Raw genomic sequence first — 56,058 nt, forward strand, 5'->3', positions numbered from 1 at the left:
CTTGCCGAAGATCACCGGCACCGCCCCTTCGCGCGCCAGCGTGAGCGAGATGGCCGCGCCGATGCCGCTGCCGCCGCCGGTCACGATCACCACCTTGTCTTTCAGATGCAGGTCCATGGTTGTGCAGTGCCTTTGCTTTTCTTCTGTTCCGTTCATCCGCGAAAGCGGTAGCGTTCGAGCGATTCGGGTTTCATGGTGATGGAGAAGCCCGCGCCCTTCGGCGGCATGTACGCCGCGCCGCGAATCTCGCAGGGCTCGACGAAGTGTTCATGCAGGTGGTCGACGTACTCGATCACCCGGCCCTCGCGCTTGCCCGATATACAGAGGTAATCGATCATCGACAGGTGCTGCACGTACTCGCACAGGCCCACGCCGCCGGCATGCGGGCACACGGGCAGCTTGTACTTCGCGGCCATGAGCATCACCGCCAGGATCTCGTTCACGCCACCGAGCCGGCACGCGTCGATCTGCACCACATCGATGGCGCCGCGCATGATGAACTGCTTGAACATGATGCGGTTCTGGCACATCTCGCCGGTGGCCACCTTCACCACGGGCGCAATGCCTTCGCGGATCTTGCGGTGGCCTTCCACGTCGTCGGGGCTGGTCGGCTCTTCGATGAACCAGGGCTTGGCAAAGGCCAGTTGGCGCACCCAGTCGATGGCCTGGTCGACCTCCCAGACCTGGTTGGCGTCGATCATCAGATGGCGATCGGGCCCGAGCACTTCGCGCGCCGCGGTCAGGCGGCGAATGTCGTCCTGCAGGTCGCGGCCCACCTTGAGCTTGATGTGGTTGAAGCCCGCGTCGACGGCCTCTTGCGCCAGCCGCCGCAGCTTCTCGTCGGAGTAGCCGAGCCAGCCAGCCGAGGTGGTGTAACAGGGGTAGCCCTCGGCCTGCAGCGTGGCAACGCGTTCGGCCTTGCCAACAGCCGCATCGCGCAGCAACGCGAGCGCTTCTTCGGGCGTGATGCAGTCGGTGATGTAGCGAAAGTCGATGCAGCGCACCAGCGCCTCGGGGCTCATGTCGGCCACCAGTTGCCACACGGGCTTGCCTTCGGACTTGGCCCACAGGTCCCACATCGCATTGACGACCGCACCGGTCGCCAGGTGGATCGCGCCCTTGTCGGGGCCGATCCATCGCAACTGGCTGTCGGAGGTGATGTGTCGCCAGAAGCGCCCCATGTCCTGCGCCACCCATTGCAGATCGAGCCCCACGACCAGATGGCGCATGGCCTCGATGGCCGCGCAGCAGATCTCGTTGCCGCGGCCGATGGTGAAGGTCAGGCCGTGGCCTTCGAGGCCGGGCTGGTCGGTTTCGAGCACGACATACGCCGCGGAGTAATCCGGGTCGGGGTTCATCGCGTCGGAGCCGTCGAGCTGCTGCGAGGTGGGAAAGCGCACGTCGAGGACGCGCATCGATCGAACGATGGTCATGAGGTCTTCCGGGCCTTCGTGAAAAGAATCAGTCGTACAGCACCGCGGCGATCTTCGGGTCTGCGATGTTGGTCTTGTCGTACCAGAAGAACCCGGTGTCGACGACCTTGGGCAGCTTCTCGCCCTTGATCGCCTTCACGGCCATCTCGACGGTCTTGTAGCCCATGCCCACGGGGTTCTGCGTGATGGCGCCAGCCATGCTGCCGTCGATGATGGCGTTCTTCTGCTGCTTGCCGGAGTCGTAGCCGATGATGACGACCTTGCCGTTGCGCTTCATCTCCTTCACGCCGTTGACCACGCCGATGGCAGAGCCTTCGTTGGCACCGAAGATGCCCTTGAGGTTGGGCGAGGCCTGCAGGATCGACTTGGTGATCTCGGTCGACTTGAGCTGGTCACCGCCGCCGTACTGCACGCTCACGATCTTGATGTTCGGGTAGGTCGACTTGATGCGGTTCACGAAACCGTCGCGCCGGTCCACGCCGGTGCGGCTGGTCTGGTCGTGCACCACCAGTGCGACTTCACCGCTCTTGCCGATCAGCTCGGCCATCTTGTCGGCGGCCAGTGCGGCGGCTGCCTTGTTGTCTGTCGTCGTGGTGGTGACGGGGATGTCGCTGTCCACGCCCGAGTCGAAGGCCACCACCGGAATCTTCGCGGCCTGCGCCTTCTTCAGCAACGGAATGGCGGCCTGGCTGTCGAGCGCGGCGAAGCCGATGGCCTGCGGCTTCTTGGCCAACGCGGCGGAGAGCATGTCGATCTGCTTGTCGACCATCGCCTCGGTCTCGGGGCCTTCGAAGGTGACCTTGACCTTGAGGTCTTTCGCGGCCTGCTCGGCACCCGATTTCACGGCCTGCCAGAACTGGTGCTGGAAGCCCTTGGACACGAGCGGTATGTAGATCTCTTGCGCCTGCTGCGCGTGCGCCGCGAAGCCCGACAGGCCGATGAGGGCTGCACCCAAGGTGGTCGCGACTGCTCTTCTCTGGATCATGCAAAGTCTCCTGTGGTTGTAGAAATCAGCTCACTGCTTGCTGCCGCTTCGGCGGCGCAAGATGTCGGCGTACACGGCCAGAATGATGATCACGCCGGTGACCACCGTCTGCCACTCCTGCGCGACCGAAAGAATGCGCAGTCCGTTGGTCAACACGCTCATGATGAAGGCGCCGATGATCGTGCCGACGATGGTGCCGGTGCCGCCGCTGAGCGATGTACCGCCGATGACCACCGCCGCGATCGCATCGAGTTCGTAGCCCTGCCCCAACGCGGGCTGCGCCGAGTTCAGGCGCGAGGCAATCAGCAGGCCCGCAATGCCGCAGATGCCACCGCTCACCGTGTAGACAATGACCTTCCAGAAGTCGGTGTTGACGCCCGACAGGCGCACTGCTTCTTCGTTGCTGCCCAGTGCGAAGGTGTAGCGCCCGAGGATGGTCTTGTTGAGCACGATGCTCGCGGCAATCGCCACCAAAAACAGGATGAGCACCGCGTTCGGAATCGGCAGCGACGGAATGAAGTAGCCGATCAGCGAGTCCTGCGAGATGGCCGAAAAATTCGGCGTGTCGTTGAAGTAGATCGGCTTGGTGCCCGAGATCACCAGCGACAGGCCCTTGAGCAGCATCATCATGCCGAGCGTGGCAATGAAGGGCGGGATCTTCAGCTTGGCGATCAGTACGCCCGACACGAAGCCGGCCAGCGCGCCGAAGAAGATGGCGGCCGCGATGCCGAGCGCTAGCGGCATGCCCATGTAGGTGAGCACCACGCCGGCCATGACGGCGCAGAAGGTCATCAGCGTGCCCACCGACAGGTCGATGCCCGCCGTGATGATGACGAAGGTGCAGGCAATGGCCAGCACGCCGTTCACGGCCGTCGACTGAAGAATGCTCACAAGGTTGTCGGCCTGCAGGAACTGCGGCGACGCAATGCTGAAGAACACCATCAGCACGATCAGGCTGGCAAAGGCCAGCATCTTCTGCCGCGTGGCCGGGCGAAAGAGCCGCGCCTTCAACGAAAAGCCCGGCGTGGCGGCGGTGGTGGCGGTGGGGGTCGTCAAGAAGTGTCTCCTGTCGTATTCAATCAATGGGCGATGGCGGGAGCGGCTTCGCGGCGGGTGGCGAGCTGCATGATCTTTTCTTGCGAGGCCTCGCGCCCCGACAGCTCGCCGGTGATGCGGCCTTCGCACATCACCAGCACGCGGTGGCTCACGCGCAAGATCTCGGGCAGCTCCGATGAGATGATCACGATGGCCTTGCCCTGCTCGGCCAGCGCATGGAGCAGGCGGTAGATCTCCGCCTTGGCACCCACGTCGATGCCGCGTGTGGGTTCATCGAAAAAGAGCACGCTGCAGTCGCGCAGCAGCCACTTGGCAATCACGATCTTCTGCTGGTTGCCGCCCGAGAGCAGCCGCACCTGCTGATGCACCGAAGGCGTCTTGATGCTGAGCTGCTTCACATAGCGCTGGCCGGCGGCCTCGATGGCGGCTTGGTCGAGAAAGACGCCCATCGACACGAACTTCTTCATGCTCGGCAGCACGATGTTGGTTTCGACGTCCATGCCGGTGGCCAGGCCGAAATGCTTGCGGTCTTCCGAGAGGTAGCCGATGCCGTGCGACACCGCGTCTTGCGGCGACTTGATCGACACCTTCCTGCCACGCACATGGACTTCGCCCGCGTCGATGGCATCGGCGCCGAACACGGCCCGCGCCAGCTCGGTGCGGCCCGCGCCCATGAGCCCGGCGAAGCCCAGGATCTCGCCCTTGCGCAGCACGAAGCTCGCGTTGCGCACCATCGTGCCGCGCGTGATGCCGCGAGCCTCCAGCACGATTTCGTTGCCCGAGGTGTCGGGAAAATCGTTCTCCACCTCGGTGAGCTGGCGCCCGACCATCATGGCAATGAGCGAGTCCATCGGCGTCTCGGCCATCGGCACGGTGGCGATGTACTGGCCGTCGCGCATCACGGTCACGCGGTCGGCAATGCGCTTGAGCTCATCCATCTTGTGCGAGATGTAGACCACGGCCACGCCCTGCGACCTGAGCTGTCCGATGATGCGGAACAGGTCGGCCACCTCCTCGTTGTTCAGCGCGGCAGTGGGCTCGTCCATGATGAGCACGCGCGAATCGAACGAGAGCGCCTTGGCGATCTCCACCATCTGCTGCTTGGCCACCGTGAGTTCGCCCACGGGCGTCTGCGGATCGAGCCGCAGGTTCATGCGCTCGAAGATACGCTGCGTCTCGGCGCGCATGGCGTCTTCGTCGATGAAGAGGCCCAGGCGTCCGCGCGGCTCGCGTCCGATGAAGATGTTCTGCGCCGCGCTCAGGTGGTTCATCAGGTTCAGCTCCTGATGGATGATCCCGATGCCCAGCGCCTGCGCAGCGCGCGGGCTCGCGATGTCCACGGGCTGGCCGTCGAACAGCACCTCGCCGGAGTCCTTGCGGTAGACGCCCGCGAGCACCTTCATCAGCGTGGACTTACCGGCGCCGTTCTCGCCCATGAGGGCATGCACCTCGCCGGGCAGCAGATCGAACTGCGCCTTGTCGAGTGCGCGCACACCGGCAAAAGACTTGCACAGGTCGCGGATGGTGACGATGGGTTGCTGCATGCGGTGCTCAGGCGGGCTGAAGGTCGTAGAAGCGCTGCGCCGTGCCGCGCCAGACTTGCGTCTGCTCGCCGGCCGACAGCTGCGTGATGAAGGCCTGGCTCACCGCGATCCAGCCTGCGTAGTCGCCGGCCAGCGTGAGCACGGGCCAGTCGCTGCCCCACATGAGGCGGGCCGGGCCGAAGCATTCGACGAGGTGCTCCCACACCGGGCGCACCGCGCTCACGGCCGCATCGATACGACCGTGCGTAGATGGCGGCGCCTCGCCCCAAAGCCCCGAGAACTTGCAGCACACCTGCGGCAGCGCGGCGATTGCGGCGATGTCGTTGCGCCACTGCGCAAAGGCCTCGCCGTCGTGCGCGCCCACGGGGGGTTTGGCGGCATGGTCGATCACCACGGGCAACTGCGGCCAGTCTTTCAGGAAGCGCAGCAGCGGCGCCAGGTGTCTCGGCTTCACCAGCGCATCGAAGCGCAGGCCGAGCTGAACGAGTGCCTGCACCGCATCGCGATGCGGCATGCGCGCGATCCAGTCGTCGTCGGGCAGGTCTTGCAGCATCGGCCGCACGCCCTTGAACTTCGGGTGCCGTGCCATGCGCTCCAACGAAGCGGCGGCATCGGGCTTGGCCAGGTCGACCCAGCCGACCACGCCGCCGATGGCTTCGTGCCCGGTCGCGAGTTCGAGCATGAAGCCGGTTTCGGCTTCCGAGTCGGCCGCCTGCACCAGCACCGTCTGCACGACGTCGTGCGCCTTCAGCAGCGGCACCAGGTCTTGCGGCATGAAGTCGCGCACCAGCGGCGCCAGCGCCGGCACGTCGGCGCGCAGCCACGCGTAGTCGCCGCGCGCGGGCCGCCAGAAATGCTGGTGCGAGTCGATGCGTGTGGCCATGCGGTTCAGGTCATCGGCAGCGGAGCGTGGGTCCATGGCAAGGCATTCATTCAGATCGCGAGGGCGTCGTCAATCGATGCGAACAGCGTTGCGATGCGGTCGTGTTGAAGCTAGATGTCATGGGCCCGCCTATTGCGTCAGGTCGACGCGATCAATCTGAAAGTACGCACCCGACACCTTCTTGAGCACCAAGGTATGCGAACCCGCCGGCAGGCCCGACACGCTGTAGATCGTTCTCTGGCCCTTGTAGACGGCGACGGCCGGGATCGTCATGGCCTGCGCCGTTGCACCATCGAGCGCGCTCGAGAATTGCACCGCCGCCGTATCGACGGGTGCGAGCACGCGGATGCCGGTCCCGTTGAAGGTGACGCTCATCGCGTCGCCGTTTGCCTGGGTGTAGTGAACGTCGAAGTTGAAGTCGCCCGACGCGGGGTTGCGCCCGGTCGAGCGGCCCCAGCTGCTCGTGTAGGCGATGCCCGTCCAATCGTCGTTGTGCACGGCCAGCGACGGGAAGAGCAGGTCGAACTCGGTCATCACGTTGTTCCGCCGGACCTTCACATGCAGCTTGCCGTTCGCGGCCTCTGCGCCAAGGGCGGCGTTCAGGTCGTTGCTGTCCACGATGTCCTTCACCTGGCCGGCCACCGTGGCCTGCAGAAAGACGTCGTTGGCGAGCACGCCGCTGTTTGCCGCGTCCGAGCCTGCCAGCACGGATTGCACCAGCACGCCCGCCACGCTCGGCAGGCCGGCCGCGGAGCGCTCGCCCTCGGTCTCCACCGACTTGACCTTGGCGCCCAGGAAATCCGACGGCGTTTCCAGCACCACCACCTGGATGTTCGCTGGGTCGAAGATCGGCTTCAGCGCCCTGGGCTTGAGCCGTGGGTCCTGCACGCCGAACTTGTCCATCGCGAAGTTCTGGAAGCCGACCGCCAGGGCCGGCGAACTGGCCGCGACGGTGAAGTCGCCGTTCAGGGCGTCGGCAAACATCGGATCGCCCGAGACCTTGGAGTTGGCATCCCAGCCCAATGCCTGTGCGGCCTTCAGCGCGGCGGTGGTCGGCAGCAGGTTGTTGTCGACCAGCTCGCCGTTGTTGCCGGTACCGATACCGATCGGCTGGTAGGCCCCCATCACGATGTTCTTCTCGAAGTGGTCCAGGCTTTTGGCAAACCACACGTGCGCATGGAAGGTGTTGTTCACCAGGATGTTGTTGCGGTTGATGCGCTTGAAGCCTTCGCGGTTCTTCAGTCCGCCCTGGAGCAGCACGTTGTTCTCGATCACGTAGTTGCTCGAGCCGTCGTCCAGGTCGATGTCCCAGCTGCCGGCGAAGCCGCGAAAGCGGTTGTTGCGGATCGTGGTGGGGTCCATCGCGTCCAGGTAGGGCATCTCGGGGTGCGCGGCGAGGTCTGCGTTGGCGTTGCCCGAATTGCCCGGCGGCAGTTGGCCCCAGTACCGGTCGCGGCCCCACGAGTTGAAAGCGCCGTGGTCGCCGGTCTCCAGCACCGTGTCGAACACGTCGTTGAACTCGAGCACATGGCCGCCCCAGGTGCCGTCGCCGATGTTGATGCCTGCGCGCGGCGTGCCGTAGATGCTGTTGCTGCGCACCGTGATGTGCGAAGACATCGAGATTTCCACGCCGGTCGCCTGCTTCTCCCGGGTGCCGATGTCGTGGATCAGGTTGTTTTCTGCAATGGACTGGGACGGATACGCATTGGTCTTCGGGCCGGGTGTCTTGTCCATGTCCGCATAGGACGTCCTGTCGGCATATTGAAAACCGGGCGAGCGAACCGCATCGGGCGAACCGACGAAGAGAATCGCGCTCGCGCCGATGTCCGAGATCTCGTTGCCCCGCACGGCCACGCCGCGGTTGTAGCCGCTGACGAACACGGCGTTGCCGCCCATGGAATACATGTCGTTGCCTGCAATTTCCAGATCCTTGCCGCCTTCGATGTAGATGGCACCGCCGCGAAAGACCTTCCAGTCGCTGCGCAGCAAGGGCTCGGTGGTCTTCATGAAGGTGTTGCCGGTCTGCGTCAGCGTCAGGCCCTTGATGGCCACGTCATGGATCGGCGTCGCCTCGGACCCCTTCAACACGATCAGTTGCTCGACCAGCCCCTGGTCGGCGCCACCGCTCACCTCGACCTTCGCGCCCGTCGGATCGAAGCCCGCCTTGGGAATGAAGTAGAGCTTTTTCGCCGCGACGTCATGGAACCACTCCTGCGGCGCATCGAGCTCCTCGAAGATGTTCTCGACGAAGCTGACGCTCCAGTTCGGCCCCTGCTCCATGCGGTTGTTGCCGGTCCCCTCGCTCAGGTTGAGCGTGTTGTCGGCATTCTTGCCGTTGATCCGGTAGTGAATGTCGCCCCATTCGGCGTTCAGCATGACGTGCGCATACCCGCCCTTGGGGTTGTGCCATCTCGCGACCCGCGCCTGCGCCGTCGCGGCTGCGCTGCCGTTGAAGAAGTGCTTCGTCGTGCTGGACAGGTCGCGCGGCTGGAAGTTGGGAAAGCGCGCCCGAATCTGGCGTTCGCCGTTGACATAGAGATCGTCGAAATCGGTGCCGTCGGTGGCGGCGGTCCAGCGGCCGCTGCCATCCGGCCCCGTCCATGCCAGCACGCCCAGATTTCTCGCCCCACTGACGACCGCCTTCTTGCCGGGCACCGCGGTGATGGTGAAGGGCTTGCCCGGCGCACCCGAAAGCTCGGGGCCCAGCACGATGGTCGACGCCAGGTAGTGCGTGCCTTCGTCCAGGAAGATCGTGCGCCCCGCGGGCGCCAGGCCGCCGGCACCGGCCTGTGCATCGCTGGTGGCCTTCGACACCGCCTGCTTCAGCGTGGCGAAGGGCTTGGCTTGCGTGCCGGGGTTTTGATCGTTGCCGGTGGGAGAGACATAAAGGTTCGTCATGTCCACCGGCGTGGCCGGATCGACCGGGGCCACGGGGTTGCCACCGCCACTGCCATCGCCACCACTGCCGCCACCTCCTCCGGCAACAGGCGGCGGAAAGAAGCCGCCACCGCCGCTTCCGCCGCCGCAACCCTGCAGCCCGAACATCAGAACCATCGCAGCCACTGCAACGCCGATGAAGGAAGGCCAGCGCCATTCCTTCTTGCGCGTTGCAGGCGCGAACACAGCACATCCAGTCATCATTTTTTTAGACTCCCCTGGTGATTGCGGTGATGCCTGCCGGCCGGCGTCAGAACGAGTGGCTCATCCCGAAGTACGTTCCTGTTTGCCTGCCGCCTGCGGGCGGGTTGTTGTTGGTGGCTTCCACCGAGAAATTGGCGGTCGCGCTGTTGTAGACCTTGCCCACCGACGCATAGAGCAAGGTGCGCTTGGACAGCGCGTAGTTGGCCCCCAGCATGAACAGGTTGGCGCTGCCCGCGTTGCGGTTCTGCGTGACGCGGAACATGGAGCCGATCAGGGTCAGCCAGGGCGTGACCTTGTAGTTGGCACCGACCCAGTAGTGCGTGGCCTTGCTCGGCGCGTTGAGCGGCGCGTCGGGCGCCGACAGGCGCTGGTAGCCGGCGAACATCTTCAGGTCGTCGAAGGTGGCGGTGCCGCCGAGTGTGAACTCCTTGGACGTGTTGAACAGGTCGGAGTACTTGCCGTTCTTGTCGCGCGCCACGTCGTAGATGGCGCGCACCTCGTACGAAGACGCGGCATAGACCAGCGAGATGCCGTCCTTGCGCAGCTTGGTGAAGCCGTCGGTCTGCTCGCCAAGGCCCGTCTGCACGGTGGCGCTGAAGCCGCCCCAGGTCGGCGTCGTGTATTCGATGCCGTTGTCGTTGCCCTGCCAGTTGCGCCCGCGCACCAGCGTGGCGGTGCCGATGAACTGCTGGCCCGTGGGGTCGATGTACCAGACGTCGTTGGCGATCGCCAGGTTCTTGCCCAGCACCAGCTTGCCCCAGTAGTCCTGCAGGCCGACATACGCGCGCCGGTTGAGCAGCAGGTTGTCCCCGTTGGGCTTGGCCGCGGGCAAATCGAAGCCGCCTTCCAGCACGAACAGCGCGGCCATGCCGCCGCCCAGGTCTTCGGTGCCCTTGATGCCCAGCATGCTGGTGCCCCACTGGTTGCCGGCGTGGCGCCACAAGGTGCCGCCGCCCTTGCCCGCGTCGTTGGCGATGTTGTTCTGGTAATCGAGGCCTGCCACCACGCGACCGTAGAGCGTCACGCTGCTTTGGGCCTGGGCGCTCGTCGCGCCGATGCCAAGGCAGGTGCACGCGACACCAACAGCCATGGCGATGGATCGGACATTCATCTTCTCGTCTCCTTCATGGGTCCTGAAACAGGAATCGGCGACCAGAGGTGGGCCCTGGTGTGTGACAGCTTTTGGCCTTACCAATTTTGGTATGACCACTTTGCCACGATGAAGAATTGGCCTTACCAGAATAAACCCTCTCCGGGTTTCCTCGCAAGAAAGAAGGCGTATAGCGCGCAAGTTCGCCGCGCCGGTGGTGTCAAACTGGCATGACCAGATCGCCAGCTTCGCTCTTTAGCCGACCCCCATGCATCCCCCCGCCAAACCCGCCGACACCCGAAGGCTCTACCAACAGATCGCGGACCAGATCCGGGCCTTCATCCGCAACGGCAACCTGCCCTCGGGCGCGCGGCTGCCTCCGGAACGCGAACTGGCCTTGCAGCTGGGCGTGTCCCGGCCTTCGCTGCGCGAAGCGCTGATCGCCCTGGAGATCGACGGGCGCATCGAGATACGGATGGGTTCGGGCGTCTACGTGTGCGCGACGCAGGACGCGTCCGAGCACGCAACGCCGGCGGTCGGCGAGAGCCCGTCGGAAATGATGCAGGCCCGCGCGATGCTCGAAGGCGCGGTGGTCACGCTGGCCTCGGCCCGCGTCACCTCACACCACTTGGACCGCGTGAAGAGTTGCCTGGAAGACATGCGCCAGGACGGCCTGCACGGCCGCACGCAGATCGAGAACGACCGGCGCTTTCACCTCACCATCGCGGAGATGACGGGCAACTCCGTGCTGGTCAGGCTGGTCGGCGAACTCTTCGATGGGCGGCACAGCCCGATCTCGTCGCGCATGAGTGCACGCGCGGAAGACTCGCAAGCCTGGAAGGCCGCGTTCGTCGAGCACGAGGCGATCTATCGCGCGCTGGAGGCACGCGACCCGCAGGCCGCCGTGGCGGCGATGCTGCATCACCTGAGCGCATCGCATGCGCGATGGACGGGGGAAGCGCCCGCGCCGTCCCCCTGACGGGGCGCCCTTCCCCGTCATTGCGTCATTGCGTCATTGCGTCATTGCAGAGCGGCTAGTCCGCGTAGACGCCGGCCGCCTTGATGATGGGCGTCCACTTGGCGATCTCGTCGATCACGAACTTCTTGTGGCCCGCAGGTTCGATGCGGCCATCGGTCGCGACCACGGCGCCCAGCAGTTCTTCGCGATGGATGAAGTCCGGGTCTTTCAGCGCCACCTTCAACGCATCGTTCAGCTTCTTCAACACCGGCGCAGGCGTGCCCTTGGGCGCGTACAGGCCGTGCCAGATCGTGACCTGGAAATTCTTCAGGCCCGCCTCGTCGAGCGTGGGCAGGTCTTTCAGCATCGGCAACGCGAGCCGCTTGGGCGTGGTCACCGCGAAGGCCTTCACCTTGCCGGCCTGGATCTGCGGCGTGGTGTTGGTGGTCTGGTCGCACAGCAGGTCGATCTGGCCGCCGATCAGGTCGGTGATGGCCGGCGCCGTGCCCTTGTACGGAACGGCCGTCATCTCGGTCTTGGTCGCGCTCTGGTACAGCAGCCCGCACAGGTGCGAGGCCGAACCCACGCCGGCATTGCCGATGTTGATCTTGCCCTTGTTGGCCGCGATCCAGCTCGTCAGTTCCTTGTAGTTGGCCGCGGGAATGCTCGGCTTGGAAATCAGCGTCATGGGCACGTCGTTGACGATGCCCAGGTATTCGAAATCGCTCTCGACCTTGAACGGCAGGTTGCGCACCAGGCTCGGCACGGTCGCCATCGCGATGTGGTTGAGCAGCAGCGTGTAGCCGTCGGGCGTGGCGCGCGCCACCTTGGCCGCGCCGATGGAGCTGCCCGCGCCGGGCACGTTGTCGATGATGACGGTGCCGCCGCCCAGCGGCTTGCGCAGTGCCTCGGCCAGGTCGCGCGCCACGCGGTCGGTGGGGCCACCGGCCGCGAAGGGCACGACGATGGTCACGGACTTGCCGGCCGGAAAGTCTTGCGCGTGGGCGCCGGCAGCAATGGCGAGCGCCGCAAGGGCGAACAGTTTCTTCATGGAGTCTCCGTCGGGTTGGGATGAATAAAGAGAAATCAGGGCGCGCGCGAAGGCACGCGGCTTTCGAGCGCGGGCGCTTGCCACGCAGGCTGGATGCGGCAGCCGTTCTTGCCGTCGGTGTCGTAGCGCGGCATCAATGCCTTGCAACGCTGCACGAGGCCTTCGGGCGTGGGCTTCTCACCCTTGTCGATCCAGTCGAGCAGCGCGCCGAACAACGCGGGGTATTCCGAATCGCTCAGGTAGCTGTGCTCGTGCTCGTCGCTGAAGCTCTGCACCAGGCGGTCGCCGGTGCCGGCCGCGTCGCGGATGCGGCGATAGGCGTTCTCGAGTTCGACGAACGCGGTCGGGTCGTCGATGGCATGCAGCCCGACCGTGGGCAGCGCGGTGCGGCCGGTGGGCTGGCTGTCGGCCGCCAGTGCGCCCTTGGCCTGCGGATCGGCCGCATAGCGCAACACGCCGGCATTGAGCGCCGCATCGTCGGCCGAGCCCTGGTAGACCACGCCGATGTTGCCGAAGGGGTTGCGGCCGCCCAGCCGCTTTTGCACCAGGTCCTGGAACAGCCACGTCGCCCACGCGAGGTGGCTGACCAGCGAGCGCTCCGGAATCTTCACGACCGAGAGGATGGTCTTGAGCCGCGCCGCCTGTTCGGGCGTGCGCTGCGCCGCCGGCAGGCCGACGCCGGTGCACGCCTTCACGCGCGCGGCGAGGTCGGCGCGCGTGAGCTTCGAATCCATCGGCAGGCCCATCCACAGCGGGTACTGCGGTTCGTCGGGCCTGGGGTGGTTGCGGCAGACGTACTGGTAGACCACGCGCAGGTCGAGCCGGAAGTCGTAGTTGTTGTTGCCCCCGCCGATCACGCCGCTCGTGAGCAGCAGGCCGTCGTAGGGGCTCTTCGGCATCGCCGCATCGCCCGCGGGTGCGTACAGCTCGGCCGCCTTGGCGGCCACGCCGCCGCCGTAGCTCTGCCCGTGCAGCAGCGTGCGATGCGGCTGTCCGAAGTGGCGCACGAAGATCTGGCGCAGGCGCTCGGTGTCTTCGGCCGCCATCGTCACGCCGTAGCCGCCGCGCCGGTAGGTCGAGCCGGCCCAGGCGTAGCCCGCCTTCACGGTGACGGCCCAGCGCTTGAGGTCTTCCTCGCTGCGCGCCAATTGGGGCGGGCCGGTCTCGGGGCCGCCGTGGGCGTGCATGACGAGCACGCGGTTCGCGTCCTTCGCCCATCCGCCCGGAATCGCGATCCAGTAGAGGGCACCGGTGCCGTCTTCACCCGTGTAGCAGCGCGCGGTGTCGGGCACCGGTGCCGGACAGGCGGCCGCCCTGGGTGCCATCGGCGCGGCTTTCACGGCCTGCGCGGACAGCAGCGGTGCCGCGCCGAGCAAGGCGAATGCGGCCAGGCGGGACAGTTGTTTTTTCAATGGCGTACTCCGAGTTCCAGCGCCGCATTCGATCCCGGGGCGGAAACGAATGCCAGGACGCCGCTGTTGAAGATGAAATTGCCGGGCCGGCCCGCATCGGCCTGCGCCACGCCGGGCACCGGTGCGTCGTAGCTCAGGGCCGCGGCCGCGCCACCGAGATTGAACCCGCTGCCCGTCACGGTCGCATCATGGTTCTCCCCCTTCACGCTCAGCATCGCGTAGCTTCCGTCGGCCGCGCCGGACGCAAGGCTCTGCGCCCGCGCAAGCACACGCAGGCCCACGCTGGTGGCCGATTCGCGCACCAGGTGCAGCGGCACCGTGGCACCGTTGACCAGCCCGACCACCATCGAGCCGCTGAGCGCGCCGCCGCTCGTGGCGGCCGGGTCGCCCGGCGGAGTCGTGAAGACGTCGAACGCGCCATGGCTCGCGTTGTAGGCGATGTAGCCCTTCTCTGTGCCGGTGCAGTTGGCAACGTAGAGCATGAAGCTCTTCGACGTCGTGTCGCGGCAGTACTGGAAGCTGCCTTCGGCGCGCAGCTTCATCGCCGCGCCGTAAGCAGAGACACCGTCCTTGTCCTGCACCACGCCCGCCGCGTTGAAGGTGGCGGCGATGGCCTTGAAGTCGCTGGCGCCCGTGCTGTCGTAGGTGTTCTGAAAGGCCAGCAGCGGCGCGAAGCCACCGCCCGCTGGCGCATCCACGCCGCCCGACAGCACACCGCCAGCCCCGAAACTGAAGACCGGGCCGTTGGTACCGCTCGAATAGCTGCAACTGCCCTGCGACACCAGCGTGCCGTTGCGCTGGATGCCGGTGCGGCCCTGCGCGCTCGCATCGATGGTCACGGTGTAGGCCATGGTGGCCGGGTTGACCTGCACACGCAGCTCTTCACCGAAGCTGTTGCCGCCCTTGTAGGTGGCGACGGACGCGGGCAGGTTCGGGCAGGCCAGCGGGTTTCCGACCTCGGTCACGCAGCTGTAGTTGACGGCCGCATCGAGGCTGCCGCTGCCGCGGTACTTGGGCCACGACGGAAACAGGCACAGCGGCCGCGTGCGGCCGTAGGTGCCGGCCACAGCGTCCACGGCCACGCCGGTGGCGGGCGCCAACCCGGCCTCGACCCAGCCTTCGAGCGCGGCGAGCGAATCCCAGTTGGGAATGAAGCTGCCGGTGCCGTGGCCCATGCCGGGCACGGTGTAGAAGCGCACGCTCTGGTCGACGGCCGCCTGGCCCACGGTGGCGATGAGCTGCTTGTAGTAGTCGATGGTCGAGTTCGGGCTGATCACTTCGTCGGCCAGGCCGTGCAGCATGATGAGCCGGCCGCCGTGCGCGAAGAACGGCGCCAGGTTCGGGTTGGTCGCGTCGGTGAGATTCGACACCTCGGTCACCCGCGCGGCATAGCTGCCGGGGTTCTGCGGATCGAAGGTCAGCGTGTCGAAGGTTGCGATGCGCGTGACGAAGTACTTCACCCACTGGTCGCCGGTGACGTACATGTTGGCGTCGGTCGAGGTGGCCGGATTGTTCGGCACCTTCGACGAGCCGAGGTTGCGCGTGGTGAAGGGCCCCGCCACCAGTGCACCTTCGAGCAGGTTGTAGCCGCCCGCGCGCTTGACGCCGTTGGCCAGCGAATAGGTCGTGAAGTCGAGCGGCGACTCGATGGCCTGCACGGTGGCGATCTGCGCATCCGACAGGCAGGTGTTGCCCGTGTCCGCGCCGCCGGGGCAGCGCAGCGAAGCCAGGATCTGCGTGTTCAGTTGCCTGCAGCTTTCGACGTTGCTCACGATGTTGTCGACCGCGCCGTCGAGCTTGTCGCAAGCCTGCATCGCGGCCTTCTGCACCATCAGCGTCTTGGCCACGCTCATCCAGCCGGCACCGCCGTTGTTGTACAGCGCGCGCCCCACCGCCACGTTCGACAGCCGCGTGCCGGTGTAGTTGAGCGCGGGCTCGTTGGCGATCACGCCGTCGTAGTCCAGCGGCCAGCGCTGGATGTAGCTGAGCGCGTCGCGCCCGCCGGTCGAGGTGCCGAGAAAGTAGGCGTGCTTGGGCGCGACGCCATAGCGCGCGAGCACCAACGCCTGCGCCACGTCGCGCGTCTTCTTGAGCGACTGGCCGCCGTAGTTGGCAAGCTGTTCGTCGTTGGCCGCGAAGCGCCCGTCAGTGATGCTGCTCGACTGGTGGCCCGAGTCGTCGCCGTAGGTGGCGTAGCCGAGCGCCAGCGGCGCGGGCTTGCCCGCAGGGCCGAATCGGATGACCTCGGTGCCGTCGATGAGCACGCCGTCGAAGCCGCCACCGCCGAAGTGGATGGTCTTCTGGTTCCACTTCTCGGGCAGGTTGACGGCGAAGTTGATCGCCCCCGCGCTGGCATCGATGGGCTGGATGGTGCCGCGCACGCGGCAGTAGTCGCCCAGCACGTTGCCGGCATCGCCCGCCGCCACCGGCGTGGCGCTGGTGACGGTGGCGCCCTGCGTGGGCAGGCTGATCAGCGCGGCGGGCAGGCTCTTGCCGGCCAGGTCCGCGCACGACAGCAACGGCTGCACGGGCGGTGGCGGGTTGCCGGGAGGGTTGTCGGGCGGATTGCCCGGCGGGTTGGCAGGTGGGTCGGCGGGCGGGTTGTTGCCGCTCGCGGGAGGGTTCGCGGGCAGGCTCGGGAAGAAGCCCGAGCCCCCTCCTCCCCCGCCACCGCAGGCGGCGAGCACGAGCGACATGCCGATCGCCGGGCCGAACGAACGGCACGCACGAAGGGCGCGATGAATCATCGATGCGGGGCGCGGTGAGCGCATGGTCTTGTCTCCGGCATGCAGCCTCGCTGGGCTGCTTTTTGAATGGGCGGCCGGACGATAGATTCACGAGTGACTTCGGGTCAAATAAAATAAAGAGGCACTCTTGATATGAAAAACATATGGACATCCGGGCACTGAGGTACTTCGTGGCCGTCGCGGGCACCGGCCACATGACGCGCGCCGCCGAGCAACTGGGCATTCAGCAGCCACCGCTGAGCCAGCAGATCAAGGCACTCGAACGCGAGCTGGGCGTGCTGCTGTTCAAGCGCCATCCGCGCGGCGTGGCGCTCACCGACGCGGGCCGGTTGTTCCAGGTCGAGGCACTGCGCATGCTGCAGGACATGGACGCCATGAAGCAGCGCATGGCGCGCGTGGCCAACGGGCAGGCCGGCACGCTCGCGGTCGGCTTCACGAGTTCGGCGGCCGCGCACCGCTTCATGCCCGAGGCACTGCGCGCCTTTCGCCGCGCGCACCCCGACGTGGAACTGCAGCTGCGCGAAGACAACGCGGCCGAGGTGACCGAGGCACTGGCCGCGGGCCGGCTGCACTGCGGCCTGCTGCGCGTGCCGGTGGCGCGCCCCGAGGGCTTGCTGTTCGAAACGCTGCTGCGCGAGCCCGTGCTGGTCGCCATGCCGAGCGACCATCGCTTCGCGGTCGCGGCCGGCAAGAAGTCTTCCCGGCCGCTGCCGCTGTCGAAGCTGTGCGAGGAAGGCATCATCCTCGTGCGCCGTCCGGGCGCGCCCGGCCTCTATGCCGAGCTGCTCGCGCTGTGTCACGCCAAGGGCCTGCGCCCGCGCGTGGTGGCCGAAGTCGATCGCATGATGACCAACCTGAACCTCGTGGCCGCAGGCGTCGGCCTGTCGGTGGTGCCGGCCTCGATGACCGGCGTGCACGCGCACGCCATCGCCTACACGCGGCTGGCCGATGGCGGCCAGCTCGACGCGCCGCTCACGCTGGTGTCGCGCGCCGAAGAAGACAACCTGCCCGCGCAGCATTTCGCGGCGCTGCTGCGCAAGCTCGCGGCCAAGAATCCAGGGTCATGACCGTGCCACCGCTGCAGCGCCGCCACTTCATGCGCCGCGTGAGCGTCGGGCTCGCGGCCGTGTGCGCGTTGCCGCGCCTGTCGTACGCGGCGTCGCCGCCGTGGCCGCATCGCCCGGTGCGGCTGATCGTGGTCTACCCGCCCGGCGGCGTGAGCGACGGCATGGCGCGCGTGCTGGCCGATCCGCTCGCGCAGTCGCTCGGCGTGCCGGTGCTGATCGAGAACCGCCCCGGCGCGGGCGGTAGCCTCGGCATGGATGCGCTCGCGCGTGCCACGCCCGATGGCTGCACGTTGGCCTTTTCGGCCATCAGCCCGCTCACGCTGCACCCGCTGATCGCGCGTGTGCCGTATGACCCGCTGCGCGCCTTCGCACCGGTGGCCAGCGTGATGCGCACGCCGGTGCTGGTGGTAGGCACGCAGGCCTTCACCGGCCGCGGCTTCGGCGAGCTGATCGCGCAGGCACGCAGCCGGCCCGGCGCAGTGCGCTGGGCCACGTCGGGCGTGGCGACCATCGGCCACATGGTGCTTGCGCAGGTGCGCATGCAAAGCCGCACCGACATCACGCACATCCCCTACCAGGGCGGCGGGCCACAGCTCAACGACGCGCTCGGCGGGCAGTTCGAGGTGCTGTCGACCAACGTCGCGGCGCAGCAGTTGCAGTACATCGAGGGCGGACGCTTCCAGGCGCTGGCGGTCGGCGCGCCCGCGCGCATCGAGGCGCTGCCCGCGGTGCCGACACTGGCGGAACTCGGTTTTGAAAAAGCGAATCGCGACTCTCTGTTCGGTATCTTCGCGCCGGCCCACACGCCGGCGTCGGTGGTGCAACGCCTGAACCTCGAGATCAACCGCGTGTTGCGCAGCGACGCCGTGCTCGCGCGTTTGCGCGGCGCCTACAACCTGCCGGCCGGCGGCGGCATCGAAGACTTCGCGCACGAGATCACGCTCGACCGGCGACGCAACCGCGAACTGGTGGCGGGAGACCGCTCGCAGTTCGACTGATTCGCCGCCTGGCCTGTCAGTTGCCTGCCGTCCAGAGGCGCGGGTAGTCCTTCACGAAGCCGTCGGGTGTGACGCCCAGCACCGCCGCGTAGTCGAAGCGCTTCGCCTCGTAGGCGTACTCGCTCTCGCTGCGCCGCTCGTAGCGTTGCATGAGTTCGCTCAGCACGCCGCCACCGTCCAGGTCGACCCATGCCGCCGGTGCATCGGCGCTCTCGCCTTTCGCAAGATTGAGCCGGCGCAACTGCAGCAGGTTGGTGGCGGGCGTGAAGCCCAGGTCGAGATCGACGCAGTGCGACATGTCGGACACCGCTTCGTCATTGAGCTTCCAGTGGCCGCGCGCATCGCGGGTGATCGACAGGTCGATGGCCGAGTCGCCGAGCCAGCCGCGCACGGTGCCCCATTGGGTGTGCCAGAGCAGGTCGCAGCGCACGCGGTAGTGCAGCTGGCCGATGCGACCGTCTTCCATTCGGAACACGGCACCGCCATCGAGTTGCCAGGCCGAGGCATTGCGTTCGAGGCGGCAGGCGTCGTGGCCCGGTGCATCGAGCCTGCGCCAGAGAATGGAGGCGACGGTTTGCATGGCGCGGATGATGGACCGGCGTGCTGCGGTGCGCAAGCCTTGCCCCTTCGCCTTCGCAGGTGGCAGTCAGGTTCGGGCGCTAGCGTCGGCGGCGCATGTTGCCGCCCACCCACACCGAGCCGAGCGATCCACGCGAAGCGCCTCCCCTACAGCCCGCGCCGCCCGCGCCGCGCGTGCTCGACCTGATCGACCGCGCCGCGATGCCGCTCGCCCTCGCCATCGCGGTGCTGCTCTTCCTGCAATGGCCGTTGCGCGACCTCGCGGGCTCTGGCAACGGCCCGACGCAGGCGAACGATCTCGCGCAGTGGCTGTTCGCGCTTTATGTGGCGGTGGCGTTGCGGCATGCGGGGCGGCGCGGGGCGCACCTCGTGGCCCGGCCCGACCTCGCCGCCGACACCACCGGCCGCTTCGCGCGGCTGCGCCGCATCGGCGCGGCACTGTGCGTGCTGCCGTGGGCGCTGTTCCTGATCGTGACGGCCACCGTGCCGGTGGTGCGCGCGGTGATGGCGATGGAGCTGTTCCCCGACACCTTCAACCCCGGCTATTTCATGATCAAGGTCGCGCTGCTGCTGCTCGCCGTGCTGCTGGCGGTGCAGAGCGTGCTCGACCTCTGGCACGAACGCAGGCCCGCGTAAGCACAGATGGCCTGGTTCGGACTCGCCCTTCTCGCGCTGGCCCTGGCGCTGATGATGACCACCGGCTGGCCGACCTACGCCGTGCTGCTCGGCGTGTGCACGCTGGGTGCGGTGGCCGGGCTGGCGCTCGGCGCCTTCGACGTCGCGCTGCTGCAGAACCTGCCATGGCGCATCGTCGGTCTGCTGGAGCACGACTTGCTGCAAGCCCTCGCGCTCTACGCGCTGGTCGGCGCGCTGCTCAACCGGCTGGCATTGGCCGAGCACCTGTACAACGGCCTGCGCAAGCTGCTGGCTTTTGTTGTACCGCGTGCCGCGGCGGAGTTGGCCGGCATGGTGCTGGGCCTGATGCTCGCGCCGATGAACGGCTCGGTCGGCGCCAGCCTGCTCACGCTGGCGCGCACCGCCGGCAAGGGCTGGGCGCGCGAAGGCTTGCCCGCCGAACAGCGCACCGCGCTCGTTGCCGTGACCAGCACGCTGGGCGTGATCGTGCCGCCCTCGCTGGTGCTGCTGTTGCTCGGCGACGCCATGCTGCGCGCGCACACCGAAGGCGTGAACATGGCGCGCGAACTCTCGCTGCCCACGGCCGCCGCCGGTGCCGCCAACCGCATCGTCAACACGCAGGACATCCTGCAGGCCGCGCTGGTGCCTGCGGCGGCACTGCTGCTCGGCTGGCTCGCGGTTGCGTGGTTCGGCGCGCGACGCCAGCCGGTGCCGAGCGCGCCACGCGAACCGATCGACCGCCGCGAAGGCTGGACGCTGCTGCTCGTTCCTTTGCTGATCGGCGCGCTGCTGGTGCTGGTGACCATGGGCAAGGTGCGCGCGGTCGAGGGCGCGGCCGCCGCCTGCGTGATGCTGCTGGCCTGGGGCCTCGTGTCGCGCCAGCTCACGCGCCCGGTGCTGTGGCAGGTGCTCGACGATGCAATGGCGCTCACCGGTGCGCTCTACGCATTGCTCGCGGCGGCCACCACCTTCTCGCTGCTGCTGCGCGGCTTCGGCACCGACGGACTGATCGCGCGGCTCATGCTGTCGCTGCAGGGCCATCCGATGCTCGGGCTCATGGCGGTGCTGGCCGTGCTGCTGGCCTGCGCCTTCGTGCTCGATGCCTTCGAGCTGATCTTCCTGATCGTGCCCATCGTGATGCCGCCGGTGCTGGCGCAGCTCGACGACGCGGCATGGATCGCCACGCTCACATTGCTGGTGCTGCAGGCCGGCTTTCTGCTGCCGCCCTTCGGCTATGCATTGGTGCTCGCGCGCGGCCAGGTTGCGCCACGCCCGCCGGTGGCCGCCATCGCGCGCTCGCTCGTCCCCTACCTGGCCGTGCTCACCGTCGTGACCGTCGGCGTGATGGCCCTGCCGCAAACCACGCGCTGGCTGCGCACCTCGCCGACCGCATTGGCACCGGCCCAGCCGATGAACGAGGAAGCGGTCGACCGGCTCATGCGCGAGATGGCGCCACCGCCCGACACGAGCGACAGCAGCGCACCGCCCGAAGAAAACTGAGGGCCCGCACGCGCCAGACTGCCGGACAATGCGCGGCACCATGACCCAGCTTTTCGCCGCGCTCGCGCTGCTTCTTTCCGTTCTTTTCTGCAGCACCGGCCACGCCGCAGCCACGCTGAAAGACGGCGACATCATCTTCCACACCTCACGCTCGGCGCAGAGCGTGGCGGTACAGCGCGCCACCGGTTCTCGCTACAGCCACATGGGCATCGTGCTGTTCCAAGGTGGCAAGCCTTACGTGTTCGAGGCGGTGTCGACGGTGCGCTACACGCCGCTCGCGCAGTGGACGGCGCGCGGCAATGGCGGCCACTACGTGGTCAAGCGCCTGCGCGATGCCGACAAGCTGCTGACACCCGCTGCCGTGGCGCGCCTGCGTGCGCGCACCTCGGACTTCGCGGGCCGTCCGTACGACCTGACCTTCGAGTGGTCGGACCAGCGCATCTACTGTTCCGAACTCGTGTGGAAGCTTTATCAGCGCGCGCTGGGCATCCGCATCGGCGAGCTGCAGAAGATCCGCGAGTTCAACCTGACGGACCCGGCCGTGCGCGCCAAGATGCGCGAGCGCTATGGCGACAAGGTGCCGATGGATGAACCGGTGATCTCGCCTGTGGCGATGTTCGAGTCGCCGTTGCTCATGACTGTGGAGACGCGCTGAAGGATTTTCTGTCTGCTGCTGTTCGTCCAGGGCGGCGCTCACGCCGACGGGGTGCCTTGCTCCGCGAATGTCCCCCGGCCTGCGGCCTCCTCCTTTATTTCGCTGCGCAAGGCACCCCGCCAGCGTGAGCGTTGAGCAGTGCAGTTGTTGATCGGCCAGCACAACGACAGCGCCTTTTGTGCGCAGGGCACCGGGTGCTCCCCGCAGCGAAATAAAGGAGGAGGGGCGAAGCCCCGGGGGACATTCGCGGAGGGGAGTACCCGGTGTCCTGTGCACGCACCCCGAACAACCCAGGCAAACAGCAAAACAGGCACACAGCCTGTGCCCCTCCATAGGCACAACCGCCCCACCCGCGAGACAATCGTTTCCGTGAGTTCCCAGCCCCCGTCAGCCCCGCCGATCCGCCGCATCGCCCACCTCGACATGGACGCCTTCTACGCGTCGGTCGAGCTGTTGCGCTATCCGCAACTCAAGGGCCTGCCCGTGGTGATCGGCGGCGGACGGCGCAGCGTGGACGAGGCCATCCGCAACCTGCCCGAAGGCGGCACGCTGGCCGACATTCCGGTCGATTCGTTCCCGCGCCTGAAGGACTACACCGGCCGCGGCGTGATCACCACCGCCACTTACCCCGCGCGCCAGTTCGGCATCGGCTCGGCCATGGGGCTCATGAAGGCCGCCAAGCTCTGCCCGCAGGCGCTGATCCTGCCGGTCGACTTCGACGAATACCGCCGCTTCTCGCGCGCCTTCAAGAAAGTCATTCTCGACATCGCGCCGCTGATGGAAGACCGTGGCGTGGACGAGGTGTACATCGACTTCACCGACGTGCCCGGCGGCCAGCGCGAAGGCGGCCGCGTGCTCGCACGGCTGATCCAGAAATCGATCTTCGACGCCACGGGCCTGACCTGCTCCATCGGCGTGGCGCCCAACAAGCTCATCGCCAAGATGGCCAGCGAGTTCAACAAGCCCAACGGCATCTCGGTGGTGTACGAGGACGACCTCGAAACGCGCATCTGGCCGCTGCCCTGCCGCAAGGTGAACGGCATCGGCCCCAAGGCCGACGAAAAGCTCAAGCGCTTCGGCATCGAGACCGTGGGCCAACTGGCGGCGCGCGACCGCGACTGGCTCGTTGCCAACTTCGGCAAGGCCACCGGCGCGTGGATGCACGAGGTGTCATGGGGCCGCGACAACCGGCCGGTCGTGACCGAAAGCGAACCCGTCTCGATGAGCCGCGAGACCACCTTCGACCGCGACCTGCATGCGGTGCGCGACCGCGCCGCGCTGGGCGCGATCTTCACCGACCTGTGCGAGCGGCTCGCCGGAGACCTGCAGCGCAAGGGCTACGTGGGCAAGACCATCGGCATCAAGCTGCGCTACGACGACTTCAAGATCGCCACGCGCGACCAGACCATCGACCGCTTCACCGACGACGGCAAGACCATCCGCCAGATCGGCGGCCAGTGCCTCAAGCGCGTGCCGCTGGAGCGGCCCTTGCGCCTGCTGGGCGTGCGCGTGGGTGCACTCGCCAAGGCCGGCAGCTCCGAGGCGCTGGCACCGGCTGGTGCGGGTGCGCAACGCGCGGCTGCGGAGCCGGTGTCGACCACCGCATCGCTTTTCTGAGCGTCGACACCATGGCCATCCAACGCTGGCTCAAGCGCATTGCATTCACGTTGCTGGGGTTGGTGGCGCTGGTCGGACTCTATGTGGCCACGGCCTGCGCACTGGTGCTGTGGCCCGCCAACGCCAGGCCGTCGAACGCCGGGGCGGCCACGAATGCACCCGAGGTGCAGGCCTGGGTGTTGAGCAACGGCGTGCACACCGACTACGTGTTCCCGATCCGCTCGGCCGCCATCGACTGGCAACAGCTCTTTCCGCTGGCGGACTTCCGCGCGGTGCCGCCGGATGCCGAGTTCATCGCCATCGGCTGGGGCGACCGCGAGTTCTACCTGAACACGCCCACCTGGGGCGACCTGACGGCCTCGCGCGCCTTCGGTGCGCTGTCGGGCGGCAACCGCTCGCTGATGCATGTGAGCTACCTGCAGCGCGGGCAACTGGGGCGCGGTGCGTTCAACCTGCCGCTGTCGCAGGCCCAGTACGCGCAACTGGTCGGGTACGTGCAACGCACCTTGCCATCGGGCCGCGCGACGCCCATCGCAGGCGCGCACTACGACAGGCAGGATGCCTTCTACGAAGCCGAAGGCGGCTACAACCTCTTCGAGACCTGCAACACCTGGATCGGGCGTGGGTTGCGGCAGGCGGGCGTCACGGTCAGCCGCTGGACGCCCTTCGACTTCACGGTGACGTGGCACCTGCAACCCGCAACGCACTGAGCGTTGCGGGTTACGCGTTGCAGATCAGTCCAGCCCGTCGAAGTCCGCGTCGTCCGGCCCGATGTGCGGAGGCGAGCGCCAGCCGGCATCGCGCATCGAGCGCGCCACCTGGTGTTCGACGCCCATCAGCACCGCGAACAGCGCCATGCGCACGGGAATGCCGTTGTCGGTCTGGCGGAAGATCGCCAGCCGCGGGTCGTGGTTGAGGTCGATGCTCAGGTCGTTCGCACCGGGGCGGCCGTCGCGCGGCAGCGGGTGCATGAGGATGGTGTCGGGCTTGCAGACCGCATCGACCAGCGCCTTGCGCACCTGGAACTCCGGCGTGTAGCCCTCGATTTCCTCACCCGCGAAGCGCTCCTTCTGGATGCGGGTGGCATAGACCACGTCGGCACCGCGCAGGCCTTCTTCGAGCGATTGCGTCTGCTCGATCACATGGCCGTTGCGCGACACCAGGTCGAGCAGGTAGGCCGGCATTTCCAATGACGGCGGCGCGATCAGCGTGAACTTCAGCCCGCGGTACAGCGCCAGCAGCCGGATCAGCGAATGCACCGTGCGGCCGTACTTCAGGTCGCCCACGATCGCCACATGCGTGCCGTCGACCAGCTTGCCCATGCGCGAGAACTCGCGCTGGATGGTGTACAGGTCGAGGATGGCCTGGCTCGGGTGCTCGCCCGGACCGTCGCCGGCATTGATGACCGGGATGTTGGTGGCACGCGCGAACTCGGCCACCGAGCCCTGCTCGGGGTGGCGCACCACCAGCGCATCGACGTAGCCGCTCATCACGCGGCTGGTGTCGTAGATCGATTCGCCCTTGGCCATCGACGAGAAGGTGAAGCCCGTGGTGTCGCACACCGTGCCGCCCAGCCGGCAGAAGGCCGCGCCGAAGCTCACGCGGGTGCGGGTGCTGGCCTCGAAGAAGAGGCTGCCGAGCACCGCGCCTTCAAGGATGCGCGTGACCTTCTGGCGCCGCGCGATGGGCTGCATGACGTCAGCAACCTGGAACAGGTCTTCGAGGCTCTCGCGCTCGAACTGCGCCACCGACAGCAGGTGCGGCCGGCCTTCGGCGGCGATGCGCTGGCCGAGCGGGCGGTCGTCGGCGCCGGCGGTCGCCTGCGCCTCGCGCTGCAGGATCTCGGCGACGAACTTGCCGACCATCTCGGGCATGGCCCGCGACTCGCCGGAGTCGGCTGGCAGCAGCCAGGTGTCGAGTGCCCGGCGGCGAACACCCAGGCGCTCGGAGAACGCATCGCGGGTGAGATTGAGGCGGCGCATGGCGTCGCGCAGGATGTCTTGTTGCTGGCTCATGGGCCGCAAATATACGCCATGCGTAAGAATTTCTCGTGAAAATTTACGCCTTGCGTATATTTTTAGATGAGGCGGCTGCCCGGCCGCCACAACGCCCTCAGGGCTTGGGCACGCCGCCCTGCCACTGCGGCCAGTTCGCCACGATGTGATCGACCACGCGGCTGCCCACCAGTTCGATGTTTTCCACCGTTTCGGCAAAGCCGCCGGCCGTTTCGCCCGGTGCCGGGTCCAGGTGCTGCAGCGTGGTTTCCTTCGGGCTGCCCTGGTCGAAGTTGACCGCGCCGCGCAGGCTCATCACGCGGTCGGTGCCGTGCGTGCGCTTGATCACGAGGGTGATGGCGGCGGCTTCCATTTCGGTGATGACGTAGTCGTCGGCGCCGTAGAGCTTGGCGATGTACTGCGCCTGCTTCGACATGCCGGGGCCGTGGAAGAAGGTGTCGCCGGTCATGTGCGTGCCGGTGCCCACGAAAGGCGCGCGGCGCGCGGCGGCGTCGGGGTAGCGCAGGCGGTACTTGCGCGCCGATTCCGAGTCTTTCAGCGGCGTGTCGGCCGAGAGCTTCATGGCCCATCTCACGAGGTCGGGGTTGATCCTGAAGCGGCGGTATTCCTCGTAGCCCTTGCGCGGCATGAAGGTCGGCTCGCCGGCCTTGTTCTCTTCGGGCGCCCAGCGGTGGCCCAGGTCGTAGTCCACGAGCCAGGTGGCCCAGCTGACTTCGCCGATGGTGCCGCGCGACGGCGGCGTGCCGGCCACGCCGGAGATCACGTAGTAGGCCTGCGAGAAGTCGAACTGCGGGTTCAGCAAAATGGCCTGCATCGACGACGACGAGTTGACCTTGCCCATGCCGAGCACCGCGCCGCACACGCCGTCGGCGTTGCAGTACACGGGCTGCAACGCGCCGGGCACGGCCATCGGCTTGGCGTTCATCCAGTAGCGCTCGTACCAGTGCTGGAACTCGCCGGCGCGGTCGCCGGTGTTCTTGCCGATCTCGAACATGGCGGCGACGAACACCTTGACCTTGATGGGCGCAGCGGCCGCCGTGGCGGGCGCCGCGGTCGCGTTCGTTGCGGATGACGGGTTCGAGGTGGAAGCACAGGCGGTGGCAAGCAGCGCAACGCCGCACAGCGCCAAGATACGCGTGCCAAGGGAAGACCAACGAGGAAACATTCTGGAACTCGGTAAAGGAAAAAGGACGCCGGACAGCAGCAACAAACGCGCCCGGCGCGCCGGCAACGCGCGCGGCGCCCTGCCCGCCACCCGCGATTGTCGGCTCAGCCGCCGCTGGCGGCGAGGCTGAAGCGCACGCTGTCGCGCTCCAGCGCGATGGCATAGCCGAGGTCTTCGGCCAGGTTCTGCAGCGCGACCGCATCGATGGCCAGCGCGCGCGGTGCACGGTGCGCGTCGAGCACGGCCTGCGTGGCGCCGGGTTCGCGCGGCAAGGCGCTCAGGCGCAGCGCATCGGCGCCGTCGGCCTCGATGCGGATCGTGCCGGCCTCGACCACGCCGTCATGCAGGTAGCCGAGCGCGCCCAGGAAGAGGTAGCGCAGCGCGGCACCCGCGGGCCAGCGCGGCTCGTCATCCCGCGCGGCAACGGAATCGGTGGCGTCGAGCGCCACGCCGTGCAGGTCGAAGGCCGAGCGCATCAGGCTCACGCACTGCGCCACCAGTGCGCTGCGGGTGATGCCGTCGTCGGTCGTCGCCAGTTCCCAGTCGCGCAGCGAGCGGATGGCGTGGACCAGCTCCGACACCTGGTTGTCGATCAGCGCCACGCGCTCTTCGCAAGCAGCGGCATCGATGGTGGCGGCGCCCACCTGCCGCTTGAGCATCAGCAGCGCCATGCGGATCACCGACACCGGCGCGGCCATGTCGTGCCGCAATGCCGGCAGGGCGCGCGTGAGCAGTTCATGGCGCACGCCGGCGGCGATCCAGCTGCGCGCTCCGGGAGACGACTTCATCGCGCGGCACCTCCAGTCGGCAAGGACATCGGCCCCGACGCGAAAGACGCCGGTGCACGGGCGTGGCCTGCGGGGTGAAAAGCGACGGAAGGCACGGTCACGGGATACGTCCTGAAACGGAAAGCAAGGCCACGAGTATCGGGCCCGTCCCCCGCGCCGGACGTAGGAACGAGCCTACGACGGCCGGCCCCGCGCCGCGCCGCGCCGGGCCGGCCGCATCGCCATCGCCATCGCCATCGCCATCGCCATCGCCATCGCCATCGCCATCGCCACCGCCACCGCCATCGCCATCGCCGATTGGAGATGTCCGGAAGCAGCGCGCCGGCACCGGGCCGCTTGCCTATCTTCGGCCGCTCCTTCACTCCCCCTGAACCACACCGCATGACACCCGAACAGAACAAGCGCGCCGTCTCCGAAGCATGGAAGGCCTTTGCCAGCCGCGACCCGCAGCGCATCCGGGCCGCCTTTACCGACGACGCCGAATGGCTCGCGCCGAAAGACAACGCCACTGGCGTGGCGCTCGGCTTCACCGATCACATGATCGGACCCGACACCATCGTGCGCTTCCTGGCCGAGGAATTTCCGAAACTGTTCGTGGCCGATGTGTCGGTGCAGTTCACCCACCCCATGCTCTGCGAGGGCGACACGGTGATGCTCGAGATGCGCCTGCAGGCCACGCTCCCCAGCGGCCGGCGCTACGACAACGACTACTGCCTCATCCTCGAACTGCGCGAAGGCCGCATCGCCCGGGTGCGCGAGTACATGGACACGCAGAAGGGCCGCGGCAGCGTCATCGGCGACCTGCCATCGGACCTCAGGGCTGCCGGGCCCGTGCCTGCAGTTCCCGCTTGAGCAGCTTGCCGTTGGCCGTGGTCGGCATCGCGTCGATCACCTCGATGCGGGCCGGCCGCTTGTACGGCGACAGGTGCTCGACCAGCTGCACGCGCAAGGCCGCTTCGTCGAGCACGGCGCCGGGCTTCATCTCGACGAAGGCGACGATCTGCTCGTTGCCATCGGCCTCCGGCACGCCGACGACCGCGCACAGGTGTACGCCGTCGAAGCGGCCGATCACCGCCTCGATCTCGGCCGGGTACACGTTGAAACCCGAGCGGATGATCATTTCCTTCAGCCGCCCGACCACGAACAGCGCGCCGTCTTCGCCGAAGCGCCCAAGGTCGCCCGACGCGTACCAGCCGCCGGGGCGCATCACCTGCGCGGTGGCGGCCGCATCGCGGAAGTAGCCCAGCATCAGGCCCGGGCCGCGCAGCCAGATTTCGCCGGTGTCGCCTTGTGCCGCGTCCTGTCCATCGAGGGTGACGATGCGCGCCTCGCCGCCTTCGACCGCATGGCCGGCGGCCGTGTCGGTGCGCGGCGATTCGGTGCGCGTGAGAAACACCGAGCCCGCGTACTCCGACAGGCCGTAGCCGTAGTGCAGCGGCTGCCCGAACAGCCGCTCCACGCGCTGCTTGAGCGCCGGGTCGAGCGGCGCCGAGCCGGTGTACACGTAGCGCAGTTGCGGAAAGCGCGGCACCACGTGCTCCGCGTCGATGTGGGCCAGCAGGCGCGCGTACATCGTTGGCGGGCCGAGCAGGTTCGACACCTGCTCGCCGGCCAGCGCCTGCAGCACGTCGGCCGGCGAAAAGGCACTGCGCAGCACCAGCGACGCGCCACCCGTCAGCGCCGCCATCAGCACGGTGCCGATGCCGAAGATGTGCGTCATGGGCAGGAAGGCGTAGGCACGGTCGCGTTCGTTCAGCGCGCGCACGGTGGCCGACACGCGCCCGAAGTGCAGCAGGCCGCGATGCGACACCATCACGCCCTTGGGCGTGCCCGAGGTGCCCGACGTGAAGATGATGGCGGCCGTGTCGGCCAATGCCGCATCGGGCTCCACACGTGCCTCGGCGCGCACCGCCGAACGCATCACGCCCGGCAATGCCATCGGCACCGCACCGGCGCGCTGCGCATGCCGGCCGGCCGATTCGGAAGCCTCGGCGGTGAAGCAGCACAGGCGCGCATCGGCCCGCTCGGCGATGGCCGCCACCTCGCCCGGCGACATGCGCGCATTGACGCCGCACGACCACGCACCGATGCGGCTGCAGGCCATGAGCAGCGCGATGTGCGCGGCGCAGTTCTCGGCCACCAGCACCACGCGGTCGGTCGGTCGCACGCCGGCATCCTGCAAGTCTTGCGCGGCCACGTCGACCATCGCCTGCAAGGCCGCGTAGGTCGTGGTGCCCGTGGGCCCGAACAGAAAAACGGCATCGGGCGTGCGGGCCGCACGCGCCTCCAGCAATTCGTGAATGCGCCGCATCGCTTATTCCGCCTCGATGCCCTTGGACGCGCTCGCCCAGAGCTTGCGGTCGGACACGCCCTTGGTCGCCAGCAGGTCCGGCGCGCCCGACCACACGTCGTAGCCCTGCTCGCGCAGCCGGCGCGCGATGTCTTCGCGCGCCAGCATCTTCTGCGCGGCCGCATTCACGCGCGCGACCAGCGCCGGATCCATGCGCGCCGGGCCGTAGAGACCGAACCAGCCGCCCACGTCGTAGCCGGGCACGCCCGACTCGATCATGGTCGGCACCTCGGGCAGCATGCGGTTGCGCTGGCGCGAGGTCACGGCCAGCGCGCGCACCTTGCCCGACTGAATGAAGGGCTTCGACGTGGCGATGATGTCGAACATCATCGTCACGGTGCCGCCCATCACGTCGGCCAATGCGGGCGCGCTGCCCTTGTAAGGCACATGCGTCATCTGCACGCCGGTCATCTTCTCCAGCAATGCGCCGCTCAGGTGGTTGGACGCGCCCACGCCCGCCGAGCCGTAGAACACCTTGCCGGGCCGCGCCTTCGCATAGGCCAGCAGCTCGCCCACGTTGCGCACGGGCAGCTCGTTGTTGACCACCAGCACGTTGGTGTAGTCCACCAGCGGCGCGATGGGCGTCAGGTCCTTCATCGGGTCGAAGGCCATGTGGCGTTGCACGTTCGGGTTGATGGTGATGGTCGGGCTCGCGCCGAAGAACAGCACGGTGCCGTCGGGCGCGGCCTTGGCGACCGCGTCGCCGCCGAGCGAACCGCTGGCGCCCGGCCGGTTGTCGACGATGACCTGCGTGCCCAGCTCCTGGCTCAGCGCGGGCGCGAGCAGCCGTGCCGCGCCATCGACCGGGCCGCCGGCCGAATAGCCGACCACGAGCTTGATGAGCGATGGCAAGGGCTGTTGCGCAAAAACGCGAGAAGGCAAAGGCAGCGTGGCGAGCGCTGCGCTGCCCGCCAGCGCGGCCATGAGCTGGCGGCGCGAGAAGTCGATGGGTGTCATGGGCGTTGTCTCCTGTTGTGTATTTCTTCGGCGGCTCACATCGCTCAGGCCGGCAGGTCGAGAACCTGCCGCGCGAGGATGTTGCGCTGTATCTCGTTGGTGCCGCCGTAGATCATTGCGGCGGTGGAGCCGATAAGCGGCGACAGCACGTTGAAGGTCTGCCCGTCGAGCACCTGGTCGCCGGCAACGGCGCCCTGCTCTTCCCCGGCCTCGACCAGCAGCGCGCCGATGCGGTGGAAGGTCTCGCTGGCCCAGATCTTCAGCAGCGACACCGACGCGGGCAGCGGCTTGCCGGCGCGCACGATGTCGGCAAAGCTCGTGTAGGCGGCGGTCAGGTCGGCCACGTCGAGCCGCAATGCGGCAAAGCGCTGCGCGAACACCGGGTCGGCGAACAGGCGCCGCGCCTGCGCCAGCCGCGCGAGCTGGCCCAGCGCGTACTGCGACTGCTTGGGGCTGCCGAGAAAGATGCGCTCGAAACCCAGTAGCGCCTTCGCAATCGTCCAGCCGCCGTGCAGCTTGCCCACGAGGTTCTCGGCCGGCACGCGCACGTTGTCGAAGAAGACTTCGCAGAACTCCGGCTCTCCCGCCAGCGTGTGGATCGGCCGCACCGTGATGCCCGGCGTGCGCAGGTCGCACAGCAGGAAGCTGATGCCCTCCTGCTTGCGCGCATCCTTGTCGGTGCGCACAAGCATGAAGATGTGGTTGGCGTCCTGCGCGAGCGTGGTCCAGATCTTCTGGCCGTTGACGACGAAGTGATCGCCTTGCGCATCGCGTGCGGGCAAGGCCTCGGTGCGCAGGCCCGCCAGGTCGGAGCCGGCGTTGGGCTCCGAATAGCCCTGGCACCACACATGCTCGCCGCTCAGGATGCGCGGCAGAAAGCGCTGCTGCTGTTCAGGCGTTCCGTGCTGGATCAGCAGCGGCCCGATCATCACGATGCCCTGGTCGGGCGCGCGCGCCACGCCGTACTGCTCCAGCTCCTCGATCCAGGCGATGAGCTTGTCGGCCGGCAGGCCCATGCCGCCATGCGCCTGCGGCCACGCCGGTGCGATCCAGCCTTGCGCCGACAGCGTGAGGTACCACTCGCGCATCTCGCTCCAGCGTGCGCGGTGCGACAGGTAGCGAAGTTCTTGCGGATAGCGCTGCTGCAGAAAGCCGCGCACCATGCGGCGGAAATCGGGCTCGGGCATCGCGGCCCAGTCGGCCTGGCGCGGGAACTCGCCGGTCCACGCTTCCGTCGTGCCCGAGGTACTGCCGGCCTCTTCCGTCAGCGCGGCATGGCGGCGCTGATGTGCCGTGACGTTGCCCAGCCATGCGGAAAGGCACAGCACGCGCTTGTAGAACAGGCTCAGGTCGCATTCCTGCGTGTAGCCGATGGCGCCATGCAGCTGCACTGCCGCGCGCGAGGCCTGCAGCGCGGCGGCGGTGCAGCGCGCATTCGCGCGGCTGGCCTCGGCTTCGAGCCGGTTGCACGACAGGCCCTGTGCCGCCAGCGCGAGCACTTCGTTCAACGTGGCCTGCGCCACTTCGAGGTGAATGAACATGTCGACGCAGCGATGCTGCAGCGCCTGGAAGCTGCCGATGGGCTTGCCGAACTGCGAACGCGTGCGCAGGTACGCCAGCGTCTGCGCCAGCATCGCCTGCCCCGCGCCCAATAACTCGGCCGCCTGCAGGATCTGGCCGGCCGCGAGTGCGTGGCGCAGCGCGTCTTGCGCGGCGGCGCCTTCGGCCAGCACGGCGCTGGGCGGCAGCACGACCTGCTCGAAACGCAGGTTGGCGGCCTGGCTGCCATCGACCAGCGGCACCAGCGTCTCGCTCACGCCTTCGGTGCCGCGGGGCACCCACAGCAGCACCGCATCGTCATCACCGCGCGCCGACACCAGCCAGCCGCTGGCGGCAGCGCCGGGCAGCACCATGAGCTTTTCGCCTTGAAGCAGCACGCCGCCCGCCTGTGCGCCATGCACCTCGCAGCCGCAGGCCAGCGGCACCGCGCTCAGGTCGCCCGCGCTTTCCTGCCAGGCCAGTGCGGGCAGGCTGCGGCCTTCGACCAGTTCGCGCAGCAAGGCATGTGCACCCGGCGTGTCCAGCCGCGCCAGCAGCAATGCGCTGAGGCCGCCCACTGCGAGCAGCGGTTCGGGCGCCACATGCTCGCCCGCGGCGCGCAGGATTTCTGCCGCACCGTCGAGCCCCAGCGCAAGGCCGCCCACCGATTCAGGCGCCAGCATGCCGGGCCAGCCGAGGGCCACGATGTCTTTCCAGCCTTGCGCTTCGTCGCCGTCCGGTTGTTCGGTGCGGGTGCGCCGCCTGCCGATGGCGCGGCTGCGCACGAAGTAGTCCAGCGCCGCTTCGCGCACTGCCGCGAGTGATTCGGTGTCCATCCAGTTTGCCTGCCTCGTTCCGTTGCAAAGACGGATCGCAGCGTGCCTGAAGACCCCGCCACAGGGCATTTGCATTTGCCGAAGGGAGGGTTTCGCAATCAAATAGCAGCCTTGCGTACAGAGGCATAAATTCGCCCCATGACCAAGATCAAGAAATCCCTGCACACCGAACTCGGCCACAGCACGCCCGACAAGATCACCGTTCGCGGGCGCGATCTGCCGTCCGAGATCCTCGGCCACCTGAACCTGGGCGACATGGCCTTCCTGGAGCTGACCGGGCGCATCCCGACGCCGCAGGAGTCGGTAACCTTCAACGCCATCGTCGTCACGTTGGTCGAGCACGGCGTCACGCCCAGTGCGCTGGCCGCCCGCCTCACTTACGCAGGCGCCCCCGAGGCACTGCAGGCCGCAGTGGCCGCCGGCCTGTGCGGTCTGGGCACGGTGTTCGTGGGCAGCACCGAGGGCGCGGCCAAGATGCTGTACGAGGCGATTCCGTTCGGCGAGAAACCGACACGCCCGCTCGCCGACATGGCCAAGGACATCGTGGCCGATTACCGTGTACGCAAGCAGATCGTGCCGGGCCTGGGCCATCCGCTGCACAAGCCGATCGATCCGCGCACGCCGCGCCTCTTCCAGATCGCGGCGGAGAACGGCCTGTCGAGCCACTACGTGGCGCTGATGCAGGCGGTGCAGGAAGAAGCCGAGCGCATCTCGGGCAAGTCGCTGCCGATCAACGCCACCGGCGCCATCGGCGCGATTGCCGCCGAGTTCGGCTTTCCGTGGAAGATCATTCGCGGCTTCGGCGTGATGGCGCGCGCCATCGGCCTGGTGGGCCACATCCTCGAAGAGATCGACGACCCGATGGCCATCGAGATCTGGCAGCGTGTGGAAAAGGAAGCCGGCGGCCCGCGCCAGGACTGAGCGAGCGAACGAGCGAGCAGCAAACGAAGATGAACAACGCCAACGACAAGAGCTTTCCCGACATTCGCGATGCGGTGCGCGACCTGTGCGCGCAGTTTCCCAACGAGTACTTCCGCAAGATCGACGAGGCGCGCGGCTACCCCGCCGAGTTTGTCGATGCGCTCACCAAGGCCGGCTGGATGGCCGCGCTGATCCCGCAGGAGTACGGTGGCTCGGGCCTGGGCCTGACCGAAGCCTCGGTCATCATGGAAGAGATCAACCGCTGCGGCGGCAACTCCGGCGCCTGCCACGGCCAGATGTACAACATGGGCACGCTGCTGCGCCATGGCAGCGAAGCGCAAAAGCGCGCGTACCTGCCCCGCATCGCCACCGGCGAACTGCGCCTGCAGTCGATGGGCGTGACCGAGCCCAGCACCGGCACCGACACCACCAAGATCAAGACCACGGCCGTGAAGAAGGGCGACCGCTACGTCATCAACGGGCAGAAGGTCTGGATCTCGCGCATCCAGCATTCGGACCTGATGATCCTGCTGGCACGCACCACGCCGCTGGCGGACGTGAAGAAGAAGTCCGAAGGCATGTCGATCTTCATCGTCGACCTGCGCGAGGCCATCGGCAAAGGCATGACGGTGCGGCCGATCCTGAACATGGTGAACCACGAGACCAACGAGCTGTTCTTCGAGAACCTGGAGATCCCGGCGGAGAACCTGATCGGCGAGGAAGGCCAGGGCTTCAAGTACATCCTCGACGGCTTGAACGCCGAGCGCACGCTGATCGCAGCCGAATGCATCGGCGACGGCTACTGGTTCATCGACAAGGTGACGGCCTACACCAAGGAGCGCGTGGTGTTCGGCCGCCCCATCGGCCAGAACCAGGGCGTGCAGTTTCCGATAGCCGAAGCCTTCATCGAGATCGAGGCGGCCAACCTGATGCGCTACGAGGCCTGCCGCCTGTTCGACGCACACCAGCCCTGCGGCGCGCAGGCCAACATGGCGAAGTACCTCGCGGCCAAGGCAAGCTGGGAGGCGGCCAATGCCTGCCTGCAGTTCCACGGCGGCTTCGGCTTTGCCTGCGAATACGACATCGAGCGCAAGTTCAGGGAAACGCGGCTGTACCAGGTCGCGCCGATCTCGACCAATCTCATCCTGAGCTACGTGGCCGAGCACATGCTCGGGATGCCGCGCTCGTTCTGAAGGGGCCGCACCGATGACCGATTCGAATCATCCAAGCAAGGTGCTCGCCACCTTCGCCGCCGAACTGCAGTTCGGCGACATCCCCGACCCCGTGCTGCGCCGCACCGAAGACCTGATGCTCGACTGGCTGGGCTCGGTGCTCGCGGCCCGCACGTCGCGCCCCGTACGCAGCATCGAGCGCTTCGCGCAGATGATGGGGCCCGCCGATGGGCCCAGCGAAATACTGACGTCGCGCCGCACCAGCTCGCCCGTGTTCGCGGCGCTGGTGAATGCCGCGGCCTCGCACTTCGTGGAGCAGGACGATGTGCACAACGGCTCGGTGTTTCACCCGGCCGCCGTGGTGATTGCGCCCGCACTCGCGGTGGCACAGAGCATCGGCGCGAGCGGCGCGCAATTGCTGACGGCGGTTGTTGCGGGCTATGAAGTCGGCATCCGCGTCGGCGAGTTCCTCGGCCGCTCGCACTACAAGACCTTCCACACCACCGCGACAGCGGGCACGCTCGCGGCAGCCGCCGCAGTGGGTCGCCTGCTCGACCTCACGCCGCAGCAGATGCTGCATGCCTTCGGCTCGGCCGGCACGCAATCGGCGGGTGTGTGGGAGTTTCTGCGCGACGCCGCCGATTCCAAGCAACTGCATTGCGCGCATGCCGCAGCCAGCGGGTTGATGTCGGCTTACCTTGCGCAAGACGGCTTCACGGGTGCCGCAAGAATCCTCGAAGGCGCGCAGGGCCTTGGCGTGGGCATGTCGAGCGATGCCGATCCTGCGAAGCTCACCGACCGACTCGGTACACGCTGGGCGTTGGCCGAAACATCCTTCAAGTACCACGCCTCTTGCCGCCACACGCATCCGGCAGCCGATGCGCTGCTGCAGGTGATGACGCAGAACAAGCTCAAGCCCAAAGACGTTTCGCACGTGACCACGCACGTGCACCAGGGCGCCATCGACGTGCTGGGCCGCGTGACCGTGCCGGCGACCGTGCACCAGGGCAAGTTCTCGATGGGCACGGTGCTGGGCCTGATCGCGGTGCACGGCCGCGCGGGCCTGGGCGAGTTCGACCGCGACTTTCTTGCCCCGGAGGTTGCGGCCTTCCGCGACAAGGTGACGATGCAGCTCGACACCGAAGTCGACACCGCCTACCCCGCACGCTGGATCGGCAAGGTCAGCGTGCACACCGCCGATGGCCGCACGCTGCAGGGCCGCGTGGACGAGCCCAAGGGCGATCCGGGCAACAGCCTGAGCCGGGCCGAGATCGAAGACAAGATGCAGCGCCTGACGCACTACGGCGAAGGCGCGACGGCGCAGGAAGCGAAGGCCTTGTGCCAGCGCATCTGGCAGTTGGCCGACGCGCCGAAGGTCGAGCGCCTGCTCGCCTAGGCGTCTTCAGGCGAAAAGGCGTCCCTGGCCGGGCGAGCGCGCATCGAGCCCGGCCGTGCGCACCAGGTCCCAGAAGCCCGCCGGCGAGCTGGAGACCACCGGTACCTGAAGCCGCGCCTCGACCTCGCGCACCGCATCGAGCGTGACCAGACCGCCGCACGAGATGAGGATTCCATCGGCACCCGGCTGGGCCTCGAAGACTTTCACGCAAAGATCGACCAGCACCTGCGTCGGCACCTCGCCGACTTTCTGCACATCGGAAATCGAGAGCCCTTCGAGCGCCAGCGGCTCGAAGTCGCTCTGCGCCAGATAGAGCCGCAGTTGCGTGTTCACTTCGTCGATATAGGCCGTGGCCACCGCCACGCGCCGGATGCCCAGGCTGCGCAGCCCGTTGACGATGGCGTTGCTCATGGTGGAACACGGCAGGCCGGTGGCACTGGCCATTTCCACTTCAAGCTGCCGGTTGAATGCGGCACCGCGAAAGAAGCTCAGCGAAGTGCCCATGAGCGACACGGCGCTCACCCCATCGGCCTTGAGTTCGAGGGCCTTGCCGATGACCGAGTCGATCACCTCCGTGTAGCCGCGCGTGGAGATTTCGCCGAGGCCGAGTCCGCGGGCGCTGAAGCGGATTCGGTCGCCGTAGAGCAGCGGACCGTCAATCGGCACCGCGCCGGCGGCGGGGGGAACGATCAGGCCTAGATGGGGTTGTTGCATTCAGTGGTTCCTCTGCTTGTTGCTTGTGTTCTTGTGTCGTTTGTTCGGGGCGCGTGCACAGGGCATCGGGTACTCCCCTCCGCGAATGTCCCCCGTCGGCGTGAGCGTCGCCCTGAACGACGCACCCCGCACACAAAAACCTAGTTCCCTTCAGCCACGATGTGCTGCTCCGCAATGATGCGTTTCCACCGCGCAGTCTCATCCGCCATGTCCTTGCCCAATTGAGCCGGCGTCGCATAAGCCCGCAATGTCCCTTGTGCGGCAGCAGCAGCCCCGGCTTCAGGCGTATCGAGCACCTTCTTCACCGCAGCGGAGAGCTTCTGCACGATCTCGTTCGGCGTACCGGCCGGCGCCAGCACGAAGATGCGCGGCGCCACGTCGAAGCCCGGCAATGCATCCGCCAGCGGCGCGACGCCCTCCGCGCCTTCGAGCTTCGCGGTGTTCATCAACGCCAGCGCGCGCAGCTTTCCCGCCTTGGCCTGCGCCATCGCGGCCGTGGCGCTGACCACGCCGATCGGCACCTGCCCGCCGATCACGTCGGGCACGATCTGCGCAGCGCCACGGTACGGCACATGCACGACGAAAGTGCCGGTGGACTGCTTGAGCATCTCGAAGCCCAGGTGCTGCACGGTGCCGACACCCGAGGTGGCAAACGAATAACGGGCCGGATGCGCCTTGAGCAGCGTCACCAACTCGGCCGGCGTCTTCGCCGGAAAGTCGTTGCCGGTGACGATCATCAGCGGCGAGATGAAGGCGCCCGCCACCGGCTTGAAGCTGGTCAGCGGATCGATGCCCATCTTCGGCTGCAGCAGCTTGGCAATGAGCAAAGCGCTGTCGCCCATCATCAGCGTGTAGCCATCGGGCGGCGCCTTCGCCACGAGGTCGGCCGCGATGAGCCCGGTGGCGCCGGTGCGGTTTTCGACCAGCACCTGCTGGCCCAGCACGGCCGACAGGCGCACGCCCAGCAGGCGCGCCACCGCGTCGACCCCGCCGCCGGCCGAGTAGCCCACCACGAGGCGGATGGGCTTGTCGGGGTACTTCTGCTGGGCCCATGCGACGGGCGCGGCCAGCGCGCCCATCAGGCCCAGGGCCACTACGGCCCGCAATGCATGCCGGCGCGCCGGCGGTCGATTCGCTTGTCTGGCTTTCATCATGTCTCCGTTGTTCTGGGGTCATCGCCGGCCGTCTGCGCGGCCTGGTCGTGTTCGGAAATTGTCTTGCTGCGTGCGTGTGTGCGTCGCTCGTGCCTCGGCTCAGGCCTTGCCCTTTCCGTGCGAGGTCGGCAGTTTCGCCAGCTCGCGCACGCGCTCGGCGTTGGGCGCAAAGCCGAGCCCCGGCGTCTCGGGCAGCGTGAGCCAGCCCTGGTCGGGCACTGGCAGGCCATCGAAGATCTGCTTGAGCATCTGCACCGCGACGTAGTGGTACTCGACCAGCCCACCGTTCGACACGCCCGCGTGCAGGTGCATGTTGTGGAAGGGCCAGGCGCCGCCGTTGTCGATGGGCACATTGAAGGCCTGCGCCATGCCGGCGATCTTCAGGCACTGCGAATAGCCGCCCGAGATGGTCACGTTGGGCTGCAGCACGTCGGCCGCCTGGTTCACCAGCAGGTCGCGGAAACGGAAGGCCAGGCCTTCGTTCTGGCCGCAGGCCAGCGGGATGCGGGTGCGCGCGCGCAGCTGGGCCATCTGCCGCACGTCGTTTTGCGTGAGCGGCTCCTCGAAGAAGCTGATGCCGTAGGGCTCGATGCGCTGCGCCAGTTCGGTCGCGTGAAACAGGTCGAGGCCGCAATTGGCATCGACGTACAGCTTCACGTCGGGGCCGACGGCTTCGCGCACGGCGGCGACGCGGCGCACGTCTTCGGCGATGACTTCGTCGAGCGGCCGCGGCTCATCGCGGCGCGCCAGCGCGTGGTTGCCGACGGTCATCTTCAGGCGCTGGAAGCCTTGCGACACCCACAGCTTGGCGGCGGCCGCAAGCTGGTCGCGCTCGAAGAAGCCGAAGCCGAAGGTGGCGTACACCGGCACCTTCGCACGCGCACCGCCCAGCAGGCGCCACAGCGGCTGGCCGAGCGCCTTGGCCTTGATGTCCCACAGCGCGATGTCGAGCGCGGCGATGGTGTGGCTGGCGTAGCCGGTCTGGCCGCGCGGCGAGAGCAGCCAGTAGAGCTTGTCCCACAGGCGCTCGGTGGCCATCGGGTCTTCGCCGATGAGCGCGGGGCCGGCCACTTCGCGCACGGCGGCGGCGATGATTTCTTCTTCGGTGATGGCGGTCATGCCGTGGCCGACGAGGCCGGTGTCGGTCTCGATCTCGGTCAGGCACAGGGACAGCGATGTCTGCTTGTTCAGGCCCACCACGTCGATGGTGACCGGGATGTTCAGCGGCGTGGCGCTGACGCGGATGATCTTCAAGAATGTCTCCTTTTCTGGGTGGCCGCCTGGTGATCTTGCGATCTGGCAGGGGTGATCTTTGCGCGGTGGGCGCCGGAGAACAATTCGTTTTTGGCGGGCGCGAGGCTTCGCGGTGCGCGAAGGCTCGGGCTCAGTCGGGCCGGCCGAGGTGCTCGAGCACCGAGCGCGCGGCCACGGTCAGGTCTTGTTGCCGGCGCACGCACAAGAGGTGCCGGCGCACCGCCCACGGCGCATCGAGTTTCAGGCAGCGCAGCCGCAATATCTGCAGCTGCGACAGCACGGCCGCATAGGGCAGCACGCCGATGCCGACGTTCTGCTCCACCATGCGGCACACCATGTCGAAGCTGCCGACCTGCATGCGCACCTTGAGCGGCACCTGCGCCTCCAGCGCCGCGCTCAGCAGCACGCGGTGCAGGGCCGTGCCTTCGCGCACCACGATATGGTCGTGCCGCAGCACCTCGTCGACGCCGATGCGCTTGCGGCGGGCCAGCGGATGGTCGCGCGCGACGATCACGGCCAGCTCGTCGGTGCGGTACGGCAGGCATTCGAGGTTCTCGGCGGGCGTGTTGCCCTCGATCACGCCGATGTCGGCCAGGCCGGCCTGCACGGCCTTCACTACCTCGGTGCTGGCGCGCTCCTGCAGGTCGATCTTGAGCACCGGATGCAGCCGCAGGAAGGAGCCGATCTGTGCCGGCAGGAACTGCGCGATGGTCGACGCATTGGCCGTGATGCTGACCACGCCCGCCACGCCGTTCTGGAAGTCGTCGAGCTCGGCGCCCAGGCGGTCCATGGCCGACAGCACGGCACGTGCATGCAAGAGCAGGCCGTGGCCCGCCGACGTGAGCGTGACGCCGCGCGCATGGCGCACCAGCAGCGGCAGCCGCGCGCGGGCTTCGAGGTCGGAGATGCGCTTGCTCGCGGCCGCCAGCGCGATGTGGCAGCGCTTGGCGCCCTCGCTGATGCTGCCGTGGTCGGCCACGGTCACGAAAAGGCGCAGCGATTTCAGGTCGGCTGACATGCGGCGCGCGCCTTCAGGGGGCAACGAGGTGGTCGAACAGTTCGCGCGCCGAAGCCGGCAGTTGCTCGCGGTCGCGCGCGATGAGCTTGAGTTCGCGTTCGGCCCATGCATCGCTCAATGGAACCGTGGCGATGCGCATCGCCATCGACAACCGCTGCGCCGACGACGCCGGCAGCACGCCAACGCCCACGCCGGCTTCGATCATCAGGCAGATGGCTTCGAAGCTGCTGACCTGGATGCGCGGGTTGAAGCCCCGGCCCGCCAGCTCCGCGCGGCGCTGCAGAAAGCGATGGATGGCGCTGCCGTGGTGCAGGCCGACGTGCTGCTCGTCGAGCGTGTCGGCAAAGGCCACCGAGGGCGCGCCCGCAAGGTGGTGCGTGGCCGGCACCACCAGCACGAGGTGGTTGCGCCCGAAGGCGCGCGCGTCGAACTCGCCGGTGTGCACATCGCCGGCCAGGATGCCGATGTCGGCCTCGCCGTCGGCCACCGCGCGCACGATTTCTTCGCTCAGGTATTCGCGCAGGTCCACCTGCACGGCCGGATGCTGCGTGAGAAAGCCTGCGAGCTTCTGCGGCAGGTACTCGGTGATGGAGGTGGTGTTGGCGAACACCCGCACGTGGCCCTTGATGCCCTTGCCGAAGTCCTGCATGTCGCAGCGCAGGTGCTCCATCTGCTGCATCACGCGCTTGGCGTGGTACAGCACGGCCTGCCCGGCGGCGGTGAGCGTCACGCCCTGCGCGCTGCGGTGCAGCAGCTTGCCGCCCACGGCCTCTTCCATCTGCTTGATGCGGGTGGAGGCGGCAGCCAGCGAGATGCAGGCTTTTTCGGCGCCGCGCGTGAGGCTGCGCGCGTCCGCCACGTAGACGAACAGTTTCAGGTCGAACAGGTCGAAATGCAGGTTCACCGGGCAGCCGCACGAAGGAGAAAAGGAACGCGCATTGTCCGGCGAATGATGCGGTGCGCGCCCCTGTGTGCGCCCTTGTGCGGGTTTGACCTCAGACCGGGTCCCAGCTGAACACGTCGGCCGAGCGGTCCAGCGGATAGAAGCTGGCGCGCATCGCGGGCATGGCGTGCTCGGCGATGCTCTGTGGCGTCCAGCCTTCGGAGCGGTGCACGGAGCGCACCGGGCGCGGCTGGCTGATGAGCGAGATTTCGTTGTTGCGCACCGAAAAAATCTGCCCGTTGACCGCGCTCGCCGCATCGCTCGCCAGGTACACGGCGAGCGGCGCCACCTTGGCCGGCGTCATCTGCTTGATCTTGTCGACGCGGGCGCGCTGCTCGTCGGTGTCGGTGGGAATGGCGCCGATCATGCGGCTCCAGGCAAAGGGCGCGATGCAGTTGGAGCGCACGTTGAACTTGAGCATGTCGAGCGCGATCGACTTCGACAGCGCCACGATGCCGAGCTTGGCCGCCGCGTAGTTGGCCTGGCCGAAGTTGCCGATGAGGCCCGAGGTCGAGGTCATGTGCACCATCGCGCCGGAGTTCTGTTCCTTGAAATGCGTGGCGGCCGCGCGGCTCACGTAGTAGGCGCCGTACAGGTGCACCTTGAGCACGGCGTCCCATTCGTCGACCGACATCTTGTGGAAGAAGCGGTCGCGCAGGATGCCGGCGTTGTTGACCACCGCATCGATGCGGCCGAAGCTTTCGACGGCGCATTCGACGATGCGCGCCGCGCTGGCGGCATCGGCCACGCTGTCGGTATTGGGCACGGCCTGGCCGCCGGCGGCGCGGATTTCATCGACCACCTGCTGCGCCGGGCCGGCGCTGCCGCCGGCGCCGTCGAGCGCGGCGCCGATGTCGTTGACCACCACCTTGGCGCCGTTGCGGGCCATGGCCAGTGCGATGTCGCGCCCGATGCCGCCACCCGCGCCGGTGACGACGACCACTTTTCCTTCAACCATTTTTGTCTCTGCTCCGGATGTTTGCCCGCGCGATTGACGGGCAAATCCAGAATGCCACAGGAGTGGCAGGAGCGGCTTTCGGGTTTCCGAAGAGGGTCTTCGGCGGCGCCCCGGCTGCTTACTGCCGCGCCGTGCGAATGTTCGCCGGCAGCGCCTGCGGCCAGCTCGTGCGGAACGGGTTGATGTCCAGCCCGCCGCGCCGCGTGTAGCGCGCATACACCGCGAGCTTGGTCGGCTGGCACTGGCGCCAGATGTCGGTGAACATCCGCTCGGCGCACGGCTCGTGGAATTCGTTGTGGTTGCGAAAGCTCACGATGTACGCGAGCAGCCCGGCCTGGTCGATAGGCGGGCCGCTGTAGCGGATCTGCACGCTGCCCCAGTCGGGCTGGCCGGTGACGAGGCAGTTGCTCTTGAGCAGGCGGCTGGTCAGGGTCTCGTTCACGTGCACCTGCGTGGCGTCGCTGCTCAGCAGCTCGGGCGCGGGCTGGTAGCGGGTGCACTCGATGTCGAGGCGGTCAAGGTCGAGGCCGTCGATTTCATGCACCGGCTCGCGGTCGAACAGTTCGGGCGTGAGCAGCTTCACGCCGATGCCGCCGGTCTGGTCGCTGCCGCGCCAGGCGGCTTCGGCGAGGTCGGTGCGCAGGTGCTCGCGCACGGCATCGACGCTTGCGAAGGTGCTGTTGTTGAAGCTGTTCAGGTAGAGCTTGAACGACTTGCTCTCGATGATGTTCGGCGTTTCGCACGGGATGGTGAAGTGCGCGATGGCCAGCTGCGGCTTGCCGCGCGGGTTGAGCCAGCTCACCTCGAAGGCGGTCCAGAGGTCGGCGCCGAAGAAGGGCAAGGCGCCGGCCTGGATGCCCATGGCTTCGCGCTGGGTGGCGCGGGCGATGGGGAACAGCAGAGACGGGTCGTACCTGTCGGCGTAGGCCGAGGCGCGGCCCAGCTGCGATTGCTCGGGGGTATCGTGAACGTTCGGAACGTTCGGGTCGTGGGGTTGGTTGTCGGTGCTCATGTCTTGTCCTTGGCGTCCGCCGCATGGGCGAACGGGGCGATGTGGTTGGCGAGGATGGTGCAGACCTCGGGCGGCAGGTCGTGGCCCATGCCGGGAACGGCGACGAACTGCGCGCCGGGAATGCGCCTGGCCGAGTCTTCTCCGCAGGCGATGGGCACGAGGGCATCGGCGTCGCCGTGCAGCACCAGGGTCGGGCTCTGGATGCGCGGCAGTACCTTCGGGCGCTCGTCGTCGGCGCCGATGGCGAGCATCTGCCGCAGCATGCCGGCCGGGTGGTAGGCGCGGCGCATGCTGAAGGTGAGGCGCTCGGCCAGTTCTTCGTCGGTCTGCGGATAGGCCGGGCTCTGGATGAGCCGCAGCAGCCTGATGCTGTGCGCCACAAGTTCGGCTTCGCTCTTGCCCAGGGGCCGGCGCATGAGCATGGCCGCGACTTCGCGGCGCGGGCCGGGCAGGCCGCGCGCGCCGCTCGAACTCATGATGCTCACGAGGCTCGCGGCGCGATGCGGCGCAGTGGCGGCCAGGCGCTGCGCGATCATGCCGCCCATCGAGGCACCGACGATGTGGGCCTTGGCGATGCCGAGCGCGTCGAGCACGCCGATCGAATCGCGCGTCATGTCCTGCAGGGTGTAGGCCGAGCGCACCTTGAGGCCGAGTCGGTGACGGATGGTTTCCCAGATGAAGTTGCCGGTGCCGGCATGGTCGAAGCCCTGGCTCAGGCCGATGTCGCGGTTGTCGTGGCGCACCACGCGAAAGCCGGCATCGACCAGTTGCTGCACGAAGGCGGTGGGCCAGGCGATCAGCTGCATGCCCAGGCCCATGATGAGCAGGATGACAGGGCGCCCGTCTCCGCTGCCGCCACCGGTATCGTCGACTTCGATCTGCAGGCCGTTGGCGGTGAGTTTCATCGGGTCCTTGTTGTTGTGCTGCTGCTTCTTTTCTTACTTGAATTCGCGCTCGCGCAGCCACTTGGTGGCGACCCACTTCTCGCCCGCCAGCACCGGCGCGCCGCCGTGCAGGGTGCGGGTGACGGGGTCGGGGCGGTCGTAGCTGAAGAACACGCCGGTGCCGCGCACGGGCGCGACTTCGAGGCCGACGTCGGGGAAGGTGGTGGCACCGCCCTGCTCCGGCTCCTGCAGGTACATCACGAGCGTGGCCACGCGCTGGCCACCACGCTTGAGGATGGTGGGCGTGCCGGGCTCGTGCGGGTCGAAGTAGTCGTAGTGCGGGCGGTACTGCGCGCCGGGGGCGTAGCGCAGGATCTGCAGGCCCTCGCCGTAGGCCAGCGGCCAGCGCAGCAGCATGGCGATGCGCTGCTCGACGCGGGCGACGATCTCGTTCTCGCCGCGCTCGAAGAACATGCCGTCGCTGGTGCGGTCGACGTTGAGCACCTCGCCACCGGTGCGCGTTTCGACGGTGAGCGAGCGTGCCAGGCGCACGCGCGCGGCGGCGATCAGCCCTTCGCATTCCTCGCTCGACAGCAGGTTGCCGAAGACGATCACGCGCGGATGCCGCAGGGTGTGCAGCACCTGCACGCGGCGGTCGCCGGCATCGAGGTAGAGCGGCGCGCCATCGAGGTCGGGGCCGGGCATCTCAGTGCGCGCGGGGGCCAGTGCCGCCTCGACATCGGGAAAGCCGGCCTCGAGCTGGGCCAGCGCCACGTCAGTGGCCGAATCGTGCCAGCCGGCCGCGCGCATCGACGCGCGCAGTGCGGGCACCGAATGACCGGCCGCCAACTGGGCAACCAGCCATTCGCGCAACTCCGGACTGATCGGTTGAGACATTCAATACACCTCCATATGGCGCCGGGCACCGCGACGCATGAAACCACCATGGCCCCTTCCAGAAACACCGCGGAACCGGCTTTGCCGGGCCGCTGGTGTTGCCCCCTGCAAGGGGGTTGGCGAAGCGACACGAAGTGCGCGGAGACTGGGGGTCATTCCAGTCTTCTCCTGAACACCAGCCTTTCGGCTGTCGACACGTTGGCGTCGAAACCATAACCTTCGAGGTCGAATTTTTCCAGTGCCTTGGGCGTGGCCGCCTTGTGCTGCACGGCCCAGCGCGCCAGCAGGCCGCGGGCGCGCTTGGCGAAGAAGCTCACGATCTTGTACTTATCGCCCTTCCACTCCTGGAACACGCATTCGACCACGCGGGCCTTGAGCACCTTCTGGTCGATCGACTTGAAGTATTCCTGCGAGGCGACATTGATGACGACCGGCGTGCGGTCAGCCGCGAGGCGCTCGTTGAGGTGCTCGGCGATGCGCGAGCCCCAGAAGGCGTACAGGTCCTTGCCGTGGCGGTTGGACAGCGCGGTGCCCATCTCGAGCCGGTAGGGCTGCAGGCGGTCGAGCGGACGCAGGATGCCGTACAGGCCGCTGAGGATGCAGACGTGGTCTTGCGCCCACGCGAGCTGCGATGCGGTGAGCGTGCGGGCATCGAGGCCGCCATAAACATCGCCGTCGAAGGCGAAGGCCGCCTGACGCGCGTTCTTTTCGGTGCTCTTGCTGGACCAGGCTTCGTAGCGCGCCACGTTGAGCGCCGAAAGCTTGTCCGACAGGTGCATCAGTTCGGAGATCTGCTGGGGCGACTTTTCTCGCAGCAGCTTGATCAGTTCGGCCGAGGGGCCGCGCGGGGCTTCGAAGTGGGGTTGGGTGGCGGGGATTTCGGAGGGAACCGGGGTGTCGTAGTCGAGTGACTTTGCAGGGGAAAGCAGGAAGAGCATCCCGGAATTATGGGATAGGCTCACCCCCAGGCTTCGCGCACTTCGTGTCGCTACTCCCTCCCCCTTGCAGGGGGCAACGCCAGCGGCCCGGCAAAGCCGGTTCCGCAGCGTTCCGCGGACCGAAAGCCGCGCCGGTAAAATCCCCGGCAATCCCACCTCTGTCACCGACGGCACCCGAGGGTGCCGTTTTGCATTCCCCATGAGCGAACCCACTACCCCTCCCGCACAACCTGGTCTCGACAGCCTGTCGAAATCGTTCGAACCCGCCGCCATCGAGGCGCACTGGGGCCCGGAATGGGAGAAGCGCGGCTATGCCAAGGCGGGCTTCCGCGGCACGCAGCAGCCCAAGGAAGGCGCCGATTCGTTCGCGATCCAGCTGCCGCCCCCCAACGTGACGGGCACGCTGCACATGGGCCATGCGTTCAACCAGACGATCATGGACAGCCTTACGCGCTACCACCGCATGAAGGGCGACAACACGCTGTGGCTGCCGGGCACCGACCATGCCGGCATCGCGACGCAGATCGTGGTGGAGCGCCAGCTGCAGGAGCAGAAGATCAGCCGCCACGACCTGGGCCGCAAGAACTTCGTGGAACGCGTCTGGGAGTGGAAAGAGAAGTCGGGCAACACCATCACCCGCCAGATGCGCCGCATGGGCGACACGGTGGACTGGAGCCGCGAGTACTTCACGATGGACGACGACCTCTCCAAGGTCGTGATGCACACCTTCGTGAAGCTCTATGAAGAAGGCCTGATCTACCGCGGCAAGCGCCTGGGCAACTGGGACCCGGTGCTCAAGACCTCGGTGAGCGACCTCGAGGTCGAGAGCGAGGAAGAAGACGGCTCGCTCTGGCACATCGCCTACCCGCTGGAAGACGGCAGCGGCACGCTGACCGTGGCCACCACCCGGCCCGAGACCATGCTCGGCGACACGGCCGTGATGGTCCACCCCGAGGACGACCGCTACAAGCACCTGATCGGCCAGCGCGTGAAGCTGCCGCTGGTCGACCGGCTGATCCCGATCATCGCGGACGAGTACGTCGACAAGGCCTTCGGCACCGGCGTGGTCAAGGTCACGCCCGCGCACGACTACAACGACTACGCGGTCGGCCAGCGCCACAAGCTCGAGGTGATCGGCATCCTGACGCTCGACGCGACCATCAACGACAACGCGCCCGAGAAGTACCGCGGCATGGACCGCTTCGTGGCACGCAAGGCCATCGTGGCCGACCTCGATGCGCTGGGCCTGCTGGTTGAGGTGAAGAAGCACAGGCTGATGGTGCCGCGCTGCGCTCGCTCGGGCGCCATCGTCGAGCCGATGCTGACCGACCAGTGGTACGTGGCCATGACGCGCCCCGGCGCCGATGGACAGTCGATCGCGCAGAAGGCCATCGACGTGGTGAAGTCGGGCGAAGTGCGTTTCGTGCCCGAGAACTGGGTCAACACCTACAACCACTGGATGGAGAACATCCAGGACTGGACCATCTCGCGCCAGCTCTGGTGGGGCCACCAGATCCCGGCCTGGTACGACGAAGAAGGCAATGTGTACGTGGCCGAGGACGAGGCCGCGGCGCAGGCCAAGGCACCGGGCAAGAAGCTCACGCGCGACGAGGACGTGCTCGACACCTGGTATTCGGCATCGCTCTTCCCCTTCTCCACGCTGGGCTGGCCCGAAAAGACGAAGGACCTCGAGCTGTACCTGCCCTCGCAGGTGCTCGTGACGGGCTACGACATCATCTTCTTCTGGGTCGCCCGGATGATCATGATGACCAAGCACTTCACCGGCAAGGTGCCGTTCAAGGACATCTACATGCACGGCCTGGTGCGCGATGCGCAGGGCAAGAAGATGAGCAAGTCCGAAGGCAACGTGCTGGACCCGGTCGACCTGATCGACGGCATCCAGCTGCCCGAACTGCTCGAGAAGCGCGTGCAGGGCCTGCGCAAGCCCGAGACCGCGCCGACGGTGCGCAAGAACACGCAGAAGGAATTCCCGGACGGCATTCCGGCCTTCGGCGCCGACGCGCTGCGTTTCACCTTCGCTTCGCTGGCCTCGCTGGGCCGCGGCATCAACTTCGATTCGAAGCGCTGCGAGGGCTATCGCAACTTCTGCAACAAGCTGTGGAACGCCACGCGCTTCGTGCTGATGAACTGCGAAGGCCAGGACTGCGGCCTGCTGGAGCACACGAAGGAAGAATGCAAGGTCGGCGGCCCGGCCCATGGCTACCTGAAGTTCAGCCGTGCCGACTACTGGATCGTGTCGCAGCTGCAGCGCGTCGAGGCCGACGTGGCCAAGGGCTTCGAGGAGTACCGCCTCGACAACGTGGCCAACGCGATCTACCAGTTCGCCTGGGACGAGTTCTGCGACTGGTACCTGGAAATCGCCAAGGTGCAGATCCAGACCGGCGACGATGCGCAAAAGCGCGCCACGCGCCGCACGCTGATCCGCGTGCTCGAGACGCTGCTGCGCCTGGCGCATCCGGTGATTCCGTTCATCACGGAAGAGCTGTGGCAGAAGGTGTCGAAGGTCGCGGGCCGCGAAGGCGAGTCGATCATGATCGCGGCTTATCCGAAGAGCCAACCCGAGAAGATCGACGAGGCGGCCGAGGCGCATGTGGCGCGGCTGAAGGCGCTGGTCGATGCATGCCGCACGCTGCGTGGCGAGATGAACGTGTCGCCCGCCGTGCGCCTGCCGCTCTATGCGGTGGCCGACGATGCGGAAGGCGCGGCCTTCCTGCGCGAATCGGCGCCTGTGCTGCAGGCACTGGCCAAGCTGAAGGAAGTGAAGGTCTTCGACGACGAGGCCTCGTGGCAGGCCGCGGCCGAAGCGGCACCTGTGGCGGTGGTGGGCGCGGCGCGCCTGTGCCTGCACATGGAAATCGACAAGGTGGCCGAGCGCGCCCGCATCGGCAAGGAAATCGCGCGCATCGAGGGCGAGATCGCCAAGGTGCACGGCAAGCTCGGCAACGAGGCCTTCGTGGCCAAGGCACCGCCCGCAGTGATCGAGCAGGAGCGCAAGCGCCTGGCCGATTTCACCGCCACGCTGGAGCGCCTGCGCGACCAGCTTGTGCGCCTCGGCTGACAGACGCGGCGAATATGGGGCGTTTAGGATGCTGGTTCGGCACTTGCTTGCCGCTCCAGCTTTCTGATTCAACCTCCCCAACTTTCAACGAACCGACGCTGAACCGCCCATGTCCACCACACCCTCGACACGTATCCGCAAGGCTGTATTTCCTGTTGCAGGCTTTGGCACCCGCTTCTTGCCCGCCACCAAGGCACAGCCCAAGGAAATGCTGCCGGTGGTCGACAAGCCGCTGATCCAGTACGCCGTCGAAGAGGCGTACGCCGCCGGCATCCGCGACATGATCTTCGTGACCGGCCGCAACAAGCGCGCCATCGAAGACCACTACGACACCGCCTACGAACTCGAAAGCCAGCTCGAAGCCAGCGGCAAGAGCGCATTGCTCAACATCGCGCGCTCGGTGATGCCCGACGACATGACCTGCTCCTACGTGCGCCAGCCGCGCATGCTGGGCCTGGGCCACGCGGTGCTGTGCGCCGAGCACCTGGTGGGCAACGAGCCCTTCGCCGTGCTGCTGGCGGACGACCTGATGGTCGGCCCCGATGGCGGCGAGCCGGTGCTGGCGCAAATGACGGCTGCTTTCGCGCGCCTTGGCGCGTCGCTGCTGGCCGTGCAGGAAGTGCCGCAGGCGCACGTCAAGCGCTACGGCATCGTGGCCGGCGAGACGGTCGAAGACGGCCTGGTGAAGGTCAACCGCATGGTCGAGAAGCCCAAGCCCGAAGAAGCGCCATCGCGCCTGGGCGTGGCGGGCCGCTACATCCTCACACCGGGCGTGTTCGACGAGATCCGCAACCAGCCCAAGGGCGCGGGCGGCGAGATCCAGCTGACCGATGGCATCGCGGCGCTGATGAAGAAGGAATCGGTCTACGCCTATGCCTACAAGGGCATCCGCTACGACTGCGGCAGCAAGGAAGGCTTTCTGCAGGCCACCGTGGAACTGGCGCTGGCCCACCCTGAAGTGGGCAGCGAGTTCCGCGAATACCTCAAGAGCCTGAAGCTGTAACGGCCTCGGTCTTGGTCTTTCTCCTTCCCCCTCTGGGGGAAGGCAGGGATGGGGGCCAGCGGCCTCACCATCCACCCCGGGAACTCAGCGCCTCTTCAGCACATGAATGAAGTCGCTCCCCACCGTCTCCTGCGCCATCAGCTCATTGCCCGTCTGGCGCGCAAAAGCCTGAAAGTCGCGCACCGACCCCGGATCGGTCGAGACCACCTTCAGCAGCTGTCCGCTCGCCATGTCGTTGAGCGACTTCTTCGCCTTGAGGATCGGCAACGGGCAGTTCAGCCCGCGCGTATCGATTTCGCGATCAACTTCCACGCTTCGGCTCCTCGGGCGGCAGGTTGAGGCCCCGGCGGCGCTCTTCGTTCTCGGCGGCGGTGAAGAACACGGGCTCGTGCCCGCGCGTGCGCAGCCAGTCGGCCAGCGCATAGCCGGTGCCCGCGGGCCAGCAACGCAGGTCCGGCAGATCGTAGAGGCGGTAGTCGACCAGCTCGGGCGAGAGCTTCACATCGCCATCGGCCACCACGTGGTAGGCAATGATGATCTGGTTCATGCGCTGGAAATCGTAGGCGCCGACGAGCTTCGTGGCGCTGACCTCGAGGTTCGTTTCTTCCTTCACCTCGCGCGCGATGCCCTCCTCGGGCGTCTCGCCGGCTTCCATGAAGCCGGTGATCAGCGCGTACATCTTGCCGGGCCAGGCGGCATTGCGGGCCAGCAGCACCTGGCCGCGGTACTCGACGATGCCCGCCAGCACCGGCGTCGGATTGTTCCAGTGGGTGTGGCCGCAGTTCGGGCAGCGCAGGCGCTCCTTGGGGCCGCCGTCTTCCATCAACGCGATCCACTCCAGCGGCGTGGCACAGACCTGGCAAAACTTGGGATGGGGCATGTGGGGTCTCTGTTCTTTTTCTGGGGGCTTGCAGCGCCCATTGGAGGGCGCCGCAGCGGGTTTTGTTGTCAGCGGATCACGCGGGGAACACGCCGGTCGACAAGTACCGGTCGCCGCGGTCGCACACCACGAAGACGATGGTTGCGTTCTCGACCTTTTTCGCCACTTCGAGCGCGGCCCACAGCGCACCGGCCGCAGAGATTCCACCGAAGATGCCTTCTTCACGCGCCAGGCGGCGGCACATTTCTTCGGCGTTGTCCTGGCTCACGCTGATTTCTTCGTCGACGCGGCTCGGGTCGTAGATCTTGGGCAGGTACTCGGCCGGCCACTTGCGGATGCCGGGAATGCGCGAGCCCTCGGCCGGCTGCGCGCCGATGATGCGTACCGCCGGGTTCTTTTCCTTCAGGAAGCGCGAAACGCCGGTGATGGTGCCCGTGGTGCCCATGGCGCTCACGAAATGCGTGATCTTGCCTTTGGTATCGGCCCAGATCTCGGGGCCGGTGGTTTCATAGTGGATGCGCGGGTTGTCGGGGTTGGCGAACTGGTCGAGCACCCGGCCCTTGCCCTGCGCCACCATCTGCTCGGCCAGGTCGCGGGCGTATTCCATGCCGCCGCTCTTGGGCGTGAGCACGAGTTCGGCGCCGAAGGCCTTCATGGTCTGGGCGCGCTCGACGGAAAGGTCCTCCGGCATGATCAGCACCATGCGGTAGCCCTTGACGGCCGCAGCCATCGCCAGCGCGATGCCGGTGTTGCCGGACGTGGCCTCGATCAGGGTGTCGCCGGGCTTGATCTCGCCCCGCTCTTCCGCCCGTTTGATCATCGAAAGCGCCGGCCGGTCTTTCACCGAACCTGCGGGATTGTTGCCTTCGAGCTTGCCGAGAATCACGTTGCCACGCTTGGCGTTCTCTGCCGCATCGATGCGCTGCAGCGCCACCAGGGGGGTTTTGCCGATGGCATCTTCGATCGTCGGATAATTCATGCCAGCCACTGTGCCATAATTTTGGGCTTCCTTCCGGATGTGCCCGGGTGGTGAAATTGGTAGACGCAGGGGACTCAAAATCCCCCACCGAAAGGTGTGCCGGTTCGATTCCGGCCCCGGGCACCATACGCGCAGTGCTGTCGCGAGGATAGTTATTGGCGCATCGTTGGCGCGGCCATTGGCGCGAACGTATGCAGGGAAGAGATCCGCGCAAGCCCGCTGGGGCTATCCGCGCTAGGTGGGGCAAAATCCGCCAACCAATAAGCGGAGGTGCAGATGAAGGTGATCCGAGACGACGAGCCTTACGCGCCCATCACGCCACCGAAACCTATCGAGGAGGCCGCACCGACAGCTACGGCCGCTCAATACGACGCCTTTCCCTATGACGCGCCGTGGTGGCTACGCTACCCCTTGGGGGTCGCGGCCCTTGGAGGCGCGTGGTACTGCGCGTTTGAGTGGCAAACCACGCGCTGGGCACATTGGCTACTGGCAGGAATGTTTGCCTTCATGGCGCTCGGCTTGCTGCGCGAGTTGTTCCTTGGAATCATGGTAGCCGCCTTGGTAGGACTTGCGCTCTGGGCGTTCGGGGCGGCCTTTGCTGCCCTGCCAGTGAGCGTGGCAATCATCATTGGCGCCATGATCATCGCGTCCAGAATGCGCTGACGACTCAGGCAGCTACAGGTCCCGCGTCAAACAGCTCGACCGGCGGCACCTTTAGCATCTCTTTCGCTTCCTCAACTGTACACGTCAGCCAGCGGTCGAAGTCGTGCGCTTCCAGCGGAATCACTGTGCGCTTGTCTTGCTGGTCGAGCGGTAGTGGCAGCTTCGTGACCTTGTCGACCTCAGGCTTGTGCATGCGCCCCATCAGCGGGTGGCCGTCAGCGTTCATGGTCAACATGGTGAAGCTGTCCCAGGCCTCGCCTGTCTTCAGATCAGTCCAGGTGTTCCACAGACCGGCCAAGCCCCACGGCGCACCATCCGCGCGCGAGCAGACGCCACAGGAGCGCGGGCAGTACGAGTTTGCGGAGGCCGAAGCGAAGGCCAAACGCGCGGGCCTATGGGCCGATGCTGAACCAGTGCCCCCGTGGCACTGGCGAAAGACACAGCGCCACGGCAAAGACGTGCTGCAAAGGCAATAGGCCACCAGCTACGCCACGCCCATTCACCTCAAATCGAACCCTATTCGCGGGGCGGACGCGGAGGTAACTCCCAAGTCACGGATAATCCAGTCCTGATCGACTCTTGGCAGGCCTTCGTCACCGCCGCCGCCCACTCTGCGTCCTGCGATGTATCTGGCGGTGAGAGGACGCCCTTCGATATCAACCGTGATTCGGCTGCCATCATCCCTTCAAGTTGCTTGTGAGTAACCGTCATTGAAGAGCCTTGTAGAGATGGTTTCGGGGTCCTATTTTAGCCGAGCGACGAGATACTCAAGGCTGTAACTCACAGTGCTGGAGGCCCTCTCGCTGTTACTTCGAGGTCACATCGATTAAAATGCCGATACCGTGTCCCAGACAGGTAGTGTTCGCTAGGTTGTGCGGCGTCAATGGCGGTTCAAAAAACCGTTAAGTACGAGAGGTGGAAATCGGCCCCACCCCCTCCTAGAAGACCCATCAAGGCCCCGCTGCTTCAACGCTCCGGGGCTTTGTTGTTTGGCCCAAGTCATCGCTCGGTTGTATCGACGTATCGCTCGCAGATGATGCTGGCGGCCCGGGTGGCGTCAGCGAACTTTCCCAGCTCGACAAGAGCCGTTGCACTCCCGCCGAGCAGGTTGGCAAGCAGATCGAGGGCGGCTTCGGCTGGCGGGCTTGCGCCGGAAGTGCGGGCCTCTGCGCCGGCTGCACGGACGACGGCGCGAAGGGCATCGAGTTGCTTGCGCATCCTGCGTTCAGCGTCAGCAGCGCGGCCAGCATCAACACGGGCAGCGGCAATTTGTTGTTGGCCATCTTGAATCACTCCATCGACGCGCGTGCGCCAGGTCTGTTCTTGGGTGCGCTGCGCGCGTTCAGCGAAGCGGGCGGACTCGGCGGCCGTGGCGCGGTAGTCGGCCAGATCCTTTCGCGCGGTCGCGGCTTCGGTGCGCGCGGCGGCGCTGCGGTTGCGCTCGATGCCTGCGATGAGCAGTGCGCCAGCGAGCCCCAGGCCGAGGGCCCAGAGCATCAGGGCGCGAAAGTCAAACATCATCATCAACCGGCCCCAAGCGCTTTACGTGCTCGCGCGCGACGGGCGAGCCGGTCTTCGAGGCCGTTCTACCCGCCGTTGATACGCTCGGTCTGGCCGACGAAGTCACCCCGATCCGCGAGGGCGTTCAAGCCCTTTCGCTTCCAGAACATCGCCGCCGACAAGGCACCCCAACGCGGTTGCCCCAGCGCCTGCGGGTCTTCTTCGAAGTTCGGCACAATGGTTCCCAGCAAGGCGCGAAGCTCATCGCGCACGAGTGCATGGTTTGTGCGGCCAGTCGTTTGAAGGGGCCATGACCCGCGAACCTGCGGCCATCGCCGGCCTGCGCGTTGCCGAGGTTCCATGCCTTGAAGTTGCGATCACCGCGGCGGAGCGTTGGCCCCCACGACTGCGAAAAATCGCGCTCGTAGCCTCACTGTTTCAGCCCCCGCTGCTCGCCCGGCGTGAGCGACTGCATCTGCGCGGTGGTGAGCGCGCCCGCACCGAGCACCTGCACCACGCCCTTGGGGTCGTAGGCGCCGCCGCTGCGCTCGCGGCCTGCACCGGCGCCGCCCTCCCCGCCCGCAGGCTCATTGCCGAAGCCGAGCACGCGCACGGTGAACACCGAGGGCAGCGCCTGGCGCTGCGCCGCGCGCTCGCGTTGCACCGCGTCCTGCGCGGCGGTCGCGGCCTGCGATGCGGCCGCGCTGGCGTTGGTCAGCGCGCCCACGTTCACCGCCGCCACCACCGGAACGCCGGTCGACTTGCCCTGCACCTGGATGTTGTCGGCGTTGAGCACGCGCAGCGCCGCCAGGTTCACGTTGCCCGACACGCGGATGCCCGCTTCGCCCGCATCGATGGTGCCCAGCGGCGCGATCAGGTCGATGTCCCCCGGCGGCACTTCGGGAATCGGGTTCAGCGTGGCAATACCCGCGCCGGTGTTGGGCGTGGTCGGCGACAGGCTGACGTTGCCGGCGTCGTCATACACGCGCCGCTGCGGCGTGTAGACCACGGTCGATCTCGCGCCGCGGCCGGCATTGATGTCGCCCTGCGCCGACCAGGCCAGGATGCCGCCGCCGAAGGTGGTGAAGATGCGGCTCTGGCCCAGCAGGATGCTGCCCAGCGAATAGATCTGCACCTCGCCCGCGCCCTGCGTGAGCACGCCCGAGCCCTCGCCCGGCACGAAGCCCCCGTCCACCCCGACCAGCGTGCGCCCGCCGGGCACGAGGATGTTCACATCGCCGCCGAAGTTGGTGTGGATACCGGCATCGAGCGCGTCGTACACGCCGATGTCGCTGGGCCGGCCGGCGGCGGTCCAGGCGTCGCGCCGCAGGTAGCTCTTGCCGGCTTGCGGCCGCTTGGTGAACGAGTCCGAACTGCTCAGGTAGTAGTTGGCGCTGCTGAACATGGTCAGGTCGCCCTGATAGTGGCGCGCGCTGCCGTCGGCACCGTGCGTGGGGAACAGCGTGGCGATGGCCTCGCGGCCGCGCAGGTAGCTGCCCCGGCGCGGGCCGCCCTCGTCGTTGTACTCGCGTCCACCGGCCCGCAGTTCGGCGTAGTACACGTTGCGCAGGTAGACCTGCTGCTGCTCGGGCGGCAGTCCAGCGAAGAAGGTGCGCGCGTCCATGGTCGCGGCATCGAAATGCCGGCCCTGGCTGTTGCTGCCGCCGAAGCGCTCGCCCAGCCAGTTCACC

The 56,058-nt window shown here is 67.2% G+C and carries 50 protein-coding genes and 1 tRNA gene (2 of these 51 cut by a window edge); 16 read left to right on the forward strand and 35 right to left on the reverse strand.

The window, feature by feature from the left end; translation table 11 throughout:
• The 8 genes from ACGLHS_RS28705 to ACGLHS_RS28740 all read right to left on the reverse strand — a co-directional run.
• Nucleotides 1-117, reverse strand: the 5' end (the start) of a protein-coding gene (locus ACGLHS_RS28705) for an SDR family oxidoreductase (protein ID WP_394485240.1). Its footprint begins 660 nt before the window's first position; 117 of the gene's 777 nt are visible here — the first part of the coding sequence; the start codon lies at nucleotides 115-117; the stop codon falls past the left edge of the window.
• Between the two features lie 35 nt (nucleotides 118-152).
• Nucleotides 153-1,433 carry an L-fuconate dehydratase gene (locus ACGLHS_RS28710; protein ID WP_394485241.1) on the reverse strand — a complete coding sequence of 427 codons (1,281 nt, stop codon included), beginning with the start codon at nucleotides 1,431-1,433 and terminating at the stop codon, nucleotides 153-155.
• Between the two features lie 28 nt (nucleotides 1,434-1,461).
• Entirely contained in the window at nucleotides 1,462-2,418 is a 957-nt protein-coding gene (locus ACGLHS_RS28715) for an ABC transporter substrate-binding protein (RefSeq protein ID WP_394485242.1), read from the reverse strand.
• 30 nt (nucleotides 2,419-2,448) lie between these two features.
• Nucleotides 2,449-3,474 carry an ABC transporter permease gene (locus ACGLHS_RS28720; protein WP_394485244.1) on the reverse strand — a complete coding sequence of 342 codons (1,026 nt, stop codon included), beginning with the start codon at nucleotides 3,472-3,474 and terminating at the stop codon, nucleotides 2,449-2,451.
• A gap of 23 nt (nucleotides 3,475-3,497) precedes the next feature.
• Nucleotides 3,498-5,018 (reverse strand): sugar ABC transporter ATP-binding protein, encoded by a 1,521-nt coding sequence (locus ACGLHS_RS28725; protein WP_394485245.1) that lies wholly within the window; start codon nucleotides 5,016-5,018, stop codon nucleotides 3,498-3,500.
• Between the two features lie 7 nt (nucleotides 5,019-5,025).
• A complete protein-coding gene (locus tag ACGLHS_RS28730; RefSeq protein WP_394485409.1) occupies nucleotides 5,026-5,901 on the reverse strand; it encodes an amidohydrolase family protein in 876 nt (291 codons plus the stop codon).
• Nucleotides 5,902-6,030: 129 nt separating this feature from the next.
• Entirely contained in the window at nucleotides 6,031-9,039 is a 3,009-nt protein-coding gene (locus ACGLHS_RS28735) for a right-handed parallel beta-helix repeat-containing protein (RefSeq protein ID WP_394485246.1), read from the reverse strand.
• A gap of 49 nt (nucleotides 9,040-9,088) precedes the next feature.
• Nucleotides 9,089-10,153 (reverse strand): porin, encoded by a 1,065-nt coding sequence (locus ACGLHS_RS28740; RefSeq protein WP_394485247.1) that lies wholly within the window; start codon nucleotides 10,151-10,153, stop codon nucleotides 9,089-9,091.
• A 247-nt stretch (nucleotides 10,154-10,400) separates the two neighbouring features.
• Between ACGLHS_RS28740 and ACGLHS_RS28745 the strand changes: the two genes are divergently transcribed.
• Nucleotides 10,401-11,111 (forward strand): FadR/GntR family transcriptional regulator, encoded by a 711-nt coding sequence (locus ACGLHS_RS28745; protein WP_394485248.1) that lies wholly within the window; start codon nucleotides 10,401-10,403, stop codon nucleotides 11,109-11,111.
• Nucleotides 11,112-11,166: 55 nt separating this feature from the next.
• Here ACGLHS_RS28745 and ACGLHS_RS28750 read toward each other — a convergent pair whose 3' ends face one another.
• From ACGLHS_RS28750 to ACGLHS_RS28760, 3 genes are read right to left on the reverse strand one after another with little or no spacing between them, the layout of a single operon-like run.
• Nucleotides 11,167-12,141 (reverse strand): tripartite tricarboxylate transporter substrate-binding protein, encoded by a 975-nt coding sequence (locus ACGLHS_RS28750; RefSeq protein WP_394485249.1) that lies wholly within the window; start codon nucleotides 12,139-12,141, stop codon nucleotides 11,167-11,169.
• A 35-nt stretch (nucleotides 12,142-12,176) separates the two neighbouring features.
• Nucleotides 12,177-13,553: a hypothetical protein gene (locus ACGLHS_RS28755; RefSeq protein ID WP_394485250.1), complete on the reverse strand. Its 1,377-nt coding sequence runs from the start codon at nucleotides 13,551-13,553 to the stop codon at nucleotides 12,177-12,179.
• On the reverse strand, nucleotides 13,550-16,324 hold the full coding sequence (locus tag ACGLHS_RS28760; protein ID WP_394485251.1) for a tannase/feruloyl esterase family alpha/beta hydrolase: 2,775 nt from the start codon (nucleotides 16,322-16,324) through the stop codon (nucleotides 13,550-13,552). The genes ACGLHS_RS28755 and ACGLHS_RS28760 overlap by 4 nt, the downstream gene beginning before the upstream one ends.
• 119 nt (nucleotides 16,325-16,443) lie before the next feature.
• Between ACGLHS_RS28760 and ACGLHS_RS28765 the strand changes: the two genes are divergently transcribed.
• A complete protein-coding gene (locus tag ACGLHS_RS28765) occupies nucleotides 16,444-17,367 on the forward strand; it encodes a LysR substrate-binding domain-containing protein (protein ID WP_394485252.1) in 924 nt (307 codons plus the stop codon).
• The gene (locus tag ACGLHS_RS28770) at nucleotides 17,364-18,365 is read left to right on the forward strand and encodes a Bug family tripartite tricarboxylate transporter substrate binding protein (protein WP_394485253.1); all 1,002 of its coding nucleotides are present in this window, start codon (nucleotides 17,364-17,366) and stop codon (nucleotides 18,363-18,365) included. The genes ACGLHS_RS28765 and ACGLHS_RS28770 overlap by 4 nt, the downstream gene beginning before the upstream one ends.
• Nucleotides 18,366-18,381: 16 nt before the next feature.
• Here the strand turns inward: ACGLHS_RS28770 and ACGLHS_RS28775 are convergent, their stop codons facing one another.
• Nucleotides 18,382-18,945, reverse strand: a complete 564-nt coding sequence (locus tag ACGLHS_RS28775) for a putative glycolipid-binding domain-containing protein (protein ID WP_093246160.1) — start codon at nucleotides 18,943-18,945, stop codon at nucleotides 18,382-18,384.
• A 95-nt stretch (nucleotides 18,946-19,040) separates the two neighbouring features.
• Between ACGLHS_RS28775 and ACGLHS_RS28780 the strand changes: the two genes are divergently transcribed.
• The 5 genes from ACGLHS_RS28780 (at nucleotide 19,041) to ACGLHS_RS28800 (ending at nucleotide 24,062) form a co-directional block, all read left to right on the forward strand.
• Nucleotides 19,041-19,580, forward strand: coding sequence for a C4-dicarboxylate ABC transporter substrate-binding protein (locus tag ACGLHS_RS28780; RefSeq protein ID WP_394485254.1), 540 nt, complete (start codon nucleotides 19,041-19,043; stop codon nucleotides 19,578-19,580).
• A gap of 6 nt (nucleotides 19,581-19,586) precedes the next feature.
• Entirely contained in the window at nucleotides 19,587-21,080 is a 1,494-nt protein-coding gene (locus ACGLHS_RS28785) for a TRAP transporter large permease subunit (RefSeq protein WP_394485255.1), read from the forward strand.
• 40 nt (nucleotides 21,081-21,120) lie between these two features.
• Nucleotides 21,121-21,735 (forward strand): YiiX family permuted papain-like enzyme, encoded by a 615-nt coding sequence (locus ACGLHS_RS28790; RefSeq protein ID WP_394485257.1) that lies wholly within the window; start codon nucleotides 21,121-21,123, stop codon nucleotides 21,733-21,735.
• Between the two features lie 423 nt (nucleotides 21,736-22,158).
• Complete coding sequence (locus ACGLHS_RS28795; RefSeq protein ID WP_394485410.1) at nucleotides 22,159-23,352, forward strand: Y-family DNA polymerase; 1,194 nt, start codon at nucleotides 22,159-22,161, stop codon at nucleotides 23,350-23,352.
• Between the two features lie 11 nt (nucleotides 23,353-23,363).
• Complete coding sequence (locus tag ACGLHS_RS28800) at nucleotides 23,364-24,062, forward strand: TIGR02117 family protein (protein WP_394485258.1); 699 nt, start codon at nucleotides 23,364-23,366, stop codon at nucleotides 24,060-24,062.
• 24 nt (nucleotides 24,063-24,086) lie between these two features.
• Here ACGLHS_RS28800 and ACGLHS_RS28805 read toward each other — a convergent pair whose 3' ends face one another.
• From ACGLHS_RS28805 to ACGLHS_RS28815, 3 genes are all read right to left on the reverse strand, one after another.
• Nucleotides 24,087-25,367: an aspartate carbamoyltransferase gene (locus tag ACGLHS_RS28805; RefSeq protein WP_394485259.1), complete on the reverse strand. Its 1,281-nt coding sequence runs from the start codon at nucleotides 25,365-25,367 to the stop codon at nucleotides 24,087-24,089.
• 97 nt (nucleotides 25,368-25,464) lie between these two features.
• Nucleotides 25,465-26,532, reverse strand: a complete 1,068-nt coding sequence (locus ACGLHS_RS28810) for a purine-nucleoside phosphorylase (protein ID WP_394485260.1) — start codon at nucleotides 26,530-26,532, stop codon at nucleotides 25,465-25,467.
• A 104-nt stretch (nucleotides 26,533-26,636) separates the two neighbouring features.
• Nucleotides 26,637-27,320 carry a hypothetical protein gene (locus tag ACGLHS_RS28815; protein ID WP_394485262.1) on the reverse strand — a complete coding sequence of 228 codons (684 nt, stop codon included), beginning with the start codon at nucleotides 27,318-27,320 and terminating at the stop codon, nucleotides 26,637-26,639.
• A gap of 381 nt (nucleotides 27,321-27,701) precedes the next feature.
• Between ACGLHS_RS28815 and ACGLHS_RS28820 the strand changes: the two genes are divergently transcribed.
• Nucleotides 27,702-28,172 (forward strand): nuclear transport factor 2 family protein, encoded by a 471-nt coding sequence (locus ACGLHS_RS28820; protein ID WP_394485263.1) that lies wholly within the window; start codon nucleotides 27,702-27,704, stop codon nucleotides 28,170-28,172.
• Here the strand turns inward: ACGLHS_RS28820 and ACGLHS_RS28825 are convergent.
• Genes ACGLHS_RS28825 through ACGLHS_RS28835 form a run of 3 tightly spaced genes read right to left on the reverse strand, consistent with a single transcriptional unit; the run spans nucleotide 28,135 to nucleotide 33,002 of the window.
• Nucleotides 28,135-29,631, reverse strand: coding sequence for a class I adenylate-forming enzyme family protein (locus ACGLHS_RS28825; RefSeq protein ID WP_394485264.1), 1,497 nt, complete (start codon nucleotides 29,629-29,631; stop codon nucleotides 28,135-28,137). The genes ACGLHS_RS28820 and ACGLHS_RS28825 overlap by 38 nt on opposite strands.
• 3 nt (nucleotides 29,632-29,634) lie before the next feature.
• Complete coding sequence (locus ACGLHS_RS28830; protein WP_394485265.1) at nucleotides 29,635-30,627, reverse strand: Bug family tripartite tricarboxylate transporter substrate binding protein; 993 nt, start codon at nucleotides 30,625-30,627, stop codon at nucleotides 29,635-29,637.
• A 44-nt stretch (nucleotides 30,628-30,671) separates the two neighbouring features.
• The gene (locus ACGLHS_RS28835; RefSeq protein ID WP_394485266.1) at nucleotides 30,672-33,002 is read right to left on the reverse strand and encodes an acyl-CoA dehydrogenase; all 2,331 of its coding nucleotides are present in this window, start codon (nucleotides 33,000-33,002) and stop codon (nucleotides 30,672-30,674) included.
• 138 nt (nucleotides 33,003-33,140) lie between these two features.
• Between ACGLHS_RS28835 and ACGLHS_RS28840 the strand changes: the two genes are divergently transcribed.
• From ACGLHS_RS28840 to ACGLHS_RS28850, 3 genes are read left to right on the forward strand one after another with little or no spacing between them, the layout of a single operon-like run.
• Complete coding sequence (locus ACGLHS_RS28840; protein ID WP_394485267.1) at nucleotides 33,141-33,923, forward strand: citryl-CoA lyase; 783 nt, start codon at nucleotides 33,141-33,143, stop codon at nucleotides 33,921-33,923.
• 29 nt (nucleotides 33,924-33,952) lie between these two features.
• Nucleotides 33,953-35,116 carry an acyl-CoA dehydrogenase family protein gene (locus ACGLHS_RS28845; RefSeq protein WP_394485268.1) on the forward strand — a complete coding sequence of 388 codons (1,164 nt, stop codon included), beginning with the start codon at nucleotides 33,953-33,955 and terminating at the stop codon, nucleotides 35,114-35,116.
• A 13-nt stretch (nucleotides 35,117-35,129) separates the two neighbouring features.
• Nucleotides 35,130-36,491, forward strand: coding sequence for an MmgE/PrpD family protein (locus ACGLHS_RS28850; RefSeq protein ID WP_394485269.1), 1,362 nt, complete (start codon nucleotides 35,130-35,132; stop codon nucleotides 36,489-36,491).
• Nucleotides 36,492-36,497: 6 nt separating this feature from the next.
• Here ACGLHS_RS28850 and ACGLHS_RS28855 read toward each other — a convergent pair whose 3' ends face one another.
• From ACGLHS_RS28855 to yaaA, 10 genes are all read right to left on the reverse strand, one after another.
• Complete coding sequence (locus tag ACGLHS_RS28855) at nucleotides 36,498-37,205, reverse strand: arylmalonate decarboxylase (RefSeq protein WP_394485270.1); 708 nt, start codon at nucleotides 37,203-37,205, stop codon at nucleotides 36,498-36,500.
• Between the two features lie 140 nt (nucleotides 37,206-37,345).
• Nucleotides 37,346-38,356: a Bug family tripartite tricarboxylate transporter substrate binding protein gene (locus ACGLHS_RS28860; RefSeq protein WP_394485271.1), complete on the reverse strand. Its 1,011-nt coding sequence runs from the start codon at nucleotides 38,354-38,356 to the stop codon at nucleotides 37,346-37,348.
• Between the two features lie 102 nt (nucleotides 38,357-38,458).
• On the reverse strand, nucleotides 38,459-39,613 hold the full coding sequence (locus tag ACGLHS_RS28865; RefSeq protein ID WP_093245799.1) for a mandelate racemase/muconate lactonizing enzyme family protein: 1,155 nt from the start codon (nucleotides 39,611-39,613) through the stop codon (nucleotides 38,459-38,461).
• Nucleotides 39,614-39,743: 130 nt separating this feature from the next.
• A complete protein-coding gene (locus ACGLHS_RS28870; RefSeq protein ID WP_394485272.1) occupies nucleotides 39,744-40,631 on the reverse strand; it encodes a LysR family transcriptional regulator in 888 nt (295 codons plus the stop codon).
• 13 nt (nucleotides 40,632-40,644) lie between these two features.
• A complete protein-coding gene (locus ACGLHS_RS28875) occupies nucleotides 40,645-41,535 on the reverse strand; it encodes a LysR family transcriptional regulator (protein WP_093245804.1) in 891 nt (296 codons plus the stop codon).
• Between the two features lie 91 nt (nucleotides 41,536-41,626).
• Nucleotides 41,627-42,532: an SDR family NAD(P)-dependent oxidoreductase gene (locus ACGLHS_RS28880; RefSeq protein ID WP_394485273.1), complete on the reverse strand. Its 906-nt coding sequence runs from the start codon at nucleotides 42,530-42,532 to the stop codon at nucleotides 41,627-41,629.
• Nucleotides 42,533-42,650: 118 nt separating this feature from the next.
• Nucleotides 42,651-43,544, reverse strand: coding sequence for an NADPH-dependent 7-cyano-7-deazaguanine reductase QueF (gene queF / locus ACGLHS_RS28885; RefSeq protein WP_394485274.1), 894 nt, complete (start codon nucleotides 43,542-43,544; stop codon nucleotides 42,651-42,653).
• The gene (locus tag ACGLHS_RS28890) at nucleotides 43,541-44,449 is read right to left on the reverse strand and encodes an alpha/beta fold hydrolase (RefSeq protein ID WP_394485275.1); all 909 of its coding nucleotides are present in this window, start codon (nucleotides 44,447-44,449) and stop codon (nucleotides 43,541-43,543) included. The genes queF and ACGLHS_RS28890 overlap by 4 nt, the downstream gene beginning before the upstream one ends.
• A gap of 33 nt (nucleotides 44,450-44,482) precedes the next feature.
• Entirely contained in the window at nucleotides 44,483-45,325 is an 843-nt protein-coding gene (locus tag ACGLHS_RS28895) for a 2OG-Fe(II) oxygenase (RefSeq protein WP_093245816.1), read from the reverse strand.
• A gap of 152 nt (nucleotides 45,326-45,477) precedes the next feature.
• A complete protein-coding gene (gene yaaA, locus ACGLHS_RS28900; RefSeq protein ID WP_394485277.1) occupies nucleotides 45,478-46,263 on the reverse strand; it encodes a peroxide stress protein YaaA in 786 nt (261 codons plus the stop codon).
• A 199-nt stretch (nucleotides 46,264-46,462) separates the two neighbouring features.
• On the opposite strand from yaaA, the gene ACGLHS_RS28905 reads away from it, so the two are divergent.
• Both ACGLHS_RS28905 and galU read left to right on the forward strand, forming a co-directional pair.
• Nucleotides 46,463-49,342 (forward strand): valine--tRNA ligase, encoded by a 2,880-nt coding sequence (locus ACGLHS_RS28905; RefSeq protein WP_093245820.1) that lies wholly within the window; start codon nucleotides 46,463-46,465, stop codon nucleotides 49,340-49,342.
• A gap of 109 nt (nucleotides 49,343-49,451) precedes the next feature.
• The gene (galU, locus tag ACGLHS_RS28910) at nucleotides 49,452-50,345 is read left to right on the forward strand and encodes a UTP--glucose-1-phosphate uridylyltransferase GalU (protein WP_093245822.1); all 894 of its coding nucleotides are present in this window, start codon (nucleotides 49,452-49,454) and stop codon (nucleotides 50,343-50,345) included.
• Nucleotides 50,346-50,429: 84 nt separating this feature from the next.
• Here galU and ACGLHS_RS28915 read toward each other — a convergent pair whose 3' ends face one another.
• The 3 genes from ACGLHS_RS28915 to cysM form a co-directional block, all read right to left on the reverse strand.
• Complete coding sequence (locus tag ACGLHS_RS28915) at nucleotides 50,430-50,657, reverse strand: sulfurtransferase TusA family protein (RefSeq protein WP_119555274.1); 228 nt, start codon at nucleotides 50,655-50,657, stop codon at nucleotides 50,430-50,432.
• On the reverse strand, nucleotides 50,647-51,225 hold the full coding sequence (locus ACGLHS_RS28920; RefSeq protein ID WP_093245827.1) for an NUDIX domain-containing protein: 579 nt from the start codon (nucleotides 51,223-51,225) through the stop codon (nucleotides 50,647-50,649). Before ACGLHS_RS28920 ends, ACGLHS_RS28915 begins: the two co-directional genes overlap by 11 nt.
• A 76-nt stretch (nucleotides 51,226-51,301) precedes the next feature.
• A complete protein-coding gene (cysM, locus tag ACGLHS_RS28925; RefSeq protein WP_093245830.1) occupies nucleotides 51,302-52,204 on the reverse strand; it encodes a cysteine synthase CysM in 903 nt (300 codons plus the stop codon).
• Nucleotides 52,205-52,245: 41 nt separating this feature from the next.
• Here cysM and ACGLHS_RS28930 point away from each other — a divergent pair.
• Together ACGLHS_RS28930 and ACGLHS_RS28935 are read left to right on the forward strand one after the other, a co-directional pair.
• Nucleotides 52,246-52,330, forward strand: a tRNA-Leu gene (locus ACGLHS_RS28930).
• Between the two features lie 150 nt (nucleotides 52,331-52,480).
• A complete protein-coding gene (locus ACGLHS_RS28935) occupies nucleotides 52,481-52,867 on the forward strand; it encodes a hypothetical protein (RefSeq protein WP_394485279.1) in 387 nt (128 codons plus the stop codon).
• Between the two features lie 4 nt (nucleotides 52,868-52,871).
• Here the strand turns inward: ACGLHS_RS28935 and ACGLHS_RS28940 are convergent, their stop codons facing one another.
• The 4 genes from ACGLHS_RS28940 to ACGLHS_RS28955 all read right to left on the reverse strand — a co-directional run.
• Nucleotides 52,872-53,249: an SOS response-associated peptidase family protein gene (locus ACGLHS_RS28940; RefSeq protein WP_394485280.1), complete on the reverse strand. Its 378-nt coding sequence runs from the start codon at nucleotides 53,247-53,249 to the stop codon at nucleotides 52,872-52,874.
• A 617-nt stretch (nucleotides 53,250-53,866) separates the two neighbouring features.
• Nucleotides 53,867-54,391, reverse strand: coding sequence for a DUF2514 family protein (locus ACGLHS_RS28945; protein WP_394485281.1), 525 nt, complete (start codon nucleotides 54,389-54,391; stop codon nucleotides 53,867-53,869).
• A 62-nt stretch (nucleotides 54,392-54,453) separates the two neighbouring features.
• Entirely contained in the window at nucleotides 54,454-54,639 is a 186-nt protein-coding gene (locus ACGLHS_RS28950; RefSeq protein WP_394485283.1) for a hypothetical protein, read from the reverse strand.
• Between the two features lie 158 nt (nucleotides 54,640-54,797).
• Nucleotides 54,798-56,058: the end of a filamentous haemagglutinin family protein gene (locus ACGLHS_RS28955; protein ID WP_394485285.1), read on the reverse strand. Its footprint extends 12,329 nt past the window's final position; 1,261 of the gene's 13,590 nt are visible here — the last part of the coding sequence; its start codon lies beyond the right edge, outside the window; it ends in the stop codon at nucleotides 54,798-54,800.

Origin of the sequence: Variovorax sp. VaC1, from assembly GCF_043658315.1 — a bacterium.
Taxonomy (GTDB): Bacteria; Pseudomonadota; Gammaproteobacteria; order Burkholderiales; family Burkholderiaceae_C; genus Variovorax.

Excerpts from the sequence above, each read along its gene's own strand:
- ACGLHS_RS28710 (WP_394485241.1), bottom strand. The coding sequence starts at position 1,433 with ATGACCATCGTTCGATCGATGCGCGTCCTCGACGTGCGCTTTCCCACC.
- ACGLHS_RS28715 (WP_394485242.1), bottom strand. The coding sequence starts at position 2,418 with ATGATCCAGAGAAGAGCAGTCGCGACCACCTTGGGTGCAGCCCTCATC.
- ACGLHS_RS28725 (WP_394485245.1), bottom strand. The coding sequence starts at position 5,018 with ATGCAGCAACCCATCGTCACCATCCGCGACCTGTGCAAGTCTTTTGCC.
- ACGLHS_RS28730 (WP_394485409.1), bottom strand. The coding sequence starts at position 5,901 with ATGGCCACACGCATCGACTCGCACCAGCATTTCTGGCGGCCCGCGCGC.
- ACGLHS_RS28735 (WP_394485246.1), bottom strand. The coding sequence starts at position 9,039 with ATGACTGGATGTGCTGTGTTCGCGCCTGCAACGCGCAAGAAGGAATGG.
- ACGLHS_RS28740 (WP_394485247.1), bottom strand. The coding sequence starts at position 10,153 with ATGAATGTCCGATCCATCGCCATGGCTGTTGGTGTCGCGTGCACCTGC.
- ACGLHS_RS28745 (WP_394485248.1), top strand. The coding sequence starts at position 10,401 with ATGCATCCCCCCGCCAAACCCGCCGACACCCGAAGGCTCTACCAACAG.
- ACGLHS_RS28750 (WP_394485249.1), bottom strand. The coding sequence starts at position 12,141 with ATGAAGAAACTGTTCGCCCTTGCGGCGCTCGCCATTGCTGCCGGCGCC.
- ACGLHS_RS28760 (WP_394485251.1), bottom strand. The coding sequence starts at position 16,324 with ATGCGCTCACCGCGCCCCGCATCGATGATTCATCGCGCCCTTCGTGCG.
- ACGLHS_RS28765 (WP_394485252.1), top strand. The coding sequence starts at position 16,444 with ATGGACATCCGGGCACTGAGGTACTTCGTGGCCGTCGCGGGCACCGGC.
- ACGLHS_RS28770 (WP_394485253.1), top strand. The coding sequence starts at position 17,364 with ATGACCGTGCCACCGCTGCAGCGCCGCCACTTCATGCGCCGCGTGAGC.
- ACGLHS_RS28775 (WP_093246160.1), bottom strand. The coding sequence starts at position 18,945 with ATGCAAACCGTCGCCTCCATTCTCTGGCGCAGGCTCGATGCACCGGGC.
- ACGLHS_RS28780 (WP_394485254.1), top strand. The coding sequence starts at position 19,041 with ATGTTGCCGCCCACCCACACCGAGCCGAGCGATCCACGCGAAGCGCCT.
- ACGLHS_RS28785 (WP_394485255.1), top strand. The coding sequence starts at position 19,587 with ATGGCCTGGTTCGGACTCGCCCTTCTCGCGCTGGCCCTGGCGCTGATG.
- ACGLHS_RS28790 (WP_394485257.1), top strand. The coding sequence starts at position 21,121 with ATGACCCAGCTTTTCGCCGCGCTCGCGCTGCTTCTTTCCGTTCTTTTC.
- ACGLHS_RS28795 (WP_394485410.1), top strand. The coding sequence starts at position 22,159 with ATGGACGCCTTCTACGCGTCGGTCGAGCTGTTGCGCTATCCGCAACTC.
- ACGLHS_RS28800 (WP_394485258.1), top strand. The coding sequence starts at position 23,364 with ATGGCCATCCAACGCTGGCTCAAGCGCATTGCATTCACGTTGCTGGGG.
- ACGLHS_RS28805 (WP_394485259.1), bottom strand. The coding sequence starts at position 25,367 with ATGAGCCAGCAACAAGACATCCTGCGCGACGCCATGCGCCGCCTCAAT.
- ACGLHS_RS28810 (WP_394485260.1), bottom strand. The coding sequence starts at position 26,532 with ATGTTTCCTCGTTGGTCTTCCCTTGGCACGCGTATCTTGGCGCTGTGC.
- ACGLHS_RS28815 (WP_394485262.1), bottom strand. The coding sequence starts at position 27,320 with ATGAAGTCGTCTCCCGGAGCGCGCAGCTGGATCGCCGCCGGCGTGCGC.
- ACGLHS_RS28820 (WP_394485263.1), top strand. The coding sequence starts at position 27,702 with ATGACACCCGAACAGAACAAGCGCGCCGTCTCCGAAGCATGGAAGGCC.
- ACGLHS_RS28825 (WP_394485264.1), bottom strand. The coding sequence starts at position 29,631 with ATGCGGCGCATTCACGAATTGCTGGAGGCGCGTGCGGCCCGCACGCCC.
- ACGLHS_RS28830 (WP_394485265.1), bottom strand. The coding sequence starts at position 30,627 with ATGACACCCATCGACTTCTCGCGCCGCCAGCTCATGGCCGCGCTGGCG.
- ACGLHS_RS28835 (WP_394485266.1), bottom strand. The coding sequence starts at position 33,002 with ATGGACACCGAATCACTCGCGGCAGTGCGCGAAGCGGCGCTGGACTAC.
- ACGLHS_RS28840 (WP_394485267.1), top strand. The coding sequence starts at position 33,141 with ATGACCAAGATCAAGAAATCCCTGCACACCGAACTCGGCCACAGCACG.
- ACGLHS_RS28845 (WP_394485268.1), top strand. The coding sequence starts at position 33,953 with ATGAACAACGCCAACGACAAGAGCTTTCCCGACATTCGCGATGCGGTG.
- ACGLHS_RS28850 (WP_394485269.1), top strand. The coding sequence starts at position 35,130 with ATGACCGATTCGAATCATCCAAGCAAGGTGCTCGCCACCTTCGCCGCC.
- ACGLHS_RS28855 (WP_394485270.1), bottom strand. The coding sequence starts at position 37,205 with ATGCAACAACCCCATCTAGGCCTGATCGTTCCCCCCGCCGCCGGCGCG.
- ACGLHS_RS28860 (WP_394485271.1), bottom strand. The coding sequence starts at position 38,356 with ATGAAAGCCAGACAAGCGAATCGACCGCCGGCGCGCCGGCATGCATTG.
- ACGLHS_RS28870 (WP_394485272.1), bottom strand. The coding sequence starts at position 40,631 with ATGTCAGCCGACCTGAAATCGCTGCGCCTTTTCGTGACCGTGGCCGAC.
- ACGLHS_RS28880 (WP_394485273.1), bottom strand. The coding sequence starts at position 42,532 with ATGGTTGAAGGAAAAGTGGTCGTCGTCACCGGCGCGGGTGGCGGCATC.
- queF (WP_394485274.1), bottom strand. The coding sequence starts at position 43,544 with ATGAGCACCGACAACCAACCCCACGACCCGAACGTTCCGAACGTTCAC.
- ACGLHS_RS28890 (WP_394485275.1), bottom strand. The coding sequence starts at position 44,449 with ATGAAACTCACCGCCAACGGCCTGCAGATCGAAGTCGACGATACCGGT.
- ACGLHS_RS28895 (WP_093245816.1), bottom strand. The coding sequence starts at position 45,325 with ATGTCTCAACCGATCAGTCCGGAGTTGCGCGAATGGCTGGTTGCCCAG.
- yaaA (WP_394485277.1), bottom strand. The coding sequence starts at position 46,263 with ATGCTCTTCCTGCTTTCCCCTGCAAAGTCACTCGACTACGACACCCCG.
- ACGLHS_RS28905 (WP_093245820.1), top strand. The coding sequence starts at position 46,463 with ATGAGCGAACCCACTACCCCTCCCGCACAACCTGGTCTCGACAGCCTG.
- galU (WP_093245822.1), top strand. The coding sequence starts at position 49,452 with ATGTCCACCACACCCTCGACACGTATCCGCAAGGCTGTATTTCCTGTT.
- ACGLHS_RS28920 (WP_093245827.1), bottom strand. The coding sequence starts at position 51,225 with ATGCCCCATCCCAAGTTTTGCCAGGTCTGTGCCACGCCGCTGGAGTGG.
- cysM (WP_093245830.1), bottom strand. The coding sequence starts at position 52,204 with ATGAATTATCCGACGATCGAAGATGCCATCGGCAAAACCCCCCTGGTG.
- ACGLHS_RS28935 (WP_394485279.1), top strand. The coding sequence starts at position 52,481 with ATGAAGGTGATCCGAGACGACGAGCCTTACGCGCCCATCACGCCACCG.
- ACGLHS_RS28945 (WP_394485281.1), bottom strand. The coding sequence starts at position 54,391 with ATGATGATGTTTGACTTTCGCGCCCTGATGCTCTGGGCCCTCGGCCTG.